Below are 56,020 nucleotides of genomic sequence, written 5' to 3'. Positions count from 1 at the left end.
CGGCGCGCATCTCGGCCGGCATGCGATACGGCTGCGCCTCAGAAATGCTGCACTCCGGTCACCCGCAGCAGGTCGAGCGCCGTGGCCTCAAGGGCTCCCGGCTCGGCCGAGTACACAAGCACGGCCTGGTCGCTATCCGAAAGCAGGAGAGTGTCACAGTCGAGCTCCCCCTGCAGTCCGGACACCGATGGTTTGTCATCGGGTCATTCGACGCCCAGCGCCTTCTTCACCCGAAGGGCGACTTCGTCGACGCTCCCCATCGCCTTCCACTCGCCCTCCAGGTCCTCCTGTCCGCCCACGAGTTTCGAGCCGTCGTCGAAGACCATCCCCTGGGGGTCCGGGGCCGCCAGAACGGCACCGCTCGGTAGGCCGTTCTCAGCCCCTTCGATTCGAAGGGCCGTTCGCCGATCCGAGAAGAGGAAGAGCATCACTCTCACACCGGCAGGTACGGCCTTTCGGAAATCGTCAAGAGACCTACTGGGCGTCCCATCGTGATATAGCCCTCCCTGGTCCAGGTCGACATAGACGCGGCCGCCACTGACAATCCCGTTGTCCTTTACGGTGGAGTCGACGCGAACGTGCATGACCACACGCTTTTCCGGATAGGGGTCACCCTCGATGTCATATATGTCTCGCCCTTGCTCGAACCCCTCGACACTTCCGATGACGATGGCGTCATGATTCCTGGACTTAACCAGTTCCTCGGGTGAACTCTTGTGGTCGTAGTCGACAATCATCGCCCGAAGCACCGATGTGTCTATGCGGTATGTCGTTCCGGTTGCCTGTCCGTTTCCCTCGGCCGGAGATTGCCGAGCGCCGCAGCCGGAGGTCATGGAGATGGACAGGGCCAGCGCCATCACGAGACGGCAGCTCGTCGAATTCACGTAACACTCCATGAGCATCATCGGTAAACGGTTCGTGGTCGCCGACGCGCTCGGACCGCTGACGGCGGTGACGGCGCGCACCTCGGTCGGTATGCGACAGGGCTGCGCCTCAGAAATGCTGCAGTCCGGTCACCCGCAGCAGGTCGAGCGCCGTGGCCTCGGGGGTTCCCGGCTCGGCCGAGTACACGAGCACGGTCTGGTCGCTGTCCGGAAGCAGGAGAGTGTCACAGTCGAGGGTGACGGTCCCCAGCGAGGGGTGGGCGATGCTCTTGGTCGCGGTACGCCATGAGGAGGACCGTCCCTCCCGCCACAGCTCGTCGAACCGGGGGCTGCCACGACGCAGCTCTGTGATCATTCGCGCCAGTTCGGGGTCATTGGGATACCGGGCCTGGGCGGCACGCAACGTGCCGACCGAGGCACGGGCGGCCGCGTCGTCCTCGTCGGGGCCCGCGGCGACCTGGCAGCGACTACTGCCGAGAAAACGTTGCCAGATGAGATTCCTTTGCCGCTGCGGCCACACGGACATGTCGCCCTGAAGCGCCGCCGCGAGGGGGTTCCAGGCCAGCACGTCTCCCTTGGCCGACAGCACCATCACGGGCAGGTCCGCCATGCGGTCCAGCAGCCGGAACACACTCGGCCGTATGACCGTCGCGACGCGTCCGGTCTGAGGCGGCTCATGACCGGCGAGCCGGAACACCAAGTCGCGGTCGTCGTCGTCGAGCCGCAGAGCCTGGGCCAGCGCGGCGACGACCTGCCTCGAAGGCCGTGGCCCGCGCCCCTGCTCAAGGCGGACCACGTAATCGACGCTCAGGTTCGCGAGCAGGGCCACTTCCTCCCGGCGCAGGCCCGGCACCTGACGGCGCGTTCCCGACGGCAGCCCGACGTCCTGCGGTCGCACACGGGCTCGGGCTGTGCGGAGTACTTCGGCGAGTTCGGCGCGGTCCACTCCTCGATGATGCCGCACGGACCGCGAGGGCCGGGTGGTACCGCCGGTCCCATGCCCCGGCGGCCCTGGCGTGCCCGGACGCGTGCCTCGACGATCGCCCTCATGACAGACATGAAGACGGTGGCGTTGGTCACCGGAGCGAACAAAGGGCTGGGCCGGGAGATCGCGCGCCGCCTGGCCGGGAGCGGATGGCTGGTCCTGCTGAGTGCCCGGGACCGGGAACGCGGCATGCGTGCCGCGGACACGCTGGCGGCCGAAGGGCTCGACGTCGAGTTCGTCGAACTCGACGTGACCTCGGACGAGTCCGTGGCGACGGCCGTGAAAACCGTGGCCGGGCGCGTGGATCGTCTGGATGTGCTGGTCAACAACGCCGGGGTCGGTGGCCCGTTGCTGGACCCGGCCGAGATGCGCGCCGACGCGCTACGGGAGTTGTACGAGGTCAACGTGTTCGGCCAGGTACGGGTCACCCACGCGTTCCTGCCGTTACTGCGCAGGTCAGAACGACCCCGCGTCGTCGTGGTGTCCAGCGGTCTCGCCTCGCTGACACACGCCGGCGACCCCACCCGCCCCGAGTCCGGCTTCCTCGCCCTGGACTACGCCTCGTCGAAGACGGCGCTCAACATGATCGTGTCCCAGTACGCCCGAGCGCTGCCCGAGTTCAAGGTCAACGCCGCCGATCCGGGCAACCCCGCCACCGACATGAACCATCACACCGGTGTCCACACCGTCGAGGAGGGGGCCGATGCGATCATCAAGTTGGCCACTGTGGACCCTGATGGGCCCACCGGAGGCTTCTTCGACCGCAACGGCCCCGTCCCCTGGTAGGAGCGAGATGGCGACGATCCTGACGATCGGGCTACACCCGAACGTGATCGACTACACCCGGTATCCCGGCCTCGACGAGGCGACGCTCACCGCACGCATCGAACAGGGCGACGCGGCTCTGCGGGCGGCGGGTTTCGACGCCGTGCCGTGCCTGATCGGCACCGATCCGGACGCGGCGGAGAGGACCGTCCGTGAACGGCTGTCCGAGGGCGCCTTCGATCTGGTCATGATCGGGGCTGGTGTACGGATGGCACCCGAGCACACCCCACTGTTCGAACGGCTGATCAACGTGCTGGTGGAGACGGCACCCGGAATCCGGTTCTGCTTCAACACCTCACCGGAAACGACGGTCGACGCCCTTCGCCGTTGGGCATAGCCGTTCGCCGATATCGACGTTCGCCAGAGGGGACCGGCCCACGCCGCCTTGTAGCCGCGGTGTGGGCCGCTGAGGTCGCGGTGACAGAACGCCATCGGGTGGTGTTGCCGTTACAGGGACGATGGGTCAGTCACGGTACAGCTCGGGGTTCGCCCGGCGGGCAGGAGGGGTTGCACAGGACGTCGACCCAGATGTCGGCGACCGGCGCGGTGATCTGCTCGACGGCCTCGGCCGGGATCACGTCGTCGGTGACGTCGGCCCAGATCAGGCGTACCGCTGCGGCCAGCGTGACGATGTGGGTGCCGCACCCCGCACACAGGCGCACCCCGTCGGACAGATCCACGATGGGCAGCGGACCACTCACCGAGCCCTCCACTCCGCGCAGACGAACCAGACGGTCTTACCGTCCACCGGCCTGCCCTCCGACGCCGGTACGACGCCCCATCGGTCGGCGTAGGCAGTGACGATCGCCAGCCCCCGACCGTGCTCCTCCTCCGGACCGGCCGGAACCGGGTTCGGCCACACGGCGCTGTGATCGGTGACCTCCCCACGCACGACCCGCCCGTACCGGTACAGCGCGAGGGTGATCGGCGCCTTACCGTGCAGGATCGCGTTACTCACCAGCTCCGACACCACCATGGTCACGTTCTCCACCACGCAGGACATGTCCCAGGCGGCGAGGACCTCCCGCACGAGGCCACGCGCCTTACCGACCGCTTCGGGATCAGCGGGCAGATCCCAGTACGCCTCCCGGGTGTTCTTGTCATTTCTTACGAGATGTGGGGGGATGGAGCTAGGGTTCTTCATAGGTCAGAGGGCTCCGAGTTCCTGATCCAGTCCTCGGGCCGGTGGTTGCGTCACCAGGCCCGAGGACGCCGGGGATTGCCTCCGCTCGCCATGACCGAAACGAGCGTATTGCGTTAATTGATATCGAATTTCCGATGTGACGCCACAATCTCACTAAGAAAATCCAGCTAATCACCCTGTAGTTTTCGATACTTTCCGATAATGCCCTTCACCGCGTCCGTCACGGGCTGCTCGCCGGCGAGCGCGCTCCAGATGTAGGCGTCATGCTCCTGGAGCTTGATGGGTTTGGGAGCGGCCACGTCCACGACGAAATTGAACTGGCGGCTCTTCTTGCCGCTGCCGGACGTGTAGTCGAAGCTTCCCAGGTAGTCGCGGATAGCGACGACGTCGAGGCCACTTTCCTCCTCGACCTCCCGGATCAGTGCCGAGTCCAGCGTTTCACCCACCTTGGCCTTGCCGCTGGGCAGCTCGAAGATGCCGCCCATGAAGTCGTCCTCCGGCCGTCGAAGGAGAAGCACCTTGCCGTCGTGTTGCACGACCGCGCCAACGACGAATTGTTGAACGCCGTCACGTTCGGCCTCGGCACTGAGTTCTTCGAGGAGAGCAGATTGATCCATGATTCCTTACCCTAGAGGAGGTCGCGATAATTCTCGGTCACCTTGCGGAACGCCTCGATATAGCTATCGACCAGCGGAATTTCCTCCTCCCTGTGCCATACCGGAAGCTTGAGAGTGTCTCGGTGAATCGCCTCGGCATTCGGAAAATCGCCGGGCGAATAGTTGATCCTTTCGCTGTACTCGGGAAACAATGGCCCCGGCTCCTGGAACAGCGGAAGGAGATTGAGTGGACAGGTCGAACCGGGCCGATCTACCTCGTGGCACCCCTCGGCCTGCAGCGCCTTGTAGAAGCGTTCGATAGGCAGGCCGTCAAGCTCGTTCATGGCGTAGCGGAGCGGCAAGCCGTACCAGGAAGCACGCACGCCGAGCGGCCGTTCCGGCACGATGATGCCCGGCAACTCGGCCAGGCGCTCGCACAGATACTCCGCAGTGGTGGCACGTCCTTTCAGGTAGCCGTTCAGATACCCAAGTTGGTCAAGAGCGATGCCGGCTGCCAGGGGGTGGATGCGGGACTTGAGCCCCATGCCGGTGGTGGCGTAGCGGTAGAGCGAATGATCGGATGGCAATTCGCTGCGACACCGCTTGTTGTACTGGCTGTGCAGCAGCACGCGGTAATAGACCTCATCGTCGGCGGTCAGGACGAAGCCACCTTCCCCGGCAGAGAGAGGCTTGGGTCCGTTCATGCTGAAAGCGGCGGCACGTCCGAAGGTGCCGATCCGCTGGCCATCGATGGTTGCGCCGTGGGCATGCGAACCGTCCTCCAGGAGGATCAGGTCGTGCTCATCCGTGATGCTTTTGAGCGCCTGCATCGCGGCCGGCTGTCCCCACATATGCGTGACGACCATGGCTTTGGTGCTCGGAGTAATCCGTCGTACGACGTCCTGCGGATCGAGATTGCCCGACTCGTCACAGTCGGCCAGGACAGGGACCGCACCCAGGTGCAGCAGTGGCGTAACCGTGGCGAAGAACGTGTACGCGGGCACGATCACCTCATCCCCCGGCCCGAGTTCGCAGGCCGCGTACATCGAATGAAGTGCCGCCGTCCCCGAACTGGTGAGGATGGCGTGCGCGATGCCGTGGTAGTTGCACAGCTCGTTCTCCAGCAGTTCGATGACACCCGAACGGTTGTAGATCGAGATACCTTTCCCGAGTTGGCTCAGCACGGCCGCCGTGGTGGTTTCACTCGGCGGCCAGGTGAAATGCGGTGCGGACTGGGTGATGGTTGGTGCACCACCGAGCAGCGCCAGGGGTGAGTTCACAGCATCTCCTTGGGGTTGATGTAGACGTGGGTCTTGGCTGACTCGTAGCAAGCGGCGATGAAGCTCATGTGCGCCAAATTCTCTTTCGGACCGCTGAGGTTCGGCCGCAAGCCCTCGATGACCCTGCAGAAGTAGTCGATCTGGCAGGTAGCCGCCGATGGCCATGCCTGTTCACGCGACAGCGATTCGATGACGTCGCCGCCATTGGTGAGCCTCTGGATACGGCCGCGCTCCAAGTGCACCATGCCCTTGCTGCCGACCAAGCGGATCCGTTCGGTCTTCGGGCCGATGAAGCGCGATAGCAGTAGTGAGCCGTATAAGCCGCTGTCGTAGCCGAAGTGGATGAGTGCGGTGTCCTCGGCGTCGTATTCACGATCTGGCCGGGCAGCCACCGAGACGTCAGCCAGCACACGATCCGGTAGGCCGAAGTACCACAGGATCATGTCGATCAGGTGGTAGCCCATGTCAATGATGCAGCCGCCACCGGCCTTGGCGTTCAGGCCACGCCATCCCTCGGAGGGGTCGTCAATGAACAGTGTGTACTGCGCGTCCACGACGAATGGCATGCCAACTTGGTCGGCAAGTTGCGTGAAACTGGTGTAGATCGGATTGAAGCGGCGTTGCAGCGTGACCATGAGCTGAATGCCGGATTCCTCGCACTGCTTGGCGAGTTCCTGCGCTTCGCTCATGCTGGTGGCAAACGGCTTCTCTTTCAGCACATGAATGCGATGTTCGACAGCAGTCTCGATAACCGCCCGGCCGACGTGGTGCGGCACAGTGACGATCACCATGTCGAGCTGTTCAGCCCTGAACATCTCCCGGAAGTCGGTGTAGCCGTTGACCCGGAGTCGGTACTGATGCTCACGGACGATCTCGGGGTTCTCATCGCAGATGGCCACCAACTCAGCGCCATCGGACGAACAGAGCCCTGGAATGTGGTCCTCCAAGGCTTGCTTGCCGAGGCCAACCACACCGGCTCGCAGTCTCACCGGTCGCCGACCTTTCGTGAAATTGTCAATCTTAGCGATTGGCATTGCCTTGGGAACGGGTAGCACCGCCATATCTTCGTTAACCCTTTCGCGATGACGAGGCCAGCCAAGTACAGATAGTTTCAATGATCACCTTCACCCCCTCTACGAGTAATCGGCTGTTGTCGATGACAAGAAACGTCCTGGTTCACGAACACTCCTTGCGACTGCTCATGGCCGCCGTGCTACAAAATTCCGAAAACGGATAAAAACCAGAAAGCGGAGCTACTCCCTTTCTTTTTCATAACCGCTTCCCTTCCGGCATCTGCGCACCGTAATCTGAATGCAACAGGGAGTAACGGATGTACGCCAGGGCAGAAGCGCTGCACTGTTGTCTCAGGATTGCGGCGTTCAGCCCTCTGACCAGCTGAAATGCGTTCCGGACCGGCGGAAGGGAGCGGGGGATGGCATCGCGACGACAGCGGTTCGCGCAGCGCCGGAAAAGCGTGGGCTTCAGCCAAGAACGGTTGGCTGAACGGCTCGGCATCGACAGGTCAACGGTGACACGCTGGGAGGCGGGCGAGACCGAGCCGTTGCCCTGGTTGCGGCCGAAGCTGGCACGCGTCCTCCAGGTGTCCATCGAACAGCTTGACGAGTTGCTCGCCGAGGCCGGAGAAGCCGAAGCCGTTCCCGATGAGCGACTGAACCACGTCCTCAAACACCCCGGCAGCGTCGATCTGGTGGCCGTGGCTCGGCTGCGCGAGCGCGTACAAGAGCTTGATGTGCGCTACGACAGGGCACCGTCCACCTCCCTACTGGCCGACGCCGGGCAGTGTCTGGGGCAGGTCAGCTTCCTCAAGGCGCACGCCGCCACAAGCCGAGTGCGCCGCGAACTGTTCGCGGTCGAGGCCGAGGCGGCAACACTCATGGGTCAGCTTGCCTGGGACGCCTCACAGCGCCGCGATCACACCACGGCCCGTGCCTACCTTGGGCAAGCCGTAGAAGCAGCGCGGCAGATTCACGACCCAACGGCCGAAGGACTGGCCTTGCTACGAACGAGCTTTGTTGCCCTCTATGGCGAGAAAGAGCCGCAGGCCGGATTGGCACTCGCCATGCAGACAGCCGAAGCGGTCAAAGGCAACAGCCACGTCCTGACGGGCCTCGCCATCTTGCACGCGGCGGAGGCGCGAGCCATGCTCGGGCAACGGCAGGACTGCGAGCAGGCCTTGTGCCTGGCACAGGCGCACTTCGAACAGATCGGCACCGCGGACACGGCGGCAGATCTGTTCTCACCGACCCAGCATGGTCGGCTGGCAGGCTCCTGCTATCTGTTTCTCAACGACGCCGAGCGCGCTGAGTCGATTCTTGAAGATACGGCGCAAGCCCTACACGATCGGTCGAAGTCCCAAGCGATCGTGCTCGGCAATCTGGCCCTCTCCTGTATCCGTCAGAAGAAGATCGACGAGGCCGCAGCCTGGCTGCACATCGCTATAGAAGTGGTAGAGAGGACCTGGGGTGGCGGTGGGCTCGGCATCGTTTTCGGAGCGGGCCGGGAACTGCGTCCCTGGCGACGGATGCCGGTCGTCCAGGACGTGTACGACCGTCTGCTCACCCTTATGGCGGCGGCGTAGGGAGCGAAGTTGACCAATTCGGGCACCGACCAGGCCAAACAAGCGATCCGCGAACGAGTATGGGCGTTGCTGGAGCAGGAGCGGGCCGCACCGCCCGGTGTCCACGGCCGTATCCCCACCTTCTTCGGAGCCGAGGCCGCCGCCGACCGCCTAGCCGAGTTGCCCGTGTGGCAAGCTGCCCGGGTCATCAAGTCCGTGCCGGACAAGGCACAGCTCCCGGTCCGGGTGCGGGCACTCACTGAGGGCCGGTTGGTCTATATGGCCGTGCCAAAGCTGGCCGAGGAGCTGCCGTTCTACCTGCTCGATCCAGCGACACTGACCGTGCCCCTGGCCGAAGCCGCGTCAAGCGAGGTGGCCGCGACCGTGTCGCGCAAGATCGGCGTGGACGACATGCGGCCGGTCGATCTGATCGTGTGCGGCAGCGTCGCGGTCAATCGGCATGGCGTCCGACTGGGTAAGGGCGCTGGCTACTCCGACATCGAGGTGGCCCTGCTACAGGAGGCGGGGTTGATCGGGCCGGAGACGACCATCGTGACGACGGTGCACTCTCTGCAGGTGGTTGACGACAAACTGCCGGAAACCAAGCATGACTTCAGCGTCGATCTGATCGTGACTCCGGACGAGGTCATCGAGTGCGGACCACAGCGCCGACCGCAAGGACTCTATTGGGATAGCTTGAGCCAAGAAAAGATCAAGGCTATTCCCATCCTGTCTGCGATGAAAAACGCTCTGTAGATAACCGGTGACATGAGCGAGGTCCGTACCCGGCACGACATCCCCGCCTACATGCGCATGATCGCAGACGGTCACTTGGTCGCCGATGAGCTGGCCACCTCGCGCCAGCCGTTGGAGGAGGTCAATATCGCCTTCGAGCATGCTGCCGCCCGGCGAGGCATCCGAGCGATGATCGAATTCCGAGCGGGGGGCCGGGTGGGTCAGGCTCCTACGGCGAAGGCGTCCTCGACATCCTGACGGTGGTCGGTCCACCAGCTCAGCAGCCGTTCGCTGGGGGCCATCAGAGCATCCGGACCGTGGTCGTCGCGGTCGTAGTGGAACTCGAAGATCCAGTAGTCGGACATGCGCTTCCACCACAACCGGTTCACCGCATCGGCTAGGTCAGCACGGGTCAATGGCCGCACTGTGCGGTAGCCACCCACGAAGGCGGCCACACGGTCCAGGTCGAGACGACCGTGCTCGCCGCCGAACTGCACCTGCGCGGTCCTGGCCACCTCCTCGGCCAGAGGTTTGACCGCGACCCGATCCCAGTCCAGGACAGCCGTCACCTTCCCCTCACGACGCAGGATGTTGCGGTACTGCAGGTCGCCGTGTGTCCAGCCGAACGGGCCCGGCGCCTCGCCCTCGGCGGGCGGGGATGCCCGGTGTTTGTCGATAAGAACTTTGCGCTCTTCGAGCAGCCGGCGGGCCAGGTCATCGAAGGCGCTCGGCTCGCCGACCGCGCTGATCGAGCTCAGGAGCCGGTCGGCCTTGTCGAGCGCCCTGTCCGGGCTGGTCACTTTCACGCGGGGCCGGATGTCGACCACCGGCAGAAGCACGGGCGTCTGATCGCTCAGAGCCTGATGGAGGCCGGCCGCCAGCGCCCCGAGATCGGCAACCTCGTTGAGGGGCAGATCGACTCCTTCGACGTGGGTGCCCTGCGCCCATGGAGAGAGCAGATAGTGACGTGAGTCGACCTCCAGTACGGCGGCTCCGTCTCGGGTCCTCACCGGGGCGCAGACGGGAAGCTTTGCCGCTGCCAGCGCGCCCAGCACCAGCGCATTGCGACGCGCGATCTCGGCGGGGACGTCACACAACAGCTTGAGCGCGTACACGCCCGTGACGGTGTCCAGGCGCCAGTTACGGTTCATCAGCCCCTGTGCGAGGAACATCGCGTCCTGGATCTCTCCCAGTCCGAACTCCTGCCGTACCCTCCTCAGGTCATCGGTGTCCGGCCCATCACGGAAGGCATCCGGTACCGCTGAAGTTCCATCAGTCATCACGGCGACGACGGTAGTCAGATCAGCCCGAGCATGCACGCCAAACGTCCGGCGAATGCGACCACCTCGCCTGAGCCGCCCAACCGCGATGCTCCGAGAGGAAAACTTGAACCTCGCCCGACCCCACCAACTGACCTGGTGAAAGAGCTCACTCTCCGGCTCGGACGACAACTGTTTCCCGGTTCACGCTCGGCAAGGGGGACCGCGAGCGTGAACCGGCTCCGGGTTCAAGGGATCGGTGAGAACGATCCCGCTGAACCCGGAGGTCGCGGGTTCAGGGCCGGTGGGGACGGGGCAGGTCGAAGCAGACGGCGGTGCCGAGTTGGCCGGTACCGCGCGGGCGGGTCCACCGGGTGCCGGTGGCAGTGAATGAGTTCGGTGGTGACGGCCGTACGGCGCGGTGACGGCGTACTCAGCTCGGGTGTGGTTCGTGGTCGCCCGGCGGGCAGGACGGGTTGCACAGGACGTCGACCCAGATGTCGGCGACCGGCGCGGTGATCTGCTTGACGGTCTCGGCCGGGATCACGTCGTCGGTGACGTCGGCCCAGATCAGGCGTACCGCAGCGGCCAGCGTGACGATGTGGGTGCCGCACCCCGCGCACAGGCGCACCTCGTCGGACAGGTCCAGGATGGGCAGCGGACCCCTCACCGAGCCCTCCACTCCGCGCAGACGAACCAGACGGTCTTGCCGTCCACCGACTTTCCCTCCGACGCCGGTACGACGCCCCACCGGTCGGCGTAGGCCGTAACGATCGCCAGCCCCCGACCGTGCTCCTCCTCCGGACCGGCCGGGACCGGGTTCGGCCACACAGCGCTGCGGTCGGTGACCTCCCCACGCACGACCCGCCCGTACCGGTACAGGGCGAGGGTGATCGGCGCCTTGCCGTGCAGGATCGCGTTGCTCACCAGCTCGGACACCACCATGGTCACGTTCTCCTCCACGGAGGACATGTCCCAGGCGGCGAGGGCCTCCCGTACGAGGCCGCGCGCCTTACCGACCGCTTCGGGATCGGCGGGCAGATCCCAGTACGCCTCAAGGGCGTTTCGAGGTGTCTTCATGAGTGCTCCAGCGAGGGCGAGGCCGACAGAGGGAGTGCCGCACTTGGCGTGCGCGAGCCCAGAGACGCGAGACCGAAATCCGACCCAGCCAACGGCTGGTGTCACACAGAATCACGTTTCCCTTACAAAGCGTGCTCGTCTGACGCGCCCTATGATGTGGCCTGCACGGCCCAAACTGCAACTCTCATTCTGAAACTCGACCGATATGTCTCCCCTTACACCGAGTGCTCTACGATCGACATCCCTACGCCCTGGAGGTAACCGATGACATACAGTGGCCAGAGTCCGACGGTGCGCCGACGGCGTCTGGCTGCCGAACTCAGGGGTTTGCGCGAGGCTGCCGGCCTGACCATGGAGGAGGTCGCTCAGGCGCTGGACATGTCACGGGCCACGATTTCGCGCCTCGAAACCGGCAAAACAGCCCGACCACGACCTCGCGACATCCGGGACATCCTTGCTCTGTACCGGACAGAGGACGCTCACCGGGAAGCGGTCATGGACCTCGCCCGGGGTGCCCGCGAGCGAGGATGGTGGGAGCAGTACAAAGGCGTCTTCACCGGCAGCTACGTGGGTCTCGAAGCGGAGGCCTCCTCAATCGACACCTTCGAACCCCTCGTGATCCCGGGCTTGCTGCAAACCTCCGCGTACACAGCCGAACTGACTCGGGCTTCTCTGGCCTGCGACCCCACAGAGATCGACAAGCATGTAGAAGCAAGGATGCGTCGGCAGGAAATTCTGCGGCGGCCGAATTCACCCCGCTATCGGGCGATCATTGACGAGGCAGCTCTTCTGCGACCAGTGGGCAATGCAGAGGTCATGCGCGGCCAACTTCGCAAGTTGATCAACACCCATCCGCTTGAGCATGTGACGGTCCAGATCATACCGATGTCAGCCGGTCCGCATATCGGACTGTGGGGTCAATTCGTCATTCTCAGCTTCCCTGATTCCACCGACCGAGATGTTGTCTACGTTGAAACCCCGACAGACGGTCTCTATCTCGAAGAGCCAGAACATCTCGAACGTTATAATCTGATGATGCAGCGCCTCGTCGCCGACGCACTTGGAGCTGACGCTTCGATCGCTTACCTATCCGAATTGATCGAACGGTTGTGAGGCACCGATGGATCTGTCCGGCGCCGAATGGCGCAAGAGCACCCTCAGCCAGGGCGGCGGCAACAACTGCGTGGAAGTCGCCCGCAACCTTCCTGGCATCGTCGCGGTACGTGACTCGAAGGCCCCCGATGAGCCAAGCCTGATCTTCACGCCCTCGGAGTGGTCCGCCTTCGTCAAAAGCATAAGGAACGGCCAGTTCGACTGACCAAAACCCGCCGCACAGCTACAGCCGAGAGGAAACCATGGATCTCCCCCAGTCTCACCTCCTTACCTGGCGCAAGAGTTCCTATTCAGGCTCAGGTGACAATTGTGTCGAGGTCGCGGCGCTGCCCGGCGGGGGCCAGGCCGTACGGGACTCCAAAAACCCCGGCGGCCCCGTTCTGAAGTTCACCCCGAGCGAGTGGTCCGCGTTCATCAGCGGGGTCAGGAACGGCGAGTTCGGCTGACGGACACCCCGCTACGGGCATGACCGCGACCAGTCGCCCGGCCAGGGCCCTCACCTCGTTGAGGAGCCCGGCCGGCGACTGGTCAAAGCCGAGACGTGCTGGTGAATGGTGATGCGGGCATGCCGAAGTTCCGCCCGGAGGTCCAGCGCGGCGATGCGAGAGGTGAGTGCGCCGAAAGGCGCTACGTGTATTCGCCAGAAGAGGAGTACGGCGGAACATGACGAGCGGCAAGCCGGTTCTGTATGTGATCGCATGTGGAGGACGACCGGCCGCGGAGCTTCCCCGTCTCGTGGGGCACGCCCAGGCGCAGGATTGGACCGTCTGCGTGGTCACCACACCGTCGGCGACGAAGTTCGTCGACACGACGCGGCTCGCACAGCTCACCGGGTATCCGGTGCGAAGCGACTACAAGCGCCCCGAGGAGCCGGACGTCCTTCCCCCGGCTGACGCGATGGCCGTGGTTCCCGCCACCTTCAACACGATGAACAAATGGGCCCAGGGCATCAGCGACACCCTCGCCCTGGGACTGCTCAACGAGGCGCTCGGGCTTGGACTGCCGCTCGTGGCCGTGCCCTGGCCCAACGTCGCGCTCGCCCGTCACCCTGCCTTCGCCAACAGCCTGGCCCTGCTGCGCGAGTGGGGCGTGCGGGTCATCTTCGACGTGGAACGGCTCCCCGCCCCCAACTCGGGCGAGCCCGGAGCCGCCACCTTCCCCTGGGACGAGCTTCGCGAAGAACTTCAGGAAGTACGATCCGCTTGCAAGCCTTGATAGCCGTTGCCCACGAGACCGAGGCGCCGTCTCCCTGCCGGAGCCAGGCCGCCGCGCGGCCTGTCGTCTCACAGGGCGCGAGCGGCGTCACCCGGCCCGAGTGGCCATGGTTTCCCTCACGTGGCGTACGCGCCGGTCGTTCATCCCTTGTTGTTGTTCTTCTTGCCGGTCGTGAAGGCCACTCCCAAACCGGCGCCGACGGCGATACCGATGCCCATGCCCATGGCCAGGTTGCCGAGCGCGACTCCCAGGGCGGCGCCGATGGCGACGCCGACGGCGATGCCCATGGAGAGTCCGGTGGCAGCCTTCGACGCTTCGTCTTTCTCATCCATGTGCCTGCCGCTTCCCCCGCTCCGGTGGAACATGCGCCCCGTCGGGCCGATATCTTGGCGCGTCGGCCTTTCTCGCTCACGAGCGGGCATGCGCGCGACGGCGGGCCCGGCCGGACGAATCCGGCCGGGCCCGCCGTGCTCTATGAGACGGATACCGGGATCAGGCGACGACGGAGCGGAGCGGAACGCCCGCGCCGTCCAGATCACGGATCAGGTCGCGGACGTACGGGTGCTCGTCGGCCGTCAGGCCGTCGGGGTTGGGGATCGTGATGTACGTCGAGCCCGCGGCGGACGCCGTCTGTGCCGTGTCGGTGTACTTCTCGATGACCGCCTGTGCCCGCGCGAGGTCGGCGTCGGCCACCTCGATGGTGATCGGCCGCCACTCCCCGCCCAGGTTGGGCAGTTCCTCCGCCTGCTCCGCGGCGCTGCGCGAGGGCTCCGCACGCAGGGTCCGCTGCTGGGCGGCGGGCGTTCCCCCCTGGTACAGCAGGGCGTTCGCGACGAGGTGGATACCGTTCTCGTTGTACGCCCTGAACAGCGGGTTGTAGGCGAAGAGGACGGCGCGTCCGGCACCGGTCGGCTCGTCGACGATGGCGGCCGTGCCCTTGAGCGCGTCGGCCCCCACCGTGTAGCCGTTGGACCAGAACCTGCCGTCGGACGGGTAGGTGAGGACGTTCCTGCCGGTGGTGCTCGGGTTCAGGATGGGGTCACCGTTGTTGAACTGGAAATCCTCCAGGGGACGGCCGAGTGCCACCGGGTTGTCGCTCGCCACGTCCACCCGGAAGTGCGATCCGATGACCTGGTAGCCGGTCGGCTTGGGCTTCTCGGTCGTGGAGGTCAGCCCCGCGGCACGGGCGACCCGGGTCCCCTCGTTGCGCAGCCCGATGTAGGTGCCGCCCGCGGCCACCCACTGTTTGAGGTTGGCCTGGCCCGTGGCGGTCAGGCCGCCCGTGGAGTTGCTCCCGTCGGGAACGAGCACGACGGTCCGCTCGGTGAAGGCCGGGGTGTTGTCGTTGATGTCGGCCGTGGTCACCGGCTTGAGGTCCAGGCCCCAGCGGTTGCCGAGCACGTAGCGGGCCTCGCCGTACGACCCGGAGGTCGTGCTGATGCCGGTTCCGGCGAACAGGCCGACGTCCGGGGTGCGCAGCGGGCTGCCGGAGGCCGCCGCCGAACCACCCGTGACGGTGACGCCGAGCGACCGGGCCAGCTTGTCCAGCGTGTTCGGGGTGAGCGCGCCCGCGGGCAGGCTGACCACACCGCTCTGCATGTCACGCGAGAGCGGCACACCCGAGGCGAGCAGTTTGAAGGTGAGCTCGGAGGCCGCGGCCGAGTCCAGCGGGTAGGAGTAGGAGCCCTTCGGCGGAGCCGAGGAGGCGATCCCGCCGTCGATGTCCTTGACCAGGTCGGCCTTGGGTGACAGCTCATCCCCGGTGTAGATCGTGTCGACCCCCATCAGCAGCGGGTTGCTCCACGAGGAGACGTCGTAGAAGTACGGGAACGGCGCGTAGGGGTTCTCGCCGATGAGTGCCTGGATCCAGTGCTTCTGCGGCTGGTTCATCGGGATCCAGTAGGCGCCCTTGGGAACCGTGAGGTTGGCGGCACTCCGGCCGCCGAGGATCTGGGCGCTGGGTACCTTGACCGGGTTCTTCAGCCGGTAGACCTCGACGTCCATGTCGCGCAGCCGCTCGACCAGCCGGCGCACGTCGCCGATCTGCCGGTCGGGCAGCAGGAAGTACGAACGGATCTTGATGTCGGGCACCGGGAACTGGACCGTGTTGGTCGGCTGGACGACCTCGTTCGGCTGAAGGGTGCCGGCGGCACCTTCCTCGATCGCGGTCCGCCATATCGAGTAGTAGCCGTCGAGGACCTCGCGCTTGTTGTCGGCGGCCCAGCCGATCGTCGCCCACTGGGTGTTGAACTGCTGCTGCACCCGGTCCTGCACGGCCGAGGCGCTGCCCTTCTCGTACGTCATGCCGGCGGCGCCGAAGCCCGCGGCCGGCACGGTGTCGCCGTAGCCCATGTAGAACAGGTCGTACGTCGCGTAGTTGAAGTAGCACTCGGTGGTGACGCCGGGGCCACAGGCGCCGTTGTAGCCGAAGCCCTCGCCGTTCGCCGCTCCGATCCGGTTGATCCAGTTCACCGGCTGATCGGCGATCTCGTGGTGGATCGGGTCGGCGTTGGGCGGAAAGAAGTACTGCCGGCCGCCCATCTCGTGCGCGTCGACGAAGACCTGCGGCGGATATTTCCGCAGCATTTCGATCTTGCCGTCGGTCTCCGGCTGGGTGCGGGCGAACCAGTCCCGGTTCAGGTCGAAGCCGTACTCGTTCTGGCGGCGGTTCGCGTCGCGGCCGTCCGGGTTCTGGGTCGGCACGATGACCGTGACGAGGTTGTCGTTGCGCTTGGCGACATCGCAGGACAGGCCGCTCGCGAGTTCGTACAGGGTCCTGAGCGCGGCGTCCGCGCCGCTCTTCTCACCACCGTGCACGTTGCCCGTGATCCAGACGATGGCGGGAGAGTCCTTGGCGATCCGCGCCGCCTTGTCGGCCTTCAGCGAGCGCGGGTCACGCAGCGATCCGACCTGGTCGGCGATCTTCTTCAGCTGGCCGGGAACCATGTGGTGCTGGTCAGACACGATGGCATAGGGCAGTTCCTGGCCGGAGACGCTGTGCGCCATCGTTCCCGTGACCACGCGCTTCGAGGCGCTTCCCACGGCCTTCAGGTAATTGTCGATCTCTTCTGTCGTGAGGATCCTGGGCTGTCCCTGGCCCAGCGGGAAGCCGAAGAACTGCTCGGGGCTCGGCACGTTGGCCGCGTGGGCGGTGGGGTCGGTGCTGCACTTGTCGCCGATCGGACCGGCTTGCGCCGACGAGGTCGGTGTCAGGGCGAGCACGGCCGATACCAGGACCGCGACGCCTAGCACCTTCCCATAGGGGGATCTTCTGCACGCCGTCGTGCGAAACCGCATTTCAACTCCAGACAGGGGGCGGGGGGTGACTCTGGGGAGAGCCCCGGCCAGGAAAGGATGAATTCACGGCGAACAGTATTAGAAAGCAGCAAACCGGACAAGGGGGAAGGAAACTTCACAACACCGTGCGAATTGTCGTGATTTGTCATTTCTCCAGGTGGGGGCATTGGAGACCGGCCCAATCAGCTATACCGCAGTGCGTTGGCCGGTCAGGACCCGGCTGAGGTGAAGGACGCTCATCCCGAACAGCAGCACCCCCAACGGGAGGTGCAGGGTCGTCATCCCCGCGATGCCCAGCGCCACCTGCGCCAGCGTGAGCCCCAGGAAGACGGCCGCGTACAGGATGGGCTTGGGCGAACCGCCACCCGGACGCCACAACAGGATCGCGGTGGCCAGGTGCACCACCGCCACGATGAACACCCCGTACGCCGAAGCGCTGTGCAGGGCCCGTCCGCCGGGCGAGGACAGCAACAGGCCCGCGGTGATCGGCGCGGTGAAGACGACCAGGGTTTGCAGAGCGATCACGACACGCAAGAACACGGATGACTCCTTGACGGCTGCGGGGCGGAGGAAGACGGCGACGACGGCGTGCCTTCTATGCCGTCGTCCAGGGCCGGAGCTTCTCGGGGTTGCGTACGGCCCAGATCCGGGTGACCCGATCACCCGCGACCTCGAACGCCATCACCGCCTCGGTGACGCCGTCCCGCTGAGCGACCAGACCGGGCTGACCGTTGACCGTTCGCTCCAGGATCGTCATCCCGGGCGCCATGTCGGCGATCGCCATGGCGTAGCGCGCGATCTGCTCGCCGCCCTCGATCGGGCGGAGCAGGGCGCTGACGACGCCGCCCCCGTCGGAAACCATCGTCACCTTGGGATCGAGAAGTCCGATGAGTGCGTCGATGTCCTTGGCCTCCCAGGCCCGCTTGAAGTCCCTGACGACGTCGGCGCGCCGGGCCACCGGAGTCGCGGGGACCTGTGCGCGGATGCGGCGGCGGGCCGAGGAGGCCAGCTGGCGGCAGGCCGCCGGGGTACGGCCGACGATCTCGGCCACCTCGGCGAAGGAGTAACGGAAGACGTCGTGCAGGACGAACGCGACGCGCTCGGCCGGGGTCATCGATTCGAGCACGACGAGGAAGGCCATGTTGACCGACTCGTCGAGAGTGACCCGATCGGCGGGGTCGGCCAGATCAGCCGTGGGGCCGCCCGGCCGCCCGCCGAACCACTCCGTACGGTCCGGCAGCGGTTCGGGGATCCATTCGCCCACGTAGCGCTCCCGCCGGGCACGCGCCGAACCGAGCAGGTCCAGGCAGACGCGGCCGGCGACCGTCGTCAGCCAGGCGCCGGGCGACTCGATGGCCTCCCGCTGCTGCCGCGACATGGCGTACCAGCGGGCGTAGGTCTCCTGCACGACGTCCTCGGCGTCGGCCAGGGAGCCGAGGAGCCGGTAGGCGAGATTGATCAGCTGACGCCGCTCGCTCATGACCGCGCTCAGGCTCGGGTCGGTCCGGTCGTCTCCTGGCTCGGACGGGACGGTCATGGTGTCGTCGGCTCCCTCGGTGTGGTTGCTGGTGTGGCTGCGCTCACCGGATCGACGAGACAGCGCGCCGAACTGTGAGGCCGGTCGCGTCGCCTCACATTCTCGGCGGTTGTGTCGTCGGAGTTCCCGGACACCGTCCAGCACGCGGGAGGACTCCGCACCCCAACCCGGGACGCGGGTCACCGTCGGAAGTCTCACCTCGGAAGACGGGCCGTCCTCCACGGGGTCGAGGACGGCCCGCCGTCGGGGCGTGAGCTTCGGAAACACCGCTGACATCGAGAGGAAGACATCGTGACGTCCACCCCCAGAAGTGCCGAGCAGGACGACCTCAGGTCGCGTCTGCCCGATCCCTCCCAGTTCTTTCCCGAGGTGATGTCGATCGCCGGAGCCATGATCAAGGCCGTCCAGAACGGTGCGATTCCGCAGATCACCATCGGCCTGGTGCAGCTCCGCGCCGGACAGATCGTCGGCAGCACCTACCACGCGGTCCGGCAAACCGACAATCTCCGCAAAGCCGGTGAAACGGAGGAGCGCATCACCGCCGTGGCGTCATGGCGGGACGCCCTCTACTTCACCGACGCCGAACGGGTCGCACTGGAACTCGTGGAGGCCGTCCTCACCCCGAACCCGTTCGGGGAGCGCGTCCCCGACGAGCTGTACGCCAGGGCATCGGCCCACTACGACGACAAGGCGCTCTGGACGCTCATCCTCGCGATCGGCCAGATCTGCTTCTTCATCCCCGTCGCCCTCATCGCCAAGCCGATCCCCGGTATGCCTCCGGGCAAGAACTACCGGGCGTAACGCCCTTCGGGCGTGAACACCGTCCCTGGCGGGGGCACCGGTTGTGGGCTACCTTACTTGGCGTGATCAGGGGCGCGGATATGACGTCCGTGTCAAGCGAGGGAGCGGAGTCATGAGCCGCCTGGACACCACGGGTGACGACTACCGGGCGCGGCGCGAGGCGATGCTCGCCAAGCTGGCGGAGCTCGACGCCGAGCACGCCAAGGCCGTGGCGGGCGGCGGCGGGAAGTACGTCGACCGGCACCGCGCGCGGGGCAAGCTCCTGGCCAGGGAGCGGATCGAGCTGCTCGTCGACCCCGACTCGGCGTTCCTGGAGCTCTCGCCGCTCGCGGCCTGGGGCAGCGACTTCCCCGTGGGGGCGAGTGTGGTCACCGGGATCGGGGTGGTCGAGGGCGTCGAGTGCGTGATCGTCGCCAACGACCCGACCGTGCGGGGCGGCTCGTCCAACCCGTGGACGCTGCGCAAGACGCTCAGGGCGGCCGACATCGCCTTCGAGAACCGGCTGCCGCTGATCAACCTGGTGGAGTCCGGCGGTGCCGACCTGCCGACCCAGAAGGAGATCTTCATCCCCGGCGGCCGGATCTTCCGCGACCTGACCCGCCTGTCGGCGGCCGGGATTCCCACGATCGCCCTGGTCTTCGGCAACTCCACGGCCGGTGGTGCGTACGTGCCGGGGATGAGCGACCACGTGGTCATGGTCAGGGAAGGCGCGAAGGTCTTCCTCGGCGGTCCTCCGCTGGTCAAGATGGCCACCGGGGAGGAGTCAGACGACGAGTCGCTGGGCGGCGCCGAGATGCACGCCCGCGTCAGCGGCCTGGCCGACCACCTCGCCGCCGACGAGCACGACGCGCTGCGGATCGGACGGCGAATCGTCAAAAGCCTGAACCGGCGCCGCCCCGGCCGCTCCCCCGGCGCCGTGCGTGACCCGCTGTACGACGAGGACGAACTGCTGGGCATCGTGCCGGAGGACCTGAAGATCCCGTTCGACCCGCGCGAGGTGATCGCGCGGGTGGTGGACGGCAGCGAGTTCGACGAGTTCAAGCCCCTGTACGGCGCGAGCCTGGTGACCGGATGGGCCCGCCTGCACGACCATCCGATCGGGATCCTGGCCAACGCCCGCGGCGTGCTGTTCAGTGAGGAGGCGCAGAAGGCGGCGCAGTTCGTCCAGCTCGCCAACCAGGTCCGCGTCCCGCTGGTCTTCCTGCAGAACACCACGGGCTACATGGTCGGCAAGGACTACGAGCAGGGCGGCATCATCAAGCACGGCGCGATGATGATCAACGCGGTGTCCAACTCGTCCGTCCCGCACATCACGATCGTGATGGGCGCCTCCTACGGCGCGGGCAACTACGGCATGTGCGGCAGGGCCTACGATCCCCGCTTCCTGTTCACCTGGCCCAGCGCCAAGTCGGCCGTGATGGGTCCCGCCCAGCTCGCCGGGGTGCTGTCCATCGTCGGCCGGGCCGCCGCCCAGGCGCGAGGTCAGGTCTACGACGAGGAGGGCGACGCGGCGATGCGACAGCTGGTCGAGGCGCAGATCGAGGCCGAGTCGCTGCCGTTCTTCCTGTCGGGCCGCCTCTACGACGACGGCGTGATCGACCCACGCGACACCCGGACGGTCCTCGGCCTGTGCCTGTCCGTCATCGGCAACGCCACCGGCGACGCCGCCCTCCACGGCGCGGCGGCCGGCCCCACCACCGCCCCGCGGCCCTCGGGCTTCGGCGTCTTCCGGATGTGATCGTGACCATGCCCATGCCCATGACCACGCCCATGTTCCGGATGTGACCGTGACCACGCCCATGACCGCCGCCGCGTCGATCCGCCGCCTGCTCGTCGCCAACCGCGGTGAGATCGCCCGTCGCGTCTTCCGCACCTGCCGCGACCTCGGCATCGAGACCGTCGCGGTCTTCTCCGACGCCGACGCGGACGCGCCGCACGTGGCCGAGGCCGACCATGCCGTACGGCTGAAAGGTGTCAGGCCCGTCGACACCTACCTGTCGACGGAGAAGATCATCGAGGCGGCCCGCCTGGCGGGGGCCGACGCGGTCCATCCCGGCTACGGCTTCCTGTCGGAGAACGCCGCCTTCGCGCGGGCCGTGACCGAGGCCGGGCTGACCTGGGTCGGTCCTCCGGCCGAGGCCGTCGCCGCGATGGGCTCCAAGATCGAGGCCAAGGCGCTGATGGCACAGGCGGGGGTTCCGGTGCTGCCGGGCTTCGTCGCGGGTCCCGACCACTCCACGGACGACCTGGACGCCGTGTTCGCCCGGATGGGTGGATCGACCTCCGAAGGGGCCTTTCCCCTGCTGGTGAAGGCGTCGGCCGGTGGCGGCGGGCGCGGGATGCGCGTCGTGCGACGCGCCGGCGACCTGCCGGAGGCGGTCGAGTCGGCGCGCGGGGAGGCCGCGTCGGCGTTCGGGGACGGCACGGTGTTCGTCGAACCCCTCCTGGAGGGCGCCCGGCACATCGAGGTGCAGATCCTGGCCGACGGGCACGGGACGGTGTGGGCGCTGGGCGAGCGGGAGTGCTCGATCCAGCGGCGGCATCAGAAGGTGGTCGAGGAGACTCCGTCCCCGGCGGTCTCCCCCGCGATGCGGGCGCGGCTCCTCGACGCGGCGGTTACCGCCGCGCGGGCCATCGGGTACGTCGGCGCCGGGACCGTCGAGTTTCTCGTCAGGGAGGAGACGGTCGCCTTCCTGGAGATGAACACCCGCCTGCAGGTCGAGCATCCGGTGACCGAGTGCGTGTACGGCGTCGACCTCGTCGAGTGGCAGTTGCGGATCGCCGAGGGGGCCCAGCTCCCCGCGTCACCGCCCGAGCCGTCCGGGCACGCCGTCGAGGTGCGCCTGTACGCCGAGGACCCGGCCCGCGACTGGCTTCCGCAGAGCGGCGTCCTGCACCGCTTCGAGGTCTTCGGGGTGGACTCCCGCTTCGCGCCCCTGCCGGGCGGGCGCCACGGCCTGCGGCTGGACTCCGGGGTCGAGGACGGCTCGGAGATCGGCGTCCACTATGACCCGATGCTCGCCAAGGTCGTCTCCTACGGCGCGAGCCGCGCCGACGCCGTGCGCAGGCTCGCCGCCGCGCTGGCGGGCGCGAGGATCCACGGTCCGGTCACCAACCGGGACCTGCTGGTCGAGGTCCTGCGCCACCCGGCGTTCCTCGCCGGGGAGACCCACACCGGATTCCTGGAGGAGCACGGGCTCACCGGGTCCGAACGAGACACCCACCCCGCTCTCCCCGAATCCGGGCAAGACGCCCACATCACCTCGAAGCACGAGGGCGCCGGGCTCGAACGAGACACCCGCACCGGACTCACCGCCCCCGAACGGGATGACCACGACAGCGACCCCGTACCGGACCACGGCCCCCCGGCGGGACGGCCGGGGCTCGTGCGCCTGTCCGCCCTCGCCGCCGCGCTCGCGGGGGCGGCGGCGAATCGGGCGGCGGCGACCGTGCAGGCGGGACTGCCGAGCGGGTGGCGCAATGTGGTGTCGCAGCCGCAGCGCACCGCCTTCGCGGAGGCGGAGATCTCGTATCGGATCACCAGGGACGGCCTGCGAGCCGAGGGGTTTCCCGATACGGTCCTGATCGGCGCGACGCCCTCGCTCGTGGTGCTGGAGACCTCGGGCGTGCGGCACCGGTTCGCCGTCGCCCGCTACGACGACGTGACGCACGTGGACTCCCCCCTCGGTTCCGTACGGCTCACCCCGCTGACCCGCCTGCCGGAACCGGTGGAACGCGTGCTGCCCGGCTCCCTGGTGGCGCCCATGCCGGGTACGGTGCTGCGGGTCGATGTCGAGGTCGGCGAGGCCGTCGAGGAGGGGCGGGTGGTCGTGGTGCTCGAGGCGATGAAGATGGAGCATCGGATCGCCGCGCCCGCGCCGGGTACGGTGGCGGCGGTGAACGTGGCGCCCGGCCGCCAGGTCGAGGCGGGGGCCGTGCTGGCCGTCATCGAGGAGCGGACGTGACCTTCCAGGTCCCCGACGGGCTCCGTGGAGCCCCGGGGAACGGAAGAGGGTCTTGGATGAAAGGACCGAAATGAGGACCGACGGCGGCTGGCCGGTGGAACGCCTGGTGCACAAAGAGGTGTCCGGCGGGGTGGCGACGATCACCCTCGACTCCCCCCGCAACCGCAACGCGTTGTCGGTGCGGCTGCTCGGCGACCTGGAGGACCGGCTCAACTGGGCGCTCGCCGAGGAGAGTGTCCGGGTGATCGTGCTCACCGGGACCGGGCCCGTGTTCTGCGCGGGCGCCGACCTGAAGGAGCAGCGGGTCGCGCCGGGCGACGCGCACGAGGCGCCGGTGACCGCGTCGTTCCCGGAGATCATGAGCCTGATCTGGGAGAGCCCGAAGCCGGTCGTCTGCAGACTGAACGGTACGGCTCGGGCCGGAGGGCTCGGCCTGGTGGCGGCCTGCGACTTCGCGATCGCCCCCGACTCGGCGTCGTTCGCGTTCAGCGAGGTGCGGCTCGGCGTGGTGCCCGCGATGATCTCGGTGACCGTGCTGCGGCGGCTCGACCCGCGCGCCGCCGCCGAGTACCTGCTCACCGGCGAGACGTTCGACGCCGCCCGCGCCGCGCGGATCGGGCTGCTCACCCGCGCCGTGCCCGAGGAGGAGCTGGACGCGACGGTCGCCCACTACACCGGCATGCTGCTGCGCGGCGGCCCCGAGGCGCTCGCCCTCACCAAGCAGCTGGTGCGGACCGTGCCCGAGCTGAGCGTCGAGGAGGGCATGCGCCAGATGGCCGAGTTGTCCGCGAGGCGTTTCACCTCCGCCGAGGGTCAGGAGGGGATCGCCGCCTTCATGGAGAAGCGGCCCGCGTCGTGGATTCCCGTGCCGGAGGCGAACTGATGCCGCCCTCCCTACGGCGGACGGGGAGGGAGAGCTGATGCCGCCCTCCCCATGGCGGACGGGGAGGGAGAGGCGCGCGATGACACGCGCCGGAGCCTCACCGCACCGGCCGAACTTCGCGGCGCGCGAGGTGCCCGAGACGTCCGGCCCCGAGGAGAGCTGATGTTGCGCGTCGCCAACTGCTCCGGCTTCTACGGTGACCGGCTTTCCGCCGCCAGGGAGATGGTGGAGGGCGGTCCGATCGACGTGCTCACCGGCGACTGGCTCGCCGAGCTGACCATGCTGATCCTCGCGGGGAACCGGTCGAAGGGCCGTCCCGGCTACGCGCCGACCTTCCTGCGGCAGCTGGAGGAGGTGCTCGGGACGTGTCTGGAACGGGGCGTCAAAATCGTCTCCAACGCGGGCGGTCTGGACCCGGCCGGGTGCGCCGAGGCCGTGCGCGAGCTGGCCGGACGTCTCGGGCTGCCGGTGCGGGTCGCCCACGTCACCGGTGACGACCTGACCGGCCGCGACCTGGGCGGCGCGCCCAACGCCGACACCGGTGAGCCGCTGCCCGCCCCCGCCCTGACCGCCAACGCCTACCTGGGGGGCCGCCCGATCGCCGCCGCCCTGTCGGCCGGGGCGGACGTGGTGGTGACCGGCCGCGTCACGGACGCCGCCCTGGTCACCGGGCCGGGGATCTGGCGGTACGGGTGGGGGCCGGACGACTTCGACGCGCTCGCCGGTTCGGTGGTCGCCGGGCACGTCATCGAGTGCGGCTGCCAGGCGACCGGCGGCAACTACGCGTTCTTCGGCGAGGTGCCCGACCTGGCGCACTGCGGGTTCCCGCTGGTGGAGCTGGAGGCCGACGGCTCCAGCGTGGTCACCAAGCACCCGGGGACCGGCGGGCTGGTCTCGGTGGGCACGGTCACCGCGCAGCTGCTGTACGAGATCGCCTCACCCCGCTACCTCGGTCCCGACGTGGTCGCGCGCTTCGACACGATCCGGCTGGAGCAGGAGGGCCCCGACCGGGTCCGCGTCTTCGGGGTGCGCGGCGAGGCGCCTTCCGACACGCTCAAGGTCGCCGTCAACTACCTGGCGGGCTACCGCAACACCATGACCCTCGTACTGACCGGCCTGGACATCGAGGCCAAGGCCCGGCTGGCCGAGGAGGCCATCTGGTCGCGGGTGCCGAGGGAGTCGTTCGACGAGGTCCACGTGGAGCTCACCCCGCTCGCCGGGACCGCCCTGCTGCGCGTCACCGTGATGGACGCCGACCGGCGGAAGGCTGGACGCGCCTTCTCCTCGGCGGTGGTCGAGACCGGCCTGGCGAGCTATCCGGGCTTCTACGGCCTCACCCCTCCCGGTGACGCCTCGCCGTACGGGGTCTACTGGCCCACGCTCGTCCCGGCGGAGACGGTGCGGGCCCGCGTCTGGCTCGACGGCCGCGAGCTTCCCGCCGTACCCGGTACGGACGACGCGTCCGGCACACACGCCGCGTCAGGCGCGGGCGAGGCGTCCGGGACGTACGTACCCGGCACGGACGAGAAGCCCGACGTGCCCGGATCCTCGGAGGTCACGGCCTCGCCGGCCGCGAGCGGCGGTGGAGGTGAGGTGGCGGGCTCGGTGGACGATGCCGACCTCGGACGGCACGGCGAGCGCGGCGACACCGAATCCGGCGACGGTGAGACCGCCCGGGTCGCGCTGGGAACGATCGTGGGCGCCCGCTCGGGCGACAAGGGCGGCAACGCCAACCTGGGGGTCTGGGTCGCCACGCCGGAGCGGTTCGAGTGGCTGGAGGCCCACCTCACGGTCGACCGCCTGGCGGAGCTCCTGCCGTTCACCGCCGGCCTGCGGGTCGAGCGCTTCGAGCTGCCCAACCTGCTCGCCCTCAACTTCGTCGTGCACGGCCTGCTCGGCCGGGGTGTGGCCGCGAGTCCCCGTCTCGACGCCCAGGCCAAGGCCCTCGGGGAAGAGCTCCGCGCCGGGCTCGCCGACATCCCCCGGCGCCTTCTCTGATCCGCTCGCCCCGCCACGACGACCTTCTCATCACGCCGGCCGGAAGTACGCGGTGACGGCCTGCCGCAGGCTCGGCTCGTCCCGAGGGCGCCCGCGCGGGCAGGGGTCCGGCAGCAGGGGTCGTGCTCCACGCCACCCCGTTGAACCGGTTCGCCCGCGTCCGCAGATTCATGTCACATACGGGGAGATGTTCAGCTGCCGTGCGGTGAAATAGGCGGAATACGCGCTGTCTGGCATTGAAACCTTCATGCAACCTTCCGAAATCTAGGATTGCACGCAATTGCTCCACGAGTGTGATTCAGGAAGGACTCAAACATGCGCCTCCGGTTTCTTGGCTCCACCTCTGAGGCGGGGGCCTGTCCCTCCCTCTACGAGACCGATCGCGGGACCATCGTGGTGCAGGGTCTCCGGGTGACCGACGCCGAGGCGACGGCCGACCTGCGCCACGTCCTGGACGGCGAAACCGCCGTCGAGGTACCACGTGAGCTTCTCGTGGACATCGCCCGCCGAGTACTTTCTGTAAATATTGGTCACGATTAGGAGTGCTCTATGGTTTGATCCACATGCTCGGGGCTAGCGTCGTGCAGCACCATGGGGGAGGCGGCGTGAGCACGCGGGAACAACGGACGGACCACAGCCTCGGCACACGGCCCGCAGGAACGGCCGAGGAGATCGGGTGAGTGGGTTCCAGCAGGCCAGGACCGAGCTCGGCATGCGACTGCGGCACCTGCGAGAGACCGCCCACCTGTCGGGCAAGGACCTGGCCGAGCGGCTGAGGTGGCAGGCGTCCAAGGTCTCCAGGATCGAGAACGCCCGCCAGACCGTCACCGAGGACGACGTCACCCGGTGGGCGCGGGCGGTGGACGCCTCCCCCGAGGTCGTCGAGGTGCTGTTGGAGCAGGCCGCGGGCCTGCTGGACCGTCAGGACTCCTGGCGGCAACGGCACCGCGGCGCGCTGGTCACGCTCCAGGAGGACATCCGCGACGTGGAGGCGCGGACGACCCTGCTACGGGCCTTCGAGCCCGGCGTGATCATCGGGCTGCTGCAGACCACCGAGTACGCCCGGAGCGTCTTCACTCGGATCAAGCACCTCTACCGGGAGCCCGACGAGATCGACGCGGCCATCCGGGTGCGCATGCAGCGTCAGGACGTCCTCTACGACCAGAGCAAGCACTTCAGGTTCGTCGTCCCGGAGGCGGCGCTGCGCTACCGGCTGGCCCCGCTGAACGTGATGCGCGGCCAGCTGGACCGATTACTCGCGGTGACCGCGCTGCCGAACGTGGAGTTCGGCGTGATCCCCTTCGAGACCCCCCTGCCCTCGGCGCCGCTCAACGGTTTCTGGGTGTACGACGAGGACCATGTGACGGTGCCGACCAGGACGAAGGATCTGCTTCTGCGCGACCCGGAGGACGTCGCCTTCTACGCGCAGACTTTCGAGGAACTCCGCGAGGTCGCGGCCTTCGGCCAGGGCGCCAGATCGGTAATCGTCCGAGTACTCAGCGATTTATCAGGACAATTAGAGGACTAAACACTGCAATTGCTTGATTAGCATCCCAAGATCGTGCAATTCTCTGTCCAGACGGAGGTGACTCACGATGCTGGACACGCTGTCTTGTCTTGAGAGATTCATTGCCGCCATACGGCTGCACGCCGACCTTTCCGTGCAGCGGATCTCGTTCGGCGACCCCGCGTACGTCTACGTCCGCAACCGTTTCAGCAACACCCTGGCGGAGACCGTGACCTGCGCCCAGGACGGCGGCTTCATCACCTCGTGGGGATATCGGCTCGGCACCAGCGACGACATCGACGACGCCGCGGCCCGGCTCGCCTTCCTCCTCGCCGCCATGCCCACTCCCCGGGTCTGAGCGCCCCGGCACCGGGCCGGTTCCCTGTCACGACGGCATCGCCCCTCGCCGCGAAAGTCAGCTCTCGGCCGGCACGTCGGGGAAGTCGGCGAGGTCGAGGCCGACCTCGCGGGCGGCGGCGACCCGGGCGTGGTGCAGCATCCGGCTCCGCGACATGTTGCCGGCGTGCAGGGTGTATCGGACCACGAGGCCGTCGAGCATGCCGTCGATCCGCTCGGCCGAGCCCAGGGGGTCGTCGCAGGTGAACTCACCCGAGGTGACGCCGTCGGAGATCACCTGGCCGAGGATCTCGATCCAGGCGCCCTCAAGCTCCAGCAAGATCGCGCGGACGTGCTCCTCGCGCACCCCGACGGCCCAGGCGTCGACCCAGAGGATCCAGCTCTGGTCGGAGCGGGAGGCGGGGATGTAGAAGCGCAGGACGCGATCCAGGCGATGGAGTGCGGTGCCGGGACCCGCGACGATCTCCTTCAGCCGCTGGACCTCGGAGTCGCTGGTGCTGCGGAGCATCTCGGTGATGAGATCGTCCTTGGTGGCGAAGTGGTAGTGGATCAGCCCACCGCTCACGTTCGTCGCCTTGGCGATGTCGGCGACGCGGGTGCTGGCCAGCCCGCGCTCCAGCACGACCCGCCTGGCGGCTTCAAGGAGCTCCGCTCGACGCTGGTCGGCCTGGTCGGCGCGGCTGCTGCGCGCCCCTCCTCCGCTATGCACGGCGCAAGACTACAGCAGCTCGGACCGCCGCTCACTACTCCTGATCAGCAGATCAGTCAATACCTCCACGCCTGTCTCATCGGCTGTATTCGGTCACCGTACGGGCGAAGAAGACGGTGACCGAATACGGCGACGACCGCTCACACTCCCGGAGGTGCGGGAGAGCGGGTGGGAGAGCCGGGCAGTCGGACGCGGGCGAGGATGCCGCCTCCGGCGGCGTTCTCCAGGTTCACCTCTCCCCCGGCGTCGCGCACGGCCTTGGCCACGATGGCCAGCCCGAGTCCCGAACCGGGCATGCTGCGGGCCGAGGAGGACCGCCAGAACCGGTCGAACACGTACGGCAGCTCCTCCTCCGCGATGCCGGGGCCGTGATCCCGCACGGTCAGCTCGCCGTCGCCGAGCCGCACCTCCACGGGTTCGGCCCGGTCGCCGGAGAACTTCACCGCGTTGTCCAGCAGGTTCACCACGGCCCGTTCCAGGGCCGCCTGGTCGCCCTGCAGGTACCAGGGGCTCAGTTCCACCTCGATCGAGGTGTCGGGGGCGCGCAGCCGCGCCCTGCGTACGGCCGCCTCGACGGCGTCGTGGAAGGCGACCTCGACGTGCGGTTCGTGTTCGTCCTCGACGCGTGAGAGCTGGAGCAGATCCCCGACGAGCGTGGACATCTCCTCGAACTGGGCCTTGAGGTTGGTCAGCAGCCTGCGCTTGGGAGCGGCGTCGAGAGGGCGCCCGGCGTTCTCGCTGCGCAGCAGCAGGTCGATGTTGGTGCGCAGGCTGGTGAGCGGGGTGCGCAGCTCGTGGCCCGCGTCGGCGATCAGCCGCCGCTGGCGCTCGCGGGACCCGGCCAGCGCGGTGGTCATCGCGTTGAAGGAGACCCCGAGCCTGGCGATCTCGTCGTTGCCCTCGACCGGGATCCTGGTGTCGAGGTCCTCGGTCCTGGCGACGTACTCGACGGCCTCGGTGAGCCGGCCGACGGGGCGCAGCGCCGTACGGGAGACGAGCAACCCGGCGGAGGCTGCGCCGAGCACACCGAGCGCGGTGACTCCGGCGAGAATCCAGGCGAGCGTGGCGAGGGTGGTGCGGACCTCCTCCAAAGATCGGGACTCCATGACCGCGACACCGGGGCGGACGTTCCTCGTCAGCACCCGGACCTCCTCGCCGTCGTCGGTGACGCCGTTCCTGAACACCTGCCGGCCCGGGGGGCCGTGTGTCAGGGCCAGGTCCGCCGGGGTGACCTTGACGGGGGTGGAGCCGGCCACGCACCTCTCCCCGTCGGCGTAGACCAGCTGGATGGGCGTGAGCCGGGGCAGCGGCCTGCGACCGGGGACCTCTCTCGGGTGGTCCGGGCCTCCGGGAACCCCCACCCCTCGTGGCCCTTCGTGGCAGTACGGACCGATCCACTCGATGCCCTGCGGCCGTCCCTCCAGCGAGCGCTCCACCTGCCGCAGCAGCTCGGCCTTCACCACGAACCAGCACAGCACCGCGCACACCGCGATCGCGAGCGCCACGGCCGCCGCCACCAGCAGGGTGAGCCGGGAGCGCAGGGAGCGGCGCCCGTTCACGCGGAGGTCCGCAGCACGTATCCGACGCCCCGGACGGTGTGGATCAGCCGGGGGCGCCCGCCGATCTCGGTCTTGCGGCGCAGGTACATGACGTAGACGTCGAGGGAGTTGGAGGACGGCTCGAAGTCGAAGCCCCACACCTCGCCGAGGATCTGCTCCCGGGTGAGCACCTGGCGGGGGTGGATCATGAACAGTTCCAGCAGCAGGTACTCGGTGCGGGTCAGCTCCAGCGGCTCGCCCGCGCGGGTGACCTCGCGACCCGCGGTGTCCATCCGCAGGTCGCCGAAGGCGAGCACCGCGTCGTCCTGTGCCGCGGGGGCGCTCAGGGCGCCGCGCCGCAGCAGCGCCCGGACGCGGGCCAGCAGCTCGTCCAGCTCGAACGGCTTGACCAGGTAGTCGTCGGCCCCCGCGTCCAGGCCGGACACCCGGTCGCCCACGGCGTCGCGGGCGGTGAGCATGAGCACCGGCAGGTGGTTGCCCGCCGCCCTGAGCCTGCGGCAGGCGGTCAGCCCGTCCATCCGGGGCATCATGACGTCGAGCAGGACCAGTTCGTACGGCTCCTGGTCGATCGCCTCCAGCGCCGCCTGGCCGTCCGGGGCGACGCCGACCCGGTAGCCCTCGAACTCCAGGCTGCTCTGCAGTGCCTCCCTGAGCGCGGGCTCGTCGTCCACGACCAGCACCCGCGCCGCCTCACCCTCAGCCATGACCTCCACGGTAGACGCACACCATGAGAGCGAGATGAACGCCTCAGGTGAGCAGTGCCATCGCGGCGTTGTGGCCGGGGATGCCGCTGACGCCGCCGCCGCGCCTGGCGCCCGCGCCGCAGAGCAGGACGCGCTCGAAGGCGGTCTCCACGCCCCAGCGCCCCGGCTCCCCGTACGGCCAGGACAGGTCGCGGTGGAAGATGTGACCGCCGGGCAGGCCCGCCTCGTTCTCCAGGTCGACCGGGGTCTTGGCCTCCAGGCAGGGGCTGCCGTCGGGGGCGCGCAGCAGGCAGTCCTCGACGGGTTCGGCGAGCACCTCGTTCATCGAGGCGAGCGTGGCGCGCAGCGCCGCCTCGCGCGCCCCCGCCGGGTCCTCCCGGAACAACCTGGCCGGCATGTGCAGGCCGAACAACGTCATCGTGTGGGCTCCGGTCCGGCGCAGCTCCGGGCCGAGGATGGAGGAGTCGGTCAGCGAGTGACAGTAGACCTCGGCCGGGGGCAGCGAGGGGATCCGCCCCGCCGACGCCTCCTGGTACGCGCGGGCGAGCCGGTCGCGGCCCTCGTTGATGTGGAACGTGCCGCTGAACGCCGCCGCGGGGTCCACACCGGTGTCCCTCAGGCGCGGCAGCCGCGAGAGCACCATGTTGACCTTGAGCTGTGCCCCCTCGGGGGTGGAGGGCTCGGCGTCTCCGAGCAGCCGGGCGAGCACGGCGGGCGGCACGTTGGCCAGGATCCGCTCGCCCGTCACCGTGTGCTCCCCGAGGGCGTCGCGGAAGGAGACCTCACCGGAGGGGTCGACCGCGAGGACCTCGGCGCCGGTCAGGATCTCCGCCCCCGCGGCGCGGGCGGCGTCGGCGAGCGCGCCGGAGACCGCGCCCATGCCGCCGACGGGGACGTTCCAGTCGCCGGTACCGTCGCCGATCACGTGGTAGAGGAGGCAGCGGTTGGCGAGCAGGTCCGGGCCCGCGGGGTCGGCGAAGGTGCCGATGAGGGCGTCGGTGAGGACCACGCCGCGTACGGTGTCGTCGGCGAACCGCTCGTCCACCACCTCGCCGATCGGGCGTTCGAACAGGTCGCGCCAGGCCTCCTCACCGACGAGGTTCCGCGTCGCCGCGCGGTCGGCGAGGGGTTCCAGCAGCGTCGGCGCGATCCGTTGGGCCACCTCGGCGGTCATCCCGTAGAAGCGACGCCACGCCTCCAGCTCACCGGTGCCTCCGGTGACCCGGGCGAAGGAGGCGGCCGTCCGCGCGGCGTCGCCGTTGTCGACGAGCAGCCCGGTGTCGCCCACCGGCGTGTACGAGGCGTACCTGCGGCGGCGCAACGCGATCTTGAGCCCCAGGTCGGTGACGATCTTCGAGGGCAGCAGGCTGACCAGGTAGGAGTAGCGCGAGAGCCTCGCGTCGACCCCGGGGAACGCCTTCGCCGAGACGGCGAGGCCGCCGACGTGACCGAGGCGTTCCAGGACGAGGACGCGTCGTCCGGCGCGGGCGAGGTAGGTGGCGGCGACCAGGCCGTTGTGGCCGCCTCCGACGATCACGGCTTCGTAGCGAGAGCGGAGCACGAGACTTCCCAATCGGTGAGTAGGTGAGGTGGGTGAACAGGTGAGGGAACAGGTCCGGAGTCATCGCCGCTCGCGGGCGGCGGAGAGGGTGATGTCGAGGAGGGTGGCGGCGGGGCCGGTGAGGACGCGCCCGTGGCGCCACACCGCCCGCAGGCGGCGCGTGAGGTCGATGTCCTTCGTGGGCACCTCGACCAGGCGGCCGGTGGCCAGCTCGGCCTCCACCGCGTAGCCGCTGAGCACGGCCGGGGCGGCGCCCTCGCGGGCGGCGCCCTTGACCGCGGCGTTGGAACCGAGCTCCAGTCTCGGGGGGGCGGCCGTGTGGCCGGTGAGCGCGAGGTCCAGCGTCTCGCGGGTGCCCGACCCCCGCTCGCGGACGACGAGCGGGGTGGCGGCCAGCTCTGCGGCGAGCAGCGGGGTGCGGCGACGCGCCCACGGATGCCCCGGCGCGACCACCACCACGAGCCTGTCGGTGGCCACCACCCGCGACACCAGCCCTGCCGGGACCGAGGGCCCCTCCACGAACCCGAGTTCGATCTCCCCTCCGATCAGCCTCGCCACCTCGGCCGAGTTCTGCACGTCCAGGCCGACCTGGACCTGGGGCTCGCGATCCTGGAGCTCGCCCAGCCATCGAGGCAGCAGGTATTCGGCCACCGTCATGCTGGCGGCGATGTGCAGGTGCGCGGCCCGGCCGTGCCGTACCGCCTCCGCCCCCCGCATGAGCTCCTCCGCCGCGGCCAGCACCTGCGCGGCCCAGGCCGAGACCATCACGCCCTGCGGGGTGAGAGTGGATCCGCGCGGGGTGCGCTCCAGCAGGGGCAGCCCGAGACGGCGTTCCAGCAGGGAGATGCGCTTGCTCACCGACGGCTGCGCGATGCCCGCGGCCCGGGCGGCCTGGCCGAGACTGCCCAGGCGTTCCACGTCGACGAGCAGGCGCAGGGATTCGAGGTCGGGCAGCTCACTCATAGCGCCAGGCTATGACCTGCCACAGAGGTGACGGCTACCGGCCTCCCGGCGTCACACCGACACTCGGGGCATGCCCGTCTCCCACTCCCCCCCTCCTCCCGGCTCCGCCACGCGGTCCCCGACGATGTCCGTACGCCCGGCAGCGAGCTCGGCTGCGGCACCGACGTCGGCACCGGGCGCGTGGTCCGGAACTCTCGGGAGGCTCGCGCCGGGGCTCGGGGCCGTGACCGTCGCGGTGGTCCTGGCGACGGCCGCGACCAGGGTCGTTCCGGGGGTGAGCGCCGGCGTGATCGCGGTGTTCCTCGGGGTCGCGCTCACCAACCTCGGCGGCCTGCACCGGTCGCTCGTCCCCGGGCTCGGGTTCACCTCCCGCCGGGTGCTCCGCCTGGCGATCGTGCTGCTCGGCCTGCAGATCGCGTTGCCGGAACTACTGGCGCTCGGCTGGCAGGCGCTCGCGGTGGTCGCCGCGGCGACGGGCGTCACGTTCATCGCGACACGGCGGATCGGAGGTCGCCTCGGGGTGGGTCCGCGCAGGTCCCTGCTGATCGCGACCGGCGTGTCCGTCTGCGGGGCGGCGGCGGTGGCCGCGATGCACGAGGTCGCCGACAGTGACGACGACGACGTGGCGGCCGCGGTCGGCGTGGTCGTCCTGTACGGCAGTGCCTCGATCGTCATGCTTCCCCTGCTCGCGGGGGCGTTGGGACTGACGCCGCAGCAGCTGGGACTGTGGGCGGGGGCCTCGGTGCACGAGGTCGCGCAGGTGGCGGCCATCGGCGCGGCGGCCGGAGCGGGTGTCCTGGTGAGCGCGATCGCCGTCAAACTGGCCCGGGTCGTCCTGCTCGCCCCGATCGTCGGGCTGACCTCCGTCTCCCTGCGCCGTGCCGCGACGGACCGCTCCAGGAGCGAAAGCGCCCGGAACGCCGGGAGCACCCGGAGTGCTGGGAGCGTTCGGGACGTCAAGGACACCGGGGACACCGGGGACACCGGGGACACCGGGGACACCGGGGACACAGTGCGGCGCCCGCCGGTGGTGCCGCTGTTCGTCGCCGGGTTCGTCGCGGCCGTGGCGGCGCGGAGCATGGGCGCGGTGCCGCCCGAGATCGTCCAGGTGATTCCCGGCCTCACGGCGGTGCTGCTCGCCGCCGCGCTCTTCGCCCTGGGGACCGGTGTGGATCTGAGAAAGCTCGCGCGGGGCGGGCGATCGCTGCTCTTGGGCGGGATCGCCACGGCCATCATCGGCGGGATCTCACTGTTCGGGGTGCTGGTCATTGGCTGATCTTTAAGTGGACGTCTCCTCGCAACCGTCGTAACGTGCTCTTTTTGGGGAAGACGGTGTCGTTTACACCGTTCCAAAAGCAAGCAATGATTACGACCTCGGACAAGGAGACAGAACCAGCTCATGCGTACCACCCGACAGTCCCTCTCCAATGTGCTCCGCCCCTCGGACGAGGTGGCCGAAGCGCTGGAGCGGGGTGCCCCGATCGTGGCGCTGGAGTCCACGATCATCTCTCACGGCCTGCCACAGCCCCGCAACCTCGAGGTCGCGGTGGAGCTGGAGCGGATCGTCCGGGAGACCGGGGCGGTGCCCGCGACGATCGCGGTGCTGGACGGCGTGGCCCGCATCGGCCTCGACAAGAGCGAGCTGGAGCGCGTCGCCGGTGAGCCCGGGCTTCGCAAGCTGGGCTTTCGCGACCTGCCCACCGCCGCCGCGCTCGGGGCGAGCGGGGCGACGACGGTCTCCGCCACCTCGTTCCTCGCCGCCAGGGCGGGCATCCGGATCTTCGCCACCGGCGGCCTCGGCGGCGTGCACCGCGGATGGACCGAGAGCCAGGACGAGTCGGCCGACCTCGACATGCTGAGCCGGACCCGCATCACCGTGGTCTGCGCGGGCGTGAAGTCGATCCTGGACGTTCCGGCCACCCTGCAGCGGCTGGAGACGCGCGGCGTCACGATCGCGGGGTTCCGCACCGACGAGTTCCCCGGCTTCTACCTGCACTCCTCCGGCGAGCCGATCGACTGGCGCATCGAGACCCCTGACGAGGCGGCGGGCATCATGCGGGCCCAGGACGCGCTCGGCGGCCCGGAGACCGCGCTCATCGTCGCCAACCCGGTGCCGCTGTCCGAGCAGCTCGACCCCGAGCTGCACGACCGGATCCTCGCCGGCGCCCTCGCCGAGGCGGAGCAGCGGCGGATCACCGGTCAGGCCATCACCCCGTTCCTCCTGGGCTACCTGGTGCGCGGCACCGACGGCGCCTCGCTGGAGGCGAACCTGGCCGCGGTACGGGGCAACGCCCGTGTCGCCGGGCAGATCGCGGCCTCCTGGAGCCGGGGAGACTGAGGGCACCGTGGCCGGAACGGGGCTGCTGATCATCGGCGACGTGGTGACCGACGTCGTCGCGCTTCACGGCGGGTCCGCCAGGAGCGGTCTGGCCGTCGGGACGGACACCGCCGCCGACATCGTGCTGCGCCCCGGCGGCTCCGGCGCCAACACGGCCTCCTGGGCCGCCTGGCTGGGCGCCGACGCGCGGATCCTGACCCGGGCCGGCTTCGACACCGCCGACTGGCACGCCGCCGAGCTGCGGAGGTTCGGGGTGCGGCCACACCTGCGGGTCGACCCCGACCGGCCCACCGCGGTGGTGATCGCCATGGTGGACGTGACCGGGGAGCGTTCCATGCTCACCAATCGGGGCGCGGGCGGGCACATCGGCACGGGCGACTGGGACGAGACCCTGCTCGACGGTGTGGGTCATCTCCACCTGTCCGGATACACACTGTTCGCCGAGCCTGGGCTCCAGCTTTCCCGGCTGGCGATGGCCGAGGCGTCCCTGCGCGGGGTCTCGATCAGTGTGGACCCGGCCTCGACCGGTTTCCTGCGCTCGTTCGGCGTCGAGCGGTTCGTCCGGGAGACCCTCCCCGCCCAGCTGGTCATCCCCAATCTGGACGAGGCGCTGCTGCTCACCGGCGAGGCGACCGCCGAGGGGGCGGCCGAGAGCCTGAGCCTGCGCTACGGTGCCGCGGCGGTGAAGCTGGGATCCCGCGGCGCGCTGATGGCCAGGGAAGGAAAGTTGGCCGCCCGGGTTCCCGCGCTCACCACCGAGGTGATTGACTCCATTGGAGCGGGGGACGCGTTCGCCGCCGGGCTGCTGACGGCCCTGCTGAGCGGGGCCACCGACGAGGTCGCGCTGGACGCGGGACGCCGTGCCGGGGCGGAGGCCGTGACGGTTCTGGGTGGCCGTCCACGTGTCCTTCCGTCTGATTTGGGTACCAGGGAGCTTTACCCTCTTAATGCCAATTGATAGCTTGCGGCGTAAGCTGCACCATTAGCCACACGCGTCACTTTGGGGAGGTTACGGTCCGCCGATGGATGCCGAGTCATCGATCTGCCTGAGTGATCTGGTCCCGGCCCTGCGCTGGAGCCGTCCCCAGCAGGTCGCCGAAGCCCTCGCCGACCCCCGGCTGCCCGCCGGCTGGTGGTCGTCGGTCACCCTGCCAAAGGCCCTCGGCGCCGCAGGGCTCGACTGGGTTTGCGACAGGCTGGCCCGGCTCTCGCTGTCACGCTGGGACCATCTGCCGTTGAGCGACGTGCTGCCCGCGCTGCACGTGCACACGGTCGATCCCACCCTGCCCGACTGGCCGGAGCCCGCGCGCTCGGCCATCGCCGGCCTGGGCGGCTGGAGCCGCCTGCGCCGCCTGACCGCGGGAGACCTGAGCGCGCCCGCGACGCCCTCCCCCGAGATCGTGGTCACCGCCGTCTTCCGCGAGGTGCTCAGCCACATCCCCGGCCTCGTCGAGCAGGCCGCGCCGGCCGCCGTCCACGCCCAGGTCCCGCTCCAGGAGCGCGACCAGGACCCGGCGCAGACACCCGCGCCGCAGATCCCCGCCCAGCCGTCGGCGCCGCAGGCGCCGATTTCCGAGCCCGCGGCCACAGAACCGGCGGCCCCCGAACCTGCAGCCCCCGCGCCCCCGGTCAACCTCAACGACTACCCGCTGGTGCGCCTGGTCGACAACATGTTCCGCGACTGGAGCCCGCTGGAGCGCGCGGTCGCCGTGGAACGGCTCTTCGCGGTCGACCCGATCAGCCTGCGCGCGCTCGCGCACAAGCTGAACGCCGACCGCGACGCGCTCTCGACGGCCCAGCGTGCCGCCGAGGAACGCATTCTGCTCTGGCTGCGCTCCCCGGAGTCCGCCCCGCTCACCGGGCACATGTTCGGGCTGACCGAGTGGCTCGGCGCCGCCGCCACCAAGGACCAGCTCATCGGTGCCGACCCCGCGCATCCGATCGAGGTCCCGACCCTGCGGACCCCGCTGTGGAGGGTGCTCGTCACGCTCATGCCGGACCGGCGGCTCCAGGACGACTGGCTCGTCGTGGGCGACCTGGGCGGCCTGCGCGAGCGGACCCGCCAGCTCCTGTCGAACAAGCCGATCGACAGCGACTCGCTCAGGCTCATGGAGCACCAGCTCGGCATCCGTGCCCACTCGGCCCAGCCCTGGCTGGACGCCCTCGCCGCCGCGAGCACCGCGCAGGAGGCGGCCCCGCAGGAGGGTGCCTCCGAGGAGGTCAGGCAGCTGCCGCGCCGCACCCCGGGGGCCAACGGCCATCATCACCGCGGCGGACAGCCGATCCCGCAGGTGAACACCGGCGCCATCGACCCTCGCGCGGCCCTGGCCACGCTGTCGGCCCTGGCGGGCGGAAACTCCAGGCCGCACCTGATCACCAGCCAGCGGGCCCCGCTTCACTCGCCCGCGAGCCCGTCGTCCGACCCGGGCCGCTGGCAGCGCATCGAGGTGACCAGCGACCACCTGCGGGGCGGCCCGGTGGCCGTGCCCGAGGGATACGCCACCCGGCTGGGCATGCGTCCCGGCACGTTGCTGTCGGTCACCGGCCCCGGCGACAACGCGGTGGTCCTGGTCTGGCGGGACCACCCTGTCTTCGACTCGCTGCAGCCCGTCCTGATGCGTCTGAACGCCCGTCCCGGCGACCAGGTCTACGTCACCGTCGACGGCTACCGCCTGGACGCCCAGCTGCCCGCCTGACGGCATTCCGCCTGTTCCCTTCCCCGTGCTACGGAGAAGGGACGGGCGTGAGGCACGGGAATCCGGCGGGGAGAGCGGGCTTGATTTCGTTTATGTGAATCGGCGCTATGCTTGGGCCTCCCGAGGCTGGAATTAACAATGGGACCCGTATTCCAGGGGTCCCATTGGTCGTTTTCATGTCAACAAAGTCCCATTTCTCCGCTTCTGCTGGCGATTTTGACGGCCCACCTCACAAATCAGTTGTCAGCTGTTGTCCAACGGCTGACAACGAGAACAGGAATACGCAAGCTGTGGGGGACGGACCGGCGAGGGCGCCTCAGGCACGCAACGCCAGGAACCTCAGGTTGGCATGGGTCGGCTCGGCGCTTTCCATGACCGCGTTCCGGACCCTCGGCGTTTCCTATCCGCTCATCGCCCTGGCGCTCACCGGTTCTCCCATGGCCGCCGGATGGGTGGGGTTCGCCTCGACCGTTCCCGGCCTGCTGCTGTACATTCCGGCCGGTGCTCTGATCGACCATTTCGATCCGCGCCGGGTCATGCTGTGGACGGAGGCGATCCGGGGGATCGCCGCGGCCAGCGTCTTCTTCGCCCTGCTCTGCGGCTCGGCCTCACTGCCCCAGCTGCTGGTGGCCGCCCTCGTCGAGGGAGCCCTGTGGGTCCTGCACTCGCTGGCGGAGAACGCGCTGATCCCGATGCTGGCCGGCCGTGACGGACTTCGCCGCGCGCTCGCGCGAAGCGAGATGAGCTTCCACACCGCCGTCCTGACGGGAAGGCCTCTCGGCGGTTTCCTGCTGGGAGTCGGGCAGGCGATACCGTCCGCCGTCAACACCGTGCTCTTCTTTCTCTCGTTCGGCCTTCTGATGCGAATGGACGCGAAGGGCGTCCGACGAGACGCGCGCCCGCTGGTCAAAGTCGGCGACGGGCTGCGTGAGGTCGCCCAGCAACCCTTTCTTCGTACCGCGATGGCGCTCACCGCCTTCACGAATCTGATGGTCAACGCGCTCACCATGGTCTTTCTCGCGAGCTCTGCGGAACTGTCGCCGCTGATCGTCGGGGTGGTGCTGGCGGGGGGCGGGCTGGGGGGAGTCGTGGGATCCCTTGTCGTCCTGCGAGTGACACCGCCGTCCTACATGCTGTTCGCGCAGGTGTGGGTGTGGGCATTGGCGCTGTTCATCGCCGCTTTCGGTGGACACCCCGCTTCCTTCGCCGTGGCGACGCTGGTGACCGGGTGCAGCGGGGCCCTCAGCAATATCAGCATCAGGACCTTCGAGGCTCACGCGTTCGACTCGGACAAGATCGCGAGGGTGGCGAGCGTGTCCCGGCTCACCAGCCGCGTGGCGATCTCGGTGGCGGCGCCGCTCGGCGCCCTTCTCGTCACCTGCTTCGGCGGCGACGGGGCGACCGTGATCCTTTTCGTCACCATGGTCGCGGTCGCGATAGTCGTGACGGCCGTTCCCGCTCTACGCGGCAGCCTGATTCCCGGAGCGGAAAGGCTGATGCCCGGAGAGGAAAGACCCGCCCACTCCTGACCCGCCCACTCTGCCCCCCATTCCTGCCCCCACTCCTGAACCGCCCGCTCAGCTGAGCCCGACCAGGCGCTCCGCCTCCGCCGCCAGGTGGGCGGGGAGCCCGGGCGACCTCGCCGCGCCGGCCCGCCGGGCCAGTGCGGCCGCCTCCCCCGTCTCATCGGCCAGTGCCTTGATACGGGCGGCGTACAACAGCACCGGGCCGTGATCTCCCGCCTCGGCCCGCACAGCCCCGATCTCCCGTTCCGCCTCGGGGAAACGGCCCAGCGTGGCCAGCGCGAGAGCGTGGGCGGCCCTGGTGGAGGGCCACTGCAGCGGCCGGACCCTGTCGAGGTCGCGTAGCGCGGCCTTGGCCTGGCCGAGGCCGGCGAGGATCTCACCGCGGGCGCGCAACGCCTCGGCGAGATTTCCCTCCCTGCCCAGCACGTCGTTGAGGACGTCGCGCGCCGCGTCGGGATGGCCGTCGTACCAGAGCGCCCAGGCGAGCTCGGTCTGGATGTGCATGTCATCGGGCACGCGGCGTATCGCCGAGTACAGCTCCCGCACCGCGGCCGAAGGGCGTCCCTGGGCCAGCCGCAGCCTGCCGATCCCGGCGAGAAGGCCGCCGACCGCCGAGGTCGCCCCCAGCGACTCGAAGAGGACCGCGGCGGTGCGGTAGTGGGAGACGGCCTTCTCGAAGTCCTCGCGTCGGTGCGCGACGTTACCGAGGAAGGACTCGATCTCCGCCCGCGACCTGGTGTTGTCGCCGCAGCGCTCCAGAGCCTCCTCCGCCTGCTTCGCGGCCAGCGCGAACTCCCCGTCGCGGAACGAGAGTTCGGCGGCGCGCAGGTAGTCGTCGGGGAACGACCCGCTCTCGGCCCGTACGACGAGATGGTCGTTCTGGAGGATGGGCTGGATGAGACGCTCGTGCGAGAGCTCACACCACCGCGTGCCGGCCTTGATGTCCTCACGCAGGATGTGGCGGTCGACCAGCGCCCTGACCACCGCGTTCGGCATGCCGGCGGTGACGGTCTCCCCCTGGTAGACGACCTCGCGGGTGCCGAGCTCGGTGATGAAACAGCGGCGCAGCCAGCTCCTGAGCTCCGCGACGTCGTCCCCGAAGTGGTCATGGGCCACCTCGGAGATCATCCGCTCGGAGAAGTCGGTGAGCGAGCGGTCGGCGTTGGCGAACCTGCGGACGTGGTCGGAGGAGATGACCCGCACCTCCTCGGGCAGGGAGCGCCACATGGCCGAGCACACGACCTGCAGCTGGACGGGCTCGACCACCTTGGCGTCGGCGACGACCTCCTCGCCGAGCGCCCTGCCGACCCTGATCATGCGTAGGTCGTCCACCAGACCCCGTGCCGCGCCGGGGGCGAAGGAGCGGCCCGTCCCCTCGAGAGGCCCCTCGGTCGCCCGGACCGCGGCGGCCGTGTCGAGGGCGGTCAGCGAGAAGCGGCTTCTGGCCATGCCCGCCAGTTTCGGCTCGTGGGGAAGGATCGCGGCGAGGTGGTCCTCCCGGATCGAGACGAGAAGGCGCAGGTTCGGGTCGTCGTCCAGCGCCTCGACGAGCTGGCCGATGAACCACTCCCGGTACGGCTGGCGGTGGGCGAAGCCGCCGAAGAGCTCCTCGGCCTGGTCGATCGCGGCCAGGGTGAGCACCGGATCTCCGTACGGATCCTGGCGGGGCGGGCGCCGGCCCAGGAACTCGCGGATCGTCAGCCCCGCCAGCCGGGTGGGCGTCTCCGACGGGGACCACGACGACAGCAGCGCGAACACGTGCGGGTTGTGCCGTGAGAGCGCGGCGGAGGGGAAGGGCGAGCCGTGCGAGACCCGTCCTATCGGCAGGACGTCGGTCCTGCCCGCGTCCAGCAGCGGGAGCACCCCGGCCTGGATCAGCGAGGTCTTGCCCACGCCGGACGGCCCGTACAGCACGGTCAGGCGCCCGGCCTGCCACAGGTCGGAGACCTCGCGAGCCTCCCTGTCGCGGCCGAAGAACTTGGAGCCGTCCTCGCGGCGGAAGGCCCGCAGGCCGACGTACGGTTGACCGGTCGCGTCGGACCGGTCGCGATCGGGGGTCACCTCGGAGGTCACGGCACCGGTCCCATCCGCCGGCGCAGCTCACGGCAGAACTCCTCCGCCGTCCCCCAGAAGATGGAGATCCGCCAGTCTTCGTAGTATCTGGCCAGCTGGCGCTGGACCTCCAGCACGTCCGCCTTCGTGCTGGCGAGCGAGGGGGCGAGCTGGACGCTCACGTGCCTGCGGCGGTTGATCCCGGGAACGGCTTTCAACAGCCCGTGGAAAAGCACGCGAAACGTCCAGTCCTGCAGGCTGTAGCCGATGAACAGCAGGGGTCTCCTGGTCAGCGCCGCGAGAATGGAGGTGGGCAGCATTCGCTGGCCGCCCGCGACGCCGTCCACCGCGAGGTTGGTGAGAAACTCCAGATAGTCGTCCTCGGCCAGCACGATCGACGCCGGATCCTGCAGGTTGCCGTGCAGATGGTAGATGAGCGGAGCCTCAGGCCTGGGGTTCCAGCCCGCCTCACTGCTGAACAGATCCTCCGCGTAGGCGACCCCTTTGTTCCATGGGCAAATTGCCACATTCGGCCTTTTTCCTACTGCTTCGAGCGAGCGCAGGATGAAGTCGTCGTAGTTCGTCGTCAGGTATACCGGAAGAGGGAAACTCGCCAGCAGGGCGTGCGGCTCAAGCGGGTCGAGGAAGTCGGGAGCTCCCCCGGCATCGAGTTCGTCGCAGATCCGCCTCTTCACATATACCGAATCCCCGTATCTCATCACCGCGAACTGCGTCACCCTGGGGAGATCGTGGTCGTCGGCGAAGGGATAGTCCCATCGGCGCGCCATGTCGCGGCTCAGCGCCGTCCCCGTCGGCAGGGTGCCCACGCACGCCCCCGATCCCAGGAAGGGCGTGCAGTCTCCGCTGTTCAGCTGGTCGAGCAGGCGCTCCCACTCGGCCTCCCCCATGTCGTGCACGCAGGGCACCACCTCACAGGCAGAAGGCCCGTTTGGACCACGGACCCGATGCCGAATGACTCTATTGCCCCGGTCAACCCCCAGCGAGCAGGACCTTGATGCCCGGCTCACCGACCGACGGGAAACGGGCGGATGCTTCACGGTTATCTTTCTGTCGCACTCTGCCCGGAATCGCAAGGCGATCGCTCATATCGAGCTGTCGAAACCCGCGCTCGGCTCCAGATCCGCACCGTGCTCGAAAAACTCCTCCAGCACTCTCCTGAGGGAGGCGCTCCCGACCTTCTCAAGATCCCTGAACGACAGATCGGTGATGTCGATGGAGACCGTCGACGCCGCACCGTCATAATGCATTTGCGCTCCCTACTAAACGACCCTGCCGCCGACCTGTTTTCGGCCACCCCAAACGGGCGTGACACCCATCTGCCGTGCCCGCAGAATTCAAGATGCGCCGTTCATTTATTTGATTCTGTTCTGCCCGGCTTCTCGAATCAAGCTCTAAGATGGCGGCAGAATCCTTCGGATCGAACAGGGCGGAGGCCAGAGGTGGTGGAGCTTTCACACGCCGCGAACACGGTGCCGGAGCGTCAGCCCGAGATCTGGGAGAAAGTCCCGCCCCGCAACAGAAACTTCACGGGGCGGGACGACCTGCTTCTCAAGCTCCGCCAGGGCATCAGCACCGTCACCGCCGTGGTCCCCCAGCCCCAGGCTCTTCAGGGATGGGGCGGCGTCGGCAAGACCCACCTGGCCATCGAGTACGCCCACCGTTACCGCTCGCACTACGACCTTGTCTGGTGGATCCCCGCCGACCAGCGCGTGCTGGTGCCGTCCGCCCTCGCCGCGATGGCCCCGCACCTGGGCCTGCCCGCGGTCTCGGCCACCGGCGTCGAGGAGGCCGCGGAGGCCGTGCGCAGGACGCTGCAGAGCGGCGACCCCTACCGCCGCTGGCTGCTGATCTTCGACAACGCCGAGGAGCCGGGGCAGGTCGCGGAGTTCATCCCGCGCGGGCCGGGCCATGTCCTGATCACCTCCCGCAATCCCAAGTGGGAGGACCACTTCGAGACCCTCCAGGTCGACGTCTTCACCCGCGAGGAGAGCGTGGCGTTCCTGAAGAAGCGCCTGCGCAGGGAGGTTCCCGACGACGACGCCTCGCGACTGGCCGAGCAGCTCGGCGACCTCCCCCTCGCCCTGGAGCAGGCCGGAGCGCTGCAGTACGAGACCGGCATGTCGGTCGACGAATACCTGGAGCAGCTCGAAGAGCAGGCGAGCCGCCTGCTGGGCGCGAACCGGGCGCCGGGATACCCACTGTCGATGACCGCGGCCTGGAAGGTGTCGGTGTCGCTCCTGCAGGACCGCCTCCCCGAGGCGATCACGGTTCTGCGCTGCTGTGCCTTCTTCGGGCCCGAGCCCATCCCGCGCGACGTGTTCCGCAGGAGCAACAAGGCCGTCGTCCCCCGCCTGAGCGCGATCCTGTCCGACCCCATCCTGCTCGCCACGGCGCTGAGCGAACTCAGACGCTTCGCCCTGGCCAGGATCGAGCCGGCGACCCGCACCATCCAGGTCCACCGCCTGGTCCAGGCGCTCCTGCGCGACGACCTGCCGGAGAAGGACCAGCAGGAGGTCAGGCACGAGGTCCACGTGCTGCTCGCCGGCAGCGCCCCGAACGATCCCGACGACACCGACAAGTGGCGCGGTTTCGAGGAGCTGGTCGCCCACGTCGCCCCCTCGGGCCTGGAGGAGTGCACGGATCCGCGGGCCAGGTCGTTCGCCCTGTCCATGGCCCGTTACCTGTACCGGTCGGGCAACTACCAGTCGGCCCATTCGTTCATCACGAGCTTCATCGAGAGATGGAGCCAGGTCAGCGGGCCGGACCACCTGGACGTGCTCGTCGCGTACAGACACCTCGGCAACATCCTGCGAGGTCTCGGGCAGTACGCCAGGGCGTACGACATCGACCACGCGACCCTCGACAAGATGACCGAGATCCTCGGTCCCGAGCATCCGGAGACCCTCGCGACGGTCAACGGCTACGCGGCCTCGCTGCGTGCCCGCGGCGATTTCCTCGCCGCTCGCACACTGGACCAGGAGTCGCGGGTCACCCACATGAACGGCCTGGGCCCCTCCGACCCCTCCACCCTGCGCGTGGTGTACAACCTGGCCCTCGACTACGCGCTGACCAGTGACTACGCGGAGGCGCGCAGGCTGCACCAGGAGACCTACCTGGAGCAGAGCTACATGGCGGAGGGGATCAGCAAGGGCACCCTGCTGCTGTCGTGGAACAGCCTGGCCAGGACCGTGCGACTCTGCGGCGACTACACGGAGGCCTGCGACCTGGGCGAGGAGGCCTACGCCTACGGCGTCCAGGAGCTGACCCTCGATCACCACTACACCCTGCTGGCCGCCAAGGACCTCTCCATCGCGAAACGGCGGGCGGGAGAGATCACCGAGGCCCTGGAGCTCGCGCACGACACGCACACCCGCTTCCAGCGGCTGTTCGGAGACGCTCACCCCGACACCATGGCGGCCGCGATCAACCTCTCCAACGCCCTGCGGGCAGCGGGCAGCCTCGACGAGGCGTACGCGATCGCGGAGAAGACGATCAGCCGCTATCCGAAGGTGTACGGAGCCGACCACCCCTACACCAACGCCTGCGAGGGCAACCTGGCGATCCTGCACCGCCTGCGCGGGGACCTCGCGAAGGCCCGCGCCCTGAACGAGAAAGCCAGGGATGCCCTGATCGCGAAGGTCGGTCGCAACCACCACTACCCGCTGAGCTGCGCCATCAGCCTCCAGAGCGACCTGGCCGCGATGGGAGAGAGCGACAGTGCCCGCGAGCTCGGCGAGGACACCCTCGGCCTGCTGCGCAAGCTCCTCGGCGAGAACCACTTCCTGAGCCTCGCCTGCGCCGGCAACCTCGCCCTCGACCTGCGGGCGACGGGCGCCGAGAAGGAGGCCGATCTCCTGTACGCCGACACGATGCGGCGATACGAACGCCCTTTGGAGATCGGTCACCCAGACGCCCTGCTCGCGAGCGAGGGCCGTCGCATCGAGTGCGACTTCGACCCCCCGCCGATCTGACCACCCCCGGCTCAGGAGTTGCGGCGCCTCCAGCTCTCAAGGTGCTGTTCGGCCTCGCGACGGGCCTGCGCCGCCACCGCGAGGTCCACCGGCTCGTCCAGCCAGGCTTCCAGCGTGCCCCTCATCGCCTTCACGAATTCCGCCCCGCGCTCGTTCAGGCCCCCGCTCGCCATGAGCGTGCCGGTGACGCCGTACGCCGCCTCTCTCCAGCGCGCGAACTCGACCTGCCCACGGAAGGCGCGGGCTCCCCGCTCCGAAGCGTGCTGGCGCCTCCAGAATCCCGCCACCCCGAGGTAGGCGTACGCTCCCTGCAACAACCCGTTGACGGGGCGGGGGTCGTTCCTCCACGGCGCGTAGTGCCGCCGCCCGTTCTCGGGCAGGGTCAGCTCGACCGTGTCGGTCAGCGCCGTCAGCTTCGCGTGCTGGATCTCGTGGGCGAACGTCGCGGCCATTCCCAGGCCGTGCTGCGGCTCCGACAGGGCGACGGTCCCGAACGTCTCGCGCGAGGTGGCGCTGTTCTGGCCGAAGGCCGGTGCGTGTATGGGGGTGAGCGCCGTGATGCCGGAGGTCAACTCCGCGGCGACGGTCCAGTGGCGGGCGGTCAGGACGCGCCACGCGTCGCGCAGGCACGACGCCCAGTGCTTCAGCCGAGGCTCGCTCAGCCGCGACTCGGTGACATGTCCCGTGGGCCACCGGTAGGGGTCCACGTCGTCGACGACGAGGCTGAGCCCGGAATCCACCGGCAGCCGACGCAGAATCTGCCAGCCGGCCCCGTCGCGAAGGGGGTCGACACGGACCGTCGAGCGGCCGATGTCGAGCTCGGCCCCGTTCGCGTCCGGCCGCACGGTGACGGCGAGCACTCCCCGCGCACCTGCGGGAACGGTGAGGCGGCCGAGCCCCGGCAGGACGACGGCGTCCTCCTCGACGGCGAGGCGGACCTCGCAGGCGATCCGCGCTCTGACCGCGATCGCGACGACCAGGGCTGCCAGCCGACCGGGATCGTCCTTCGCCCCCGTACCGGCCCTGAGCGAGCGGTACGTCCGCAGCGCCCACGCGCCCACGGCCGGGTGGCACAGCTCCGGGTCGACCCGCTCTCTCCCCTGGCTCTCCATCTCGGCCAGGAGATCGTAGGCGCGAGCCGAGAGATCGGCGTGCGGATGGCCCGCCGCCTTCGCCTCAAGGACGAGCCCGCGGATGAAGAACCTGGTCCTGAGGCACTGCCGCACGCGCAGCTCGGCCATGGCCTCGGTCCCGCCCCCGCCCTTCGCGAGCCTGGAGAACGTCTCGTCGGACACCGGACGCAAGGTGAACCTCATGCGTTTCCCTTCAGCCGGGCGACGTCGCGTACGAGCCGCGCGCGAATGTGATCTATGAGCCGGTAGAGATCGGGACAGTAGACCGAGGGGCCGAGGAATCCGTGGGTCTCGCTGTAGCGGTGCGGGTAGAGTCCGCCGCCGCAGACGGAACGAAGGTCGCAGGCCCGGCACACGGGTGCCAGCGCGAGCTCGCCGATCTGACGGGCCGCTATGGACGGGTGCCCGAGCACCGTGTCGAAGGAGTCGCGAAGGACGTGCAGCAGGGTGGCGGGAGCGCCGTGATAGCTGGACTTGAGGATGTCCGACTGCTCGATGCTGCCGTCCGTCTCGATGACGACCATCCTCGCCGGGGAGAGGCCGATGGCCTCGGTACGGGACGCACGCCCGGTGAGCAGGCGGACGATCTCGTTGAAGAACCGGATCTCGGTCTCCTCCACCGCCGCCCCGTACCAGCGGTCGAAGATCGGCAGCAGCCAGTCGGCGTACGGGGTGGCGGCCGAGCCCGGGTCGCGAAAGGGCGGAGGTGTGAGCCAGTTTCCGTGCGGCAGGAGGAAGTCGACCGCCGGCGGGTCGAACTCCAGGAGCGCGTCGTAGGTGGCCAGCGGATCGTTGCGGACGTCGATCGTGCACAGAAGACCGCTGAAGAGATGGTGGAAGGGACCGGCCGTCAGTCTCCGCAACGAGGCGGCGACCATGGCGTGGCTTCCCTTTCCGCCCGTGAAGAGCCTGTGCCGGTCGTGGGCCGCCTCGTAGCCGTCCAGGCTCACCCCCACCCGGATCTCCAGGTCACCGAAGAGCCGCAGGTAGGCCTCGTCCAGGCGCAGCCCGTTGGTCTGCACGCCGACGTGGACCCGGGTCCCGACGTCGGCGGCCGCTCCCCTGATGGTGCGCACGGCGTGGGAGATGAGTTCCGGTCCGGCCAGAAGCGGCTCTCCCCCGTGCAGGATGACCTCCACCTCCGCCAGCTCGTGGGCGAGGGCGTGCTCCGCGATGCGCTGTGCCGTTCGCTGGACGATCGCCTCGGACATGCGCCGCGGCTGGGCCCTCCAGGACTGGTCCGCCATCTCGTAGATGTAACAGTGACGGCAGGCGAGGTCACATCTGCTGTGGATCTTCAGAATGAACTGTCGGAAGGCGAAGGGCCTCCATCCGGAAGCCAGTAGTTCGGCCACATCGAGTGTGGCCGGAAACACGTTTTCGGCCGACAGGATTTTGGGTTCCGGCTTCTCTAACAAATGCGGCACGCCTCTCTTGCGCCATTCCCATCTCGCACCACTTTGTGCCGTTAGTCAAGATTAAAGCCAGTAAAGCTTTCTTCAGTAGCACCTAACGGTCGTACAGCGAGATGACTTCTTCGACCGCGACGTCCCCCGCCCTCCATCTACCCTGTAGCTGACTTTCGGTACCTTGTATAACGCCACGCCGAGGTGGAGGCCGATCAACCGTGCGCGATTGGCCCTCGGACCCGGACGTCGGCGGGCTTGTCACCACCGGCCGGAGAGCCATCCCTTTTCGGCAGTTCATTTTGAAGATCCACAGCAGGTGCGATCTCGCATGTAGATATTGCTATATGTACGAAATGGCGGACTCCGGCTGGCGCAACCGTCCGAAGCGCATGCCGCGAGACCTTCACCGCCACGGCCGCGAGGATCGCCGAACGCGTTCATACGCACGACCTCGGCAACGTCGAGATCGTGCCGCACGGCGGCGAGCCGATCCGCGAGATCGTCACGCGGGTCCGGCCGGCGAGCCGGCCCTGTCGGAGAAATGCCGGGCGTGCCCGGTTGGCAGGGTGTGCGGAGGCGGTCTTTACGCCCATCGCTATCGGGCAGGCCACGGTTTCGCCAATCCATCGGTCTACTGCGTCGACCTGTTCCGTCTCATCGGGCATATCAAGAACAGGGTCGGAGCCGATCTGGCCCTCCGAACGAAGCGCGGAGATTGAAGGGGCGCGATGAATCTACCCGAGCACCGGATTCCGGCGAAGGTGTTCTCCGAGCTGGCCCACGGCGGTGGTGGCGCCCCCGCGGTCGGCCGTCTCTCCGCCGCCCAGTACAGCAAGCACACGCTTCTCGTACGAGCGGTGGTGGAGACGGCTCGCACGACCGGCCACACGGAGTCGTCGGCCACCCGCCGTGCCTACGATCTGCTCGCCACCGTCCAGCGCCGTCATCCCGGCGCCGTCGACGCCGTGCTACGGCACTCTTCGGTGGGCGCCTGGGCGCGCCGGACGATCAGAATGCTCCGTGCGGGCGACACCCGCGCGACACCGGGACAGCTCTCGGCGCTGGCCGCCGCGGCGGCAATCCGCTCCCGCACGGCCTGCGACATCGACGTGCCCGCGGCGGACGGAGTGGTGACACTGCCGTCACTGGGGCAGGCGATCCTGTCGCCGACCGTCTCCTGGGCCACGGTCGAGTGCGCCGCCGAAGGCGCGGAGGTCACCGCGGACCGGATGATCGTCCGGATCCCCGACGACCCCCGCCGGGACGCGCCGGGGTGGCGGGGCCTGCGCACGCTGTCCGCCGAGGCGGACGGCATACCGCTGCGCCTGGTCATCGACGACCTCGACCCCTACAGGATGCCGGAGACGGCCAACATCGGCGAGCGGCTCAGCGAGGCCGAGACCGAGCGATGGCAGTCGACGCTGCACACCGCCTGGGATCTGCTGGTACGGCACCACCGGACCGTGGCGGAGGAGGTGTCCACCGCGATCACGGTCCTCACACCGCTGATCGCGCCCGCCGGGGGCCAGTCGAGCTCGACCTCCAGGGAGACCTTCGGCTGCGTGGCCCTGTCGACACCACCGGACGCGCTCTCTCTCGCGGTCACGTTGACGCACGAGACACAACACGCGAAGCTCTCGGCCCTGCTCGACCTCGTACCTCTCACCCTCCCCGACGACGGCTCCCGCCACTACGCCCCCTGGCGTGAGGACCCCCGCCCCGTGCCGGGACTCCTTCAGGGGGCGTACGCCTTCCTCGGCGTGGCGGGCCACTGGATGCGCCAGCGCACCCTGGAGTCGGGGGAGGCGGCCCTGCGCGCGCACGCGGAGTTCTTCCAGTGGCGTGAGGCCGCGCGCCTTGTCACCGGCACCCTGCTCACCGGTGGGCGGCTGACCCCTACCGGTGAGAGTTTCGCGGCCGGGATGGCGCGGCGCCTCGACGACTGGTCGCGGGAGAGCGTGCCCGCCCGCGCTCGGGCCATGGGCCTGCGGCGCGCGGACGAGCACCGCGCGCGCTGGCTCGAACGCAACGGCTAGCGCCCGGAGCGGGCCGGCCACGATGTGACGTCCGGCACGCGGGAGTCACGGCCCGCGCGCCGGAACGTGGCGGTCACAGCACGGGCGGGTCGAAGTCGAAGTCGAGCCGCTCGCTCCGCAGAGCCACCTTCGTGTCGGGATGGTCGTTGCCGAGCACCCGCTCGTAGCGCTCGTAGGTGTCGGCTTCGAGCGCCGCGGCCTCCTCCACGGCACCCTCCGCCCGCAGGTCTATGACCAGGTTGTTCGCGCAGGCCAGGGTGAGGGGGTGGTCCGCCCCGAGAAGCTCGCGCAGCTGGACGAGGGTCTCCTGGCCCAGCTCCCTGGCAACGGGGACATCCCCCCTCGCGGCGAAGTCGCTGGCGAGGTTGATCGCGCAGGTGAGCGAGTAGTGGTGTTCGCGACCAAGCGTGCGATCGAAGCCGTCCAGGGATCTGCGGTCGAACCGGCTCGCGTCCTCGATCTCCCCGTTGACCCGCAGGAGCAGCGCCAGGTTCATGTCGCAGCCGAACGTGAAGGGGTGCTCGTCGCCGTATCTCCTGGGGTAGCGAGCCGCGGTGTCGCGCAGCAGCTCCAGTGCCTCGGTGATCTGCCCCCTGGTGCGCTGGGCGTTGGCCAGGCACAGGGCCGCGGCGAGCGTGTCGTGGTGGTCACGGCCGAAGATGCGCTCCTGCCGCTCGTACGTCCGCTGCGCGATCTCGAACGCCTCGTCGGCGAGTCCCGCCCTGCGCTTGGCGATGGACAGGTCCTTGGCCACCCGCAGGGTCCACGGATGGTCGGGCCCCAGCTCCTGCATTCCCAGCTCGTAGGCGTCCTCACCGAGGTCGCACGCCTCGGAGTAGTCGCCCCTGAGCCTGACGATGCGGGCCAGGCCGTTCCGTGACGCCAGCACGAACAGCGAACTCGACTTCGAGGCCGAGGAGGGCTGTTTGGTGTAGAGCACCTTCTGCAGCTCGAACGCCTGCCGGTAGTCGCCGAGCAACATGTAGTCGACGGAGAGGTTGTTCATCGCGCGCAGCGTCCGGCGGTGGTCAGGGCCGAACACCTCCTGGTGCCGGCGCAACGAGTCCCTGTCGTGCTCCAGCGCGGCCGCGAAGTCGCCCAGCATCCTCATGTCGGCGCCGTGGCTGTTGACGAGCAGGAGAGTCTCCTCGTGGTCGGGCCCGAGGGTCGTCCGCATGCGTGCCAGGGTGTCGCGATTGAGCTCGAAGGAGGCCCGGTAGTCGCCGAACTCCCGCAGGACGATGCCGAGATGCCGCTGCGCGGAGAGCACGGCCTGATCATCGCTGCCGCTGTCGGCCCGCCACGTCCGGATGAGGCTTCCCACGAGATCGACCGCCGACTGGTAGCCGCCCGACGAGTAGAGGTAGCGGACGATGTCGAGAGCGAACCCGCGGATGCGGGGATCGCGGCTCTCCTCCACCAGGGAGGGCCTCACGTGACTGAGCAACTCCCCGTACCTCGGCCAGGAGGCGTTGTCGTCGGGCAGGCCCGGTGTCGCCGTCGCCAGCAGGAGGTGGACCTCCCGGCGAAAGGACAGGTGCTCCTCCTCGCTCAGCTCGTCACGCAGGAGCGCCTGGACCAGCCGGTGCACCTGGATCGTCCGGTTCTCCGAGTCGATCCGCACGAGAGCGTAGCGGCCCAGCTCCCTGATGACCTTGCTCAACAGGATCGGGTCGGCGAGGAGCGAGCCAAGACGCGACTCCGACGCGAAATCCTCGGGAAGCACTCCGAAGACGTCGCGGGGAATCGGATCCGGGCCGAAGAAGGCGCAGCAGCGCAGGAGCTCCACGGCCTCGGGCAGCTTCGCCTTGAGCTGGGACACCGACAGTGACCACGCCGCAGTCATGGACAGCGGGTAGTCGGCCGCCTTGTTGGCGTCGAGCAGTTGGACGGTCTGCTCTTCGAGCAGGCTGAGGTACTGCCCGACGGACATCCCCGCCTCCGTCTGCAGGGCCCCCGCCTGCTCCAGTGCGAGCGGGAGGTCACCGAGTTGTTCGGCCAGCCGGTTTCTGTCGTCGAGGCTGGTCGACCTCGGAACCCGTTTGCTGAGGAACTCGATGCTCTCCGCCCGGGTGAAGACGTCGACGGGCAGGGTGTCGACCACACCCTGCCAGGCGTGGTTGCGCGAGGTGATCAGGACGTGTCCCGGGCCCCGCGGGATGATCTCGTTGATGTCCTCGGGCTGTTCGGCGTTGTCGAAGACGAGCAGCCACCGGGAGTACGGTTCGCCGAGGCGCAGGGCGTCCAGCACGGCTCTGGACGCCTCCTCCACCCCCATCGTGGCGGATGACGATATGCCCAGATGCGGGGCGAGCGCGGCCAGCGACGAGCGCACCAGAATCGGCTGATCGGCGGGGATCCACCAGACCAGGTCGTACTCGTGGCGGAAGCGATGGGCATACTCGATCGCGACATGGGTCTTGCCGACCCCCCCGAAACCGTGGAGGGCGTGCGGCACCACCGCGGTGACCTCGGAGGTGACCCCGGCGTGCAGCTTTTCGAGGAGATCTTCACGACCGGTGAAATTCCTGTTCTGCTGCGGGATCTTGCCCCAGATTCGGGGCTGACGTCCCGGCACCCCGGGAATTCCCGAAGACTCTGAAATGGACACCCGACCGCCTCCACTCGCCCGATTCTCGTTCAGCCTAGACTCCCGGCCAGGCCGGGTGCATGGACGGAGAAGTCAGACTCTCATGGCGGCATACCAAACGAAGGATAAGACATGAAGGACTTTCTATCTTTGTGATGCCAAGATAACCGGCTACCCTGGGTTAGAAGTGCTCGGCAAACGTGGAAAGATTACGGTGTAAGTGATGCGCGCGCTGCGAGTGGCTCGCGTGAACAGGCCACGGACAGGGGAGTCCGCATGGGCGAGGAAGTCGCAGGCGAGATCGATTCCATCAAGAGCAATCTCATCGACGTCACCGGACTGAGTTTGACCGACCTTGATCATATAGATAATCCCAGCCTTAAGCGCGCATTAAGGCGGATACTTGAGGACGACAGCGCAGGACCGGCTGCCGGATTCACATCGTCCATATGAAAGATCTTGACTTTCGCGCAGGCATGACGGGAAATAGAGTCCTATAAGGGACCGTTTCCCAATGATCAGGGTGGCCCATGGACGATGTCGACTGGGAACGTTTGATCAACCAGCTCGGCAGGGGCGACTGCGCCCCTTTTCTCGGGGCGGGGGCCTGTGCGGGCACCCTGCCCACCGGCACCACTCTCAGCAACCAGTACGCCCTCCGCTACGGCTATCCGTTCTCCGACTCGGGCGACCTGGCCCGGGTGATGCAGTACGGCGAGGCCGTGGTGCGCGATCCGGTCGACCTCAAGGAGGCGGTCTGCGGCCACCTGCGCTCGCACGGCCGACCTCCCGTGAGCGATCCCGGCGAGCCTCACCGGCTGCTCGCCGGCTTCCCGCTCACGACGTTCCTCACGACGAACTACGACGACTTCCTGGCCGAGGCGTTGCGGGCGGAGGGCAAGGATCCCCACGTCGCCGTCTCCCCCTGGTGGGACGCCGACCCCGGCGCGACCCCCCTCCTGCCGGAGCCGACGGTGGAGCGGCCCGTCGTCTACCACCTCCACGGGAGCTGGGCGGAGCCCGCGTCGCTGGTGCTGACCGAAGCCGACTACCTGACGTACCTCGTCAACATGGTGGACGCCGTCGCCAGCGACGGGCGGCATCCGCTGCCGACCCCGATCCTGCGGGCGATGACCGCCCGGCCGCTGCTCTTCGTGGGCTACAGCCTGCAGGACTGGACGTTCCGGGTGCTTTTTCACGGCCTGGTGCGCAACACACCTCGCAGCAACAAGCGGCGGCACGTGAGCGTGCAGCTCATGCCCGAGGTGAGCCGCCCTGCGGGCGGCACCGGGAGCGCTGGGAGCACCGGGAGCGCTGGGAGCGCTGGGAGCGCGGAGAGCAAGGCCAGACGCTATATCACCCACTATCTCGACCGCTGGAACATCTCGATCTTCTTGGGGACCGCCTCGGAGTTCTGCGCGGAGCTCCGGCGGAGAATGGGACGGACGTCATGACGACCGCGACGCGCGCCGGCGACGGAACCATCCGGCCCTATGTGGGGCCGCGTCCCTACGACCGGAGCGAGCATGCCCTGTTCTTCGGACGAGAACGCGAGGCCCGCGACATCGCCACCATCTGGCAGGCCACGGGCCTCACCGTGCTGTTCGGGGCCTCCGGGGTCGGCAAGACGTCCCTTCTGCACGCGGGTGTCCTGCCCCGCGTGGAGCCCGAGCGCGCCGACGTACTGCCCATCGCCCGCGTCTCACCCCACGGCATCACCTCACTGCGTCCGAAGATGCCCGGCAACCCCTACGTGCTGGCGCTTCTGTCGGCCTGGGTCCCCGACCGGCCGCTGCCCGCGCTGGCGGGGCTCACGATCTCGGACTTCCTGGCCGAACGCCCGGAACGCACCGACAGGTACGGCGACCCGGTGCCCGTCCTGGTCGCCGTCGACCAGGCAGAGGAGCTGTTCGGCGGCCCGCTCGACCGCGAGGAGGACCGCAACGAGCTCCTGCGCCAGCTGGCGCGGGCGGTGGAGGATCACGACGGCCTCCATCTGCTGCTGTCGCTGCGCGAGGAGTATCTGGCCTCCGTCCTGCCGCACGAGCGCCCGCTGGGCCGAGGTTCGCGGGCGCGGTTCCAGCTGCCGCCGCTCACGCGCGCCGCGGCGCTCGACGCCACCACGAGGCCGCTTGAGCGCACCGGCAGGTTCTTCGCCCCCGGGGCCGCGGAACGGCTCGTGGACGACCTGCGCACCGTCCCGATCTCCAACGACGAGGGGCAGACGACCACGCTGACGCTGAACACGATCGAACCGGTCCAGTTGCAGGTCGTCTGCTCCGCGCTGTGGGAGTCGCTGCCCTCCGGGCTCAGGGAGATCAGCGTGGACCACGTGAACCTGCACGTGAACGTCGATCGATTCCTCACCGGATTCTGCGATCGGATGCTCGCGCGCGTCTCGGCCGGATCCGGTGTCACGTCGAGCGAGATCCGCTCCTGGCTGCGCAGGACCTTCGTCACCGAGCACGGGACGCGCAACACCGTCTACGAGGGACTCCACGAGACGGCCGGCATGCCGAACGCCGTCGCCAACGCCCTGGAGGACTCCCACATCCTGCGAGGTGAACACCGGCTGGGTATCCGCTGGTACGAGCTGCAGCACGACCGTCTGATCGGGTCGGTGCGCCAGTCACGGCCCCCGGCGGCCTATCTCGGCGACGCGAGGCTCGCGCTGGCCAGAGAGAGCTGGGAGACGGCCCGCGGCCTCGCGGAG

At 68.7% G+C, this 56,020-nt stretch carries 53 protein-coding genes (1 of these 53 running past the window's edge); 27 read left to right on the top strand and 26 right to left on the bottom strand.

What is annotated here, in order from left to right:
• Window positions 1–38: 38 nt before the first annotated feature.
• The 3 genes from ACIBH4_RS02705 to ACIBH4_RS02695 form a co-directional block, all read right to left on the bottom strand.
• On the bottom strand, window positions 39–185 hold the full coding sequence (locus ACIBH4_RS02705) for a hypothetical protein (protein ID WP_362512234.1): 147 nt from the start codon (window positions 183–185) through the stop codon (window positions 39–41).
• 18 nt (window positions 186–203) lie between these two features.
• The gene (locus ACIBH4_RS02700; RefSeq protein ID WP_362512231.1) at window positions 204–905 is read right to left on the bottom strand and encodes a hypothetical protein; all 702 of its coding nucleotides are present in this window, start codon (window positions 903–905) and stop codon (window positions 204–206) included.
• 88 nt (window positions 906–993) lie between these two features.
• On the bottom strand, window positions 994–1,830 hold the full coding sequence (locus ACIBH4_RS02695) for a helix-turn-helix transcriptional regulator (protein ID WP_362512228.1): 837 nt from the start codon (window positions 1,828–1,830) through the stop codon (window positions 994–996).
• 102 nt (window positions 1,831–1,932) lie between these two features.
• Between ACIBH4_RS02695 and ACIBH4_RS02690 the strand changes: the two genes are divergently transcribed.
• Window positions 1,933–2,655, top strand: coding sequence for an SDR family oxidoreductase (locus ACIBH4_RS02690; protein WP_362512225.1), 723 nt, complete (start codon window positions 1,933–1,935; stop codon window positions 2,653–2,655).
• A 7-nt stretch (window positions 2,656–2,662) separates the two neighbouring features.
• Window positions 2,663–3,031: a hypothetical protein gene (locus ACIBH4_RS02685; RefSeq protein WP_362512222.1), complete on the top strand. Its 369-nt coding sequence runs from the start codon at window positions 2,663–2,665 to the stop codon at window positions 3,029–3,031.
• A gap of 130 nt (window positions 3,032–3,161) precedes the next feature.
• Here the strand turns inward: ACIBH4_RS02685 and ACIBH4_RS02680 are convergent, their stop codons facing one another.
• From ACIBH4_RS02680 to ACIBH4_RS02660, 5 genes are all read right to left on the bottom strand, one after another.
• Window positions 3,162–3,395, bottom strand: coding sequence for a hypothetical protein (locus ACIBH4_RS02680; RefSeq protein WP_362512219.1), 234 nt, complete (start codon window positions 3,393–3,395; stop codon window positions 3,162–3,164).
• Window positions 3,392–3,838, bottom strand: coding sequence for an ATP-binding protein (locus ACIBH4_RS02675; protein WP_362512216.1), 447 nt, complete (start codon window positions 3,836–3,838; stop codon window positions 3,392–3,394). The genes ACIBH4_RS02680 and ACIBH4_RS02675 overlap by 4 nt, the downstream gene beginning before the upstream one ends.
• A gap of 167 nt (window positions 3,839–4,005) precedes the next feature.
• Entirely contained in the window at window positions 4,006–4,455 is a 450-nt protein-coding gene (locus ACIBH4_RS02670; protein ID WP_362512213.1) for an NUDIX domain-containing protein, read from the bottom strand.
• Between the two features lie 11 nt (window positions 4,456–4,466).
• On the bottom strand, window positions 4,467–5,714 hold the full coding sequence (locus ACIBH4_RS02665) for a DegT/DnrJ/EryC1/StrS family aminotransferase (protein WP_362512210.1): 1,248 nt from the start codon (window positions 5,712–5,714) through the stop codon (window positions 4,467–4,469).
• Window positions 5,711–6,703: a Gfo/Idh/MocA family oxidoreductase gene (locus ACIBH4_RS02660; protein WP_362512207.1), complete on the bottom strand. Its 993-nt coding sequence runs from the start codon at window positions 6,701–6,703 to the stop codon at window positions 5,711–5,713. The genes ACIBH4_RS02665 and ACIBH4_RS02660 overlap by 4 nt, the downstream gene beginning before the upstream one ends.
• Before the next feature lie 443 nt (window positions 6,704–7,146).
• Here ACIBH4_RS02660 and ACIBH4_RS02655 point away from each other — a divergent pair, with 443 nt between their 5' ends.
• Complete coding sequence (locus ACIBH4_RS02655; RefSeq protein ID WP_362512204.1) at window positions 7,147–8,313, top strand: helix-turn-helix transcriptional regulator; 1,167 nt, start codon at window positions 7,147–7,149, stop codon at window positions 8,311–8,313.
• 9 nt (window positions 8,314–8,322) lie between these two features.
• On the top strand, window positions 8,323–9,048 hold the full coding sequence (locus ACIBH4_RS02650) for a 5-formyltetrahydrofolate cyclo-ligase (RefSeq protein ID WP_362512200.1): 726 nt from the start codon (window positions 8,323–8,325) through the stop codon (window positions 9,046–9,048).
• Window positions 9,049–9,248: 200 nt separating this feature from the next.
• Here ACIBH4_RS02650 and ACIBH4_RS02645 read toward each other — a convergent pair whose 3' ends face one another.
• The 3 genes from ACIBH4_RS02645 to ACIBH4_RS02635 form a co-directional block, all read right to left on the bottom strand.
• Window positions 9,249–10,307, bottom strand: a complete 1,059-nt coding sequence (locus ACIBH4_RS02645; RefSeq protein ID WP_362512197.1) for a phosphotransferase — start codon at window positions 10,305–10,307, stop codon at window positions 9,249–9,251.
• 412 nt (window positions 10,308–10,719) lie between these two features.
• On the bottom strand, window positions 10,720–10,956 hold the full coding sequence (locus ACIBH4_RS02640; protein ID WP_362512195.1) for a hypothetical protein: 237 nt from the start codon (window positions 10,954–10,956) through the stop codon (window positions 10,720–10,722).
• A complete protein-coding gene (locus ACIBH4_RS02635; protein WP_362512192.1) occupies window positions 10,953–11,366 on the bottom strand; it encodes an ATP-binding protein in 414 nt (137 codons plus the stop codon). The genes ACIBH4_RS02640 and ACIBH4_RS02635 overlap by 4 nt, the downstream gene beginning before the upstream one ends.
• 264 nt (window positions 11,367–11,630) lie before the next feature.
• Between ACIBH4_RS02635 and ACIBH4_RS02630 the strand changes: the two genes are divergently transcribed.
• The 4 genes from ACIBH4_RS02630 to ACIBH4_RS02615 all read left to right on the top strand — a co-directional run bounded on the left by ACIBH4_RS02630 (window position 11,631) and on the right by ACIBH4_RS02615 (window position 13,694).
• Entirely contained in the window at window positions 11,631–12,479 is an 849-nt protein-coding gene (locus tag ACIBH4_RS02630; protein ID WP_362512189.1) for a helix-turn-helix transcriptional regulator, read from the top strand.
• A 7-nt stretch (window positions 12,480–12,486) separates the two neighbouring features.
• Window positions 12,487–12,684, top strand: a complete 198-nt coding sequence (locus ACIBH4_RS02625; protein WP_362512186.1) for a DUF397 domain-containing protein — start codon at window positions 12,487–12,489, stop codon at window positions 12,682–12,684.
• A 37-nt stretch (window positions 12,685–12,721) separates the two neighbouring features.
• Entirely contained in the window at window positions 12,722–12,925 is a 204-nt protein-coding gene (locus ACIBH4_RS02620; RefSeq protein ID WP_362763315.1) for a DUF397 domain-containing protein, read from the top strand.
• Window positions 12,926–13,142: 217 nt separating this feature from the next.
• Window positions 13,143–13,694: a flavoprotein gene (locus ACIBH4_RS02615; protein WP_362763318.1), complete on the top strand. Its 552-nt coding sequence runs from the start codon at window positions 13,143–13,145 to the stop codon at window positions 13,692–13,694.
• A 140-nt stretch (window positions 13,695–13,834) separates the two neighbouring features.
• Here the strand turns inward: ACIBH4_RS02615 and ACIBH4_RS02610 are convergent, their stop codons facing one another.
• From ACIBH4_RS02610 to sigJ, 4 genes are all read right to left on the bottom strand, one after another.
• Window positions 13,835–14,026, bottom strand: coding sequence for a hypothetical protein (locus tag ACIBH4_RS02610; protein WP_362512176.1), 192 nt, complete (start codon window positions 14,024–14,026; stop codon window positions 13,835–13,837).
• A gap of 160 nt (window positions 14,027–14,186) precedes the next feature.
• Window positions 14,187–16,946: a M14 family zinc carboxypeptidase gene (locus tag ACIBH4_RS02605; RefSeq protein ID WP_362763321.1), complete on the bottom strand. Its 2,760-nt coding sequence runs from the start codon at window positions 16,944–16,946 to the stop codon at window positions 14,187–14,189.
• A 231-nt stretch (window positions 16,947–17,177) separates the two neighbouring features.
• Window positions 17,178–17,531 carry a hypothetical protein gene (locus ACIBH4_RS02600; RefSeq protein ID WP_362512170.1) on the bottom strand — a complete coding sequence of 118 codons (354 nt, stop codon included), beginning with the start codon at window positions 17,529–17,531 and terminating at the stop codon, window positions 17,178–17,180.
• Window positions 17,532–17,586: 55 nt separating this feature from the next.
• Window positions 17,587–18,528 carry an RNA polymerase sigma factor SigJ gene (sigJ, locus tag ACIBH4_RS02595; protein ID WP_362512167.1) on the bottom strand — a complete coding sequence of 314 codons (942 nt, stop codon included), beginning with the start codon at window positions 18,526–18,528 and terminating at the stop codon, window positions 17,587–17,589.
• Window positions 18,529–18,819: 291 nt separating this feature from the next.
• Here sigJ and ACIBH4_RS02590 point away from each other — a divergent pair, with 291 nt between their 5' ends.
• The 9 genes from ACIBH4_RS02590 (at window position 18,820) to ACIBH4_RS02550 (ending at window position 28,040) form a co-directional block, all read left to right on the top strand.
• Window positions 18,820–19,329, top strand: a complete 510-nt coding sequence (locus ACIBH4_RS02590; protein ID WP_362512164.1) for a carboxymuconolactone decarboxylase family protein — start codon at window positions 18,820–18,822, stop codon at window positions 19,327–19,329.
• Window positions 19,330–19,441: 112 nt separating this feature from the next.
• A complete protein-coding gene (locus tag ACIBH4_RS02585; protein ID WP_362763324.1) occupies window positions 19,442–21,067 on the top strand; it encodes a carboxyl transferase domain-containing protein in 1,626 nt (541 codons plus the stop codon).
• A gap of 61 nt (window positions 21,068–21,128) precedes the next feature.
• On the top strand, window positions 21,129–23,294 hold the full coding sequence (locus ACIBH4_RS02580; protein WP_362763542.1) for a biotin carboxylase N-terminal domain-containing protein: 2,166 nt from the start codon (window positions 21,129–21,131) through the stop codon (window positions 23,292–23,294).
• A 70-nt stretch (window positions 23,295–23,364) separates the two neighbouring features.
• Window positions 23,365–24,177 (top strand): enoyl-CoA hydratase-related protein, encoded by an 813-nt coding sequence (locus ACIBH4_RS02575; RefSeq protein WP_362763327.1) that lies wholly within the window; start codon window positions 23,365–23,367, stop codon window positions 24,175–24,177.
• 37 nt (window positions 24,178–24,214) lie between these two features.
• Complete coding sequence (locus ACIBH4_RS02570) at window positions 24,215–24,340, top strand: hypothetical protein (protein WP_362763329.1); 126 nt, start codon at window positions 24,215–24,217, stop codon at window positions 24,338–24,340.
• Window positions 24,340–26,175, top strand: a complete 1,836-nt coding sequence (locus ACIBH4_RS02565) for an acyclic terpene utilization AtuA family protein (protein ID WP_362763332.1) — start codon at window positions 24,340–24,342, stop codon at window positions 26,173–26,175. The genes ACIBH4_RS02570 and ACIBH4_RS02565 overlap by 1 nt, the downstream gene beginning before the upstream one ends.
• 315 nt (window positions 26,176–26,490) lie before the next feature.
• A complete protein-coding gene (locus ACIBH4_RS02560; RefSeq protein ID WP_362512152.1) occupies window positions 26,491–26,715 on the top strand; it encodes a hypothetical protein in 225 nt (74 codons plus the stop codon).
• Window positions 26,716–26,851: 136 nt separating this feature from the next.
• Complete coding sequence (locus ACIBH4_RS02555; protein WP_362763335.1) at window positions 26,852–27,703, top strand: helix-turn-helix transcriptional regulator; 852 nt, start codon at window positions 26,852–26,854, stop codon at window positions 27,701–27,703.
• Window positions 27,704–27,770: 67 nt separating this feature from the next.
• Entirely contained in the window at window positions 27,771–28,040 is a 270-nt protein-coding gene (locus ACIBH4_RS02550; RefSeq protein WP_362512146.1) for a hypothetical protein, read from the top strand.
• A gap of 57 nt (window positions 28,041–28,097) precedes the next feature.
• Here the strand turns inward: ACIBH4_RS02550 and ACIBH4_RS02545 are convergent, their stop codons facing one another.
• The 5 genes from ACIBH4_RS02545 to ACIBH4_RS02525 all read right to left on the bottom strand — a co-directional run bounded on the left by ACIBH4_RS02545 (window position 28,098) and on the right by ACIBH4_RS02525 (window position 33,535).
• The gene (locus ACIBH4_RS02545) at window positions 28,098–28,748 is read right to left on the bottom strand and encodes a TetR/AcrR family transcriptional regulator (RefSeq protein ID WP_362512143.1); all 651 of its coding nucleotides are present in this window, start codon (window positions 28,746–28,748) and stop codon (window positions 28,098–28,100) included.
• Between the two features lie 140 nt (window positions 28,749–28,888).
• Window positions 28,889–30,307 (bottom strand): HAMP domain-containing sensor histidine kinase, encoded by a 1,419-nt coding sequence (locus tag ACIBH4_RS02540; protein WP_362763338.1) that lies wholly within the window; start codon window positions 30,305–30,307, stop codon window positions 28,889–28,891.
• Window positions 30,304–31,011 carry a response regulator transcription factor gene (locus ACIBH4_RS02535; protein WP_362512137.1) on the bottom strand — a complete coding sequence of 236 codons (708 nt, stop codon included), beginning with the start codon at window positions 31,009–31,011 and terminating at the stop codon, window positions 30,304–30,306. Before ACIBH4_RS02535 ends, ACIBH4_RS02540 begins: the two co-directional genes overlap by 4 nt.
• A 43-nt stretch (window positions 31,012–31,054) precedes the next feature.
• Complete coding sequence (locus tag ACIBH4_RS02530) at window positions 31,055–32,572, bottom strand: NAD(P)/FAD-dependent oxidoreductase (RefSeq protein WP_362512134.1); 1,518 nt, start codon at window positions 32,570–32,572, stop codon at window positions 31,055–31,057.
• A 60-nt stretch (window positions 32,573–32,632) separates the two neighbouring features.
• On the bottom strand, window positions 32,633–33,535 hold the full coding sequence (locus tag ACIBH4_RS02525) for a LysR family transcriptional regulator (RefSeq protein ID WP_362512131.1): 903 nt from the start codon (window positions 33,533–33,535) through the stop codon (window positions 32,633–32,635).
• A gap of 223 nt (window positions 33,536–33,758) precedes the next feature.
• Between ACIBH4_RS02525 and ACIBH4_RS02520 the strand changes: the two genes are divergently transcribed.
• From ACIBH4_RS02520 to ACIBH4_RS02500, 5 genes are all read left to right on the top strand, one after another.
• Window positions 33,759–34,811 carry a putative sulfate exporter family transporter gene (locus tag ACIBH4_RS02520; protein ID WP_362512128.1) on the top strand — a complete coding sequence of 351 codons (1,053 nt, stop codon included), beginning with the start codon at window positions 33,759–33,761 and terminating at the stop codon, window positions 34,809–34,811.
• 123 nt (window positions 34,812–34,934) lie between these two features.
• Window positions 34,935–35,873 (top strand): pseudouridine-5'-phosphate glycosidase, encoded by a 939-nt coding sequence (locus tag ACIBH4_RS02515; RefSeq protein ID WP_362512125.1) that lies wholly within the window; start codon window positions 34,935–34,937, stop codon window positions 35,871–35,873.
• Between the two features lie 7 nt (window positions 35,874–35,880).
• The gene (locus tag ACIBH4_RS02510) at window positions 35,881–36,831 is read left to right on the top strand and encodes a sugar kinase (RefSeq protein WP_362512122.1); all 951 of its coding nucleotides are present in this window, start codon (window positions 35,881–35,883) and stop codon (window positions 36,829–36,831) included.
• A gap of 64 nt (window positions 36,832–36,895) precedes the next feature.
• Window positions 36,896–38,569 carry a hypothetical protein gene (locus ACIBH4_RS02505; RefSeq protein WP_362512119.1) on the top strand — a complete coding sequence of 558 codons (1,674 nt, stop codon included), beginning with the start codon at window positions 36,896–36,898 and terminating at the stop codon, window positions 38,567–38,569.
• A 107-nt stretch (window positions 38,570–38,676) separates the two neighbouring features.
• A complete protein-coding gene (locus ACIBH4_RS02500) occupies window positions 38,677–40,098 on the top strand; it encodes an MFS transporter (RefSeq protein WP_362512116.1) in 1,422 nt (473 codons plus the stop codon).
• Between the two features lie 48 nt (window positions 40,099–40,146).
• On the opposite strand, the gene ACIBH4_RS02495 is transcribed toward ACIBH4_RS02500, so the two are convergent.
• From ACIBH4_RS02495 to ACIBH4_RS02485, 3 genes are all read right to left on the bottom strand, one after another.
• Entirely contained in the window at window positions 40,147–42,168 is a 2,022-nt protein-coding gene (locus tag ACIBH4_RS02495; RefSeq protein ID WP_362763344.1) for a tetratricopeptide repeat protein, read from the bottom strand.
• Window positions 42,165–43,055, bottom strand: a complete 891-nt coding sequence (locus ACIBH4_RS02490) for an SIR2 family protein (protein WP_362763545.1) — start codon at window positions 43,053–43,055, stop codon at window positions 42,165–42,167. The genes ACIBH4_RS02495 and ACIBH4_RS02490 overlap by 4 nt, the downstream gene beginning before the upstream one ends.
• 195 nt (window positions 43,056–43,250) lie before the next feature.
• On the bottom strand, window positions 43,251–43,415 hold the full coding sequence (locus tag ACIBH4_RS02485; RefSeq protein ID WP_350944028.1) for a hypothetical protein: 165 nt from the start codon (window positions 43,413–43,415) through the stop codon (window positions 43,251–43,253).
• 192 nt (window positions 43,416–43,607) lie between these two features.
• On the opposite strand from ACIBH4_RS02485, the gene fxsT (ACIBH4_RS02480) reads away from it, so the two are divergent.
• Entirely contained in the window at window positions 43,608–46,139 is a 2,532-nt protein-coding gene (gene fxsT / locus ACIBH4_RS02480; RefSeq protein ID WP_362512108.1) for an FxSxx-COOH system tetratricopeptide repeat protein, read from the top strand.
• Between the two features lie 11 nt (window positions 46,140–46,150).
• On the opposite strand, the gene ACIBH4_RS02475 is transcribed toward fxsT (ACIBH4_RS02480), so the two are convergent.
• Entirely contained in the window at window positions 46,151–47,455 is a 1,305-nt protein-coding gene (locus tag ACIBH4_RS02475) for an HEXXH motif domain-containing protein (protein WP_362512105.1), read from the bottom strand.
• Window positions 47,452–48,627, bottom strand: a complete 1,176-nt coding sequence (locus tag ACIBH4_RS02470; RefSeq protein ID WP_362512333.1) for an FxsB family cyclophane-forming radical SAM/SPASM peptide maturase — start codon at window positions 48,625–48,627, stop codon at window positions 47,452–47,454. Before ACIBH4_RS02470 ends, ACIBH4_RS02475 begins: the two co-directional genes overlap by 4 nt.
• 782 nt (window positions 48,628–49,409) lie before the next feature.
• Between ACIBH4_RS02470 and ACIBH4_RS02465 the strand changes: the two genes are divergently transcribed.
• The gene (locus tag ACIBH4_RS02465) at window positions 49,410–50,717 is read left to right on the top strand and encodes an HEXXH motif domain-containing protein (protein ID WP_362512102.1); all 1,308 of its coding nucleotides are present in this window, start codon (window positions 49,410–49,412) and stop codon (window positions 50,715–50,717) included.
• Between the two features lie 73 nt (window positions 50,718–50,790).
• On the opposite strand, the gene fxsT (ACIBH4_RS02460) is transcribed toward ACIBH4_RS02465, so the two are convergent.
• Window positions 50,791–53,328, bottom strand: coding sequence for an FxSxx-COOH system tetratricopeptide repeat protein (gene fxsT / locus ACIBH4_RS02460; protein WP_362763350.1), 2,538 nt, complete (start codon window positions 53,326–53,328; stop codon window positions 50,791–50,793).
• 255 nt (window positions 53,329–53,583) lie between these two features.
• Here fxsT (ACIBH4_RS02460) and fxsA point away from each other — a divergent pair, with 255 nt between their 5' ends.
• From fxsA to ACIBH4_RS02445, 3 genes are all read left to right on the top strand, one after another.
• Window positions 53,584–53,760, top strand: coding sequence for an FxSxx-COOH cyclophane-containing RiPP peptide (gene fxsA, locus ACIBH4_RS02455; protein WP_362512096.1), 177 nt, complete (start codon window positions 53,584–53,586; stop codon window positions 53,758–53,760).
• A 77-nt stretch (window positions 53,761–53,837) separates the two neighbouring features.
• Window positions 53,838–54,761 (top strand): SIR2 family protein, encoded by a 924-nt coding sequence (locus ACIBH4_RS02450; RefSeq protein ID WP_362763352.1) that lies wholly within the window; start codon window positions 53,838–53,840, stop codon window positions 54,759–54,761.
• Window positions 54,758–56,020, top strand: the 5' portion of a protein-coding gene (locus tag ACIBH4_RS02445) for a tetratricopeptide repeat protein (protein WP_362763355.1). Its footprint extends 723 nt past the window's final position; only the first 1,263 of its 1,986 coding nucleotides appear in the window; it begins with the start codon at window positions 54,758–54,760; its stop codon lies off the right edge, out of view. The genes ACIBH4_RS02450 and ACIBH4_RS02445 overlap by 4 nt, the downstream gene beginning before the upstream one ends.

This window comes from Streptosporangium sp. NPDC050284 (assembly GCF_044459525.1).
Classification (GTDB): domain Bacteria; phylum Actinomycetota; class Actinomycetes; order Streptosporangiales; family Streptosporangiaceae; genus Streptosporangium.
The sequence above is the reverse complement of the archived record's forward strand: the minus strand, read 5'-3'. Positions and strand labels throughout refer to the sequence as shown.

Excerpts from the sequence above, each read along its gene's own strand:
- ACIBH4_RS02700 (WP_362512231.1), bottom strand. The coding sequence starts at position 905 with ATGATGCTCATGGAGTGTTACGTGAATTCGACGAGCTGCCGTCTCGTG.
- ACIBH4_RS02690 (WP_362512225.1), top strand. The coding sequence starts at position 1,933 with ATGACAGACATGAAGACGGTGGCGTTGGTCACCGGAGCGAACAAAGGG.
- ACIBH4_RS02685 (WP_362512222.1), top strand. The coding sequence starts at position 2,663 with ATGGCGACGATCCTGACGATCGGGCTACACCCGAACGTGATCGACTAC.
- ACIBH4_RS02675 (WP_362512216.1), bottom strand. The coding sequence starts at position 3,838 with ATGAAGAACCCTAGCTCCATCCCCCCACATCTCGTAAGAAATGACAAG.
- ACIBH4_RS02670 (WP_362512213.1), bottom strand. The coding sequence starts at position 4,455 with ATGGATCAATCTGCTCTCCTCGAAGAACTCAGTGCCGAGGCCGAACGT.
- ACIBH4_RS02655 (WP_362512204.1), top strand. The coding sequence starts at position 7,147 with ATGGCATCGCGACGACAGCGGTTCGCGCAGCGCCGGAAAAGCGTGGGC.
- ACIBH4_RS02645 (WP_362512197.1), bottom strand. The coding sequence starts at position 10,307 with ATGACTGATGGAACTTCAGCGGTACCGGATGCCTTCCGTGATGGGCCG.
- ACIBH4_RS02635 (WP_362512192.1), bottom strand. The coding sequence starts at position 11,366 with ATGAAGACACCTCGAAACGCCCTTGAGGCGTACTGGGATCTGCCCGCC.
- ACIBH4_RS02630 (WP_362512189.1), top strand. The coding sequence starts at position 11,631 with ATGACATACAGTGGCCAGAGTCCGACGGTGCGCCGACGGCGTCTGGCT.
- ACIBH4_RS02625 (WP_362512186.1), top strand. The coding sequence starts at position 12,487 with ATGGATCTGTCCGGCGCCGAATGGCGCAAGAGCACCCTCAGCCAGGGC.
- ACIBH4_RS02620 (WP_362763315.1), top strand. The coding sequence starts at position 12,722 with ATGGATCTCCCCCAGTCTCACCTCCTTACCTGGCGCAAGAGTTCCTAT.
- ACIBH4_RS02615 (WP_362763318.1), top strand. The coding sequence starts at position 13,143 with ATGACGAGCGGCAAGCCGGTTCTGTATGTGATCGCATGTGGAGGACGA.
- ACIBH4_RS02610 (WP_362512176.1), bottom strand. The coding sequence starts at position 14,026 with ATGGATGAGAAAGACGAAGCGTCGAAGGCTGCCACCGGACTCTCCATG.
- sigJ (WP_362512167.1), bottom strand. The coding sequence starts at position 18,528 with ATGACCGTCCCGTCCGAGCCAGGAGACGACCGGACCGACCCGAGCCTG.
- ACIBH4_RS02585 (WP_362763324.1), top strand. The coding sequence starts at position 19,442 with ATGAGCCGCCTGGACACCACGGGTGACGACTACCGGGCGCGGCGCGAG.
- ACIBH4_RS02580 (WP_362763542.1), top strand. The coding sequence starts at position 21,129 with ATGACCGCCGCCGCGTCGATCCGCCGCCTGCTCGTCGCCAACCGCGGT.
- ACIBH4_RS02575 (WP_362763327.1), top strand. The coding sequence starts at position 23,365 with ATGAGGACCGACGGCGGCTGGCCGGTGGAACGCCTGGTGCACAAAGAG.
- ACIBH4_RS02570 (WP_362763329.1), top strand. The coding sequence starts at position 24,215 with ATGCCGCCCTCCCCATGGCGGACGGGGAGGGAGAGGCGCGCGATGACA.
- ACIBH4_RS02565 (WP_362763332.1), top strand. The coding sequence starts at position 24,340 with ATGTTGCGCGTCGCCAACTGCTCCGGCTTCTACGGTGACCGGCTTTCC.
- ACIBH4_RS02560 (WP_362512152.1), top strand. The coding sequence starts at position 26,491 with ATGCGCCTCCGGTTTCTTGGCTCCACCTCTGAGGCGGGGGCCTGTCCC.
- ACIBH4_RS02550 (WP_362512146.1), top strand. The coding sequence starts at position 27,771 with ATGCTGGACACGCTGTCTTGTCTTGAGAGATTCATTGCCGCCATACGG.
- ACIBH4_RS02535 (WP_362512137.1), bottom strand. The coding sequence starts at position 31,011 with ATGGCTGAGGGTGAGGCGGCGCGGGTGCTGGTCGTGGACGACGAGCCC.
- ACIBH4_RS02525 (WP_362512131.1), bottom strand. The coding sequence starts at position 33,535 with ATGAGTGAGCTGCCCGACCTCGAATCCCTGCGCCTGCTCGTCGACGTG.
- ACIBH4_RS02515 (WP_362512125.1), top strand. The coding sequence starts at position 34,935 with ATGCGTACCACCCGACAGTCCCTCTCCAATGTGCTCCGCCCCTCGGAC.
- ACIBH4_RS02505 (WP_362512119.1), top strand. The coding sequence starts at position 36,896 with ATGGATGCCGAGTCATCGATCTGCCTGAGTGATCTGGTCCCGGCCCTG.
- ACIBH4_RS02500 (WP_362512116.1), top strand. The coding sequence starts at position 38,677 with ATGCTTGGGCCTCCCGAGGCTGGAATTAACAATGGGACCCGTATTCCA.
- ACIBH4_RS02490 (WP_362763545.1), bottom strand. The coding sequence starts at position 43,055 with ATGGGGGAGGCCGAGTGGGAGCGCCTGCTCGACCAGCTGAACAGCGGA.
- ACIBH4_RS02485 (WP_350944028.1), bottom strand. The coding sequence starts at position 43,415 with ATGCATTATGACGGTGCGGCGTCGACGGTCTCCATCGACATCACCGAT.
- ACIBH4_RS02475 (WP_362512105.1), bottom strand. The coding sequence starts at position 47,455 with ATGAGGTTCACCTTGCGTCCGGTGTCCGACGAGACGTTCTCCAGGCTC.
- ACIBH4_RS02465 (WP_362512102.1), top strand. The coding sequence starts at position 49,410 with ATGAATCTACCCGAGCACCGGATTCCGGCGAAGGTGTTCTCCGAGCTG.
- fxsA (WP_362512096.1), top strand. The coding sequence starts at position 53,584 with ATGGGCGAGGAAGTCGCAGGCGAGATCGATTCCATCAAGAGCAATCTC.
- ACIBH4_RS02450 (WP_362763352.1), top strand. The coding sequence starts at position 53,838 with ATGGACGATGTCGACTGGGAACGTTTGATCAACCAGCTCGGCAGGGGC.